The sequence below is a fragment of the Streptomyces sp. NPDC089919 genome (assembly GCF_040684615.1).
Classification (GTDB): Bacteria; Actinomycetota; Actinomycetes; order Streptomycetales; family Streptomycetaceae; genus Streptomyces.
The window spans coordinates 1-56,360 of the sequence record NZ_JBFBGK010000022.1 but is presented as its reverse complement, the minus strand read 5'-3'; the positions used below and the strand labels follow the sequence as shown (position 1 = coordinate 56,360).

The 56,360-nt window shown below is 72.7% G+C and carries 48 protein-coding genes and 2 pseudogenes (1 of these 50 running past the window's edge); 21 read left to right on the top strand and 29 right to left on the bottom strand.

Features of this window, described 5'->3' with window-relative positions; genetic code table 11:
* Window positions 1–612, bottom strand: partial view of a zinc-binding dehydrogenase gene (locus tag AB0O40_RS12535; RefSeq protein WP_365039046.1) — the 5' portion only. The gene continues 360 nt to the left of window position 1, outside the view; only the first 612 of its 972 coding nucleotides appear in the window; its start codon is at window positions 610–612; the stop codon falls past the left edge of the window.
* Window positions 613–721: 109 nt separating this feature from the next.
* Complete coding sequence (locus AB0O40_RS12530; RefSeq protein ID WP_365039043.1) at window positions 722–3,877, bottom strand: BTAD domain-containing putative transcriptional regulator; 3,156 nt, start codon at window positions 3,875–3,877, stop codon at window positions 722–724.
* A 173-nt stretch (window positions 3,878–4,050) separates the two neighbouring features.
* Between AB0O40_RS12530 and AB0O40_RS12525 the strand changes: the two genes are divergently transcribed.
* Window positions 4,051–4,827: a ricin-type beta-trefoil lectin domain protein gene (locus AB0O40_RS12525; RefSeq protein WP_365039041.1), complete on the top strand. Its 777-nt coding sequence runs from the start codon at window positions 4,051–4,053 to the stop codon at window positions 4,825–4,827.
* A gap of 107 nt (window positions 4,828–4,934) precedes the next feature.
* Here the strand turns inward: AB0O40_RS12525 and AB0O40_RS12520 are convergent, their stop codons facing one another.
* From AB0O40_RS12520 to AB0O40_RS12510, 3 genes are read right to left on the bottom strand one after another with little or no spacing between them, the layout of a single operon-like run.
* Complete coding sequence (locus AB0O40_RS12520) at window positions 4,935–5,345, bottom strand: STAS domain-containing protein (RefSeq protein WP_365039038.1); 411 nt, start codon at window positions 5,343–5,345, stop codon at window positions 4,935–4,937.
* Window positions 5,342–6,376: a cobalamin-dependent protein gene (locus AB0O40_RS12515; RefSeq protein WP_365039141.1), complete on the bottom strand. Its 1,035-nt coding sequence runs from the start codon at window positions 6,374–6,376 to the stop codon at window positions 5,342–5,344. The genes AB0O40_RS12520 and AB0O40_RS12515 overlap by 4 nt, the downstream gene beginning before the upstream one ends.
* 47 nt (window positions 6,377–6,423) lie before the next feature.
* Entirely contained in the window at window positions 6,424–7,992 is a 1,569-nt protein-coding gene (locus tag AB0O40_RS12510) for a GAF domain-containing SpoIIE family protein phosphatase (protein WP_365039035.1), read from the bottom strand.
* 357 nt (window positions 7,993–8,349) lie between these two features.
* On the opposite strand from AB0O40_RS12510, the gene AB0O40_RS12505 reads away from it, so the two are divergent.
* On the top strand, window positions 8,350–8,850 hold the full coding sequence (locus tag AB0O40_RS12505) for a MarR family transcriptional regulator (RefSeq protein WP_365039032.1): 501 nt from the start codon (window positions 8,350–8,352) through the stop codon (window positions 8,848–8,850).
* A 55-nt stretch (window positions 8,851–8,905) separates the two neighbouring features.
* Here AB0O40_RS12505 and AB0O40_RS12500 read toward each other — a convergent pair whose 3' ends face one another.
* Window positions 8,906–10,084: a PP2C family protein-serine/threonine phosphatase gene (locus AB0O40_RS12500; protein WP_365039029.1), complete on the bottom strand. Its 1,179-nt coding sequence runs from the start codon at window positions 10,082–10,084 to the stop codon at window positions 8,906–8,908.
* A gap of 416 nt (window positions 10,085–10,500) precedes the next feature.
* On the opposite strand from AB0O40_RS12500, the gene AB0O40_RS12495 reads away from it, so the two are divergent.
* The gene (locus AB0O40_RS12495) at window positions 10,501–11,076 is read left to right on the top strand and encodes a hypothetical protein (protein ID WP_365039026.1); all 576 of its coding nucleotides are present in this window, start codon (window positions 10,501–10,503) and stop codon (window positions 11,074–11,076) included.
* An 87-nt stretch (window positions 11,077–11,163) separates the two neighbouring features.
* Here AB0O40_RS12495 and AB0O40_RS12490 read toward each other — a convergent pair whose 3' ends face one another.
* Window positions 11,164–11,772, bottom strand: coding sequence for a hypothetical protein (locus tag AB0O40_RS12490; protein ID WP_365039023.1), 609 nt, complete (start codon window positions 11,770–11,772; stop codon window positions 11,164–11,166).
* Between the two features lie 452 nt (window positions 11,773–12,224).
* Here AB0O40_RS12490 and AB0O40_RS12485 point away from each other — a divergent pair, with 452 nt between their 5' ends.
* A complete protein-coding gene (locus AB0O40_RS12485; RefSeq protein ID WP_365039020.1) occupies window positions 12,225–14,309 on the top strand; it encodes a glucose PTS transporter subunit IIA in 2,085 nt (694 codons plus the stop codon).
* A 167-nt stretch (window positions 14,310–14,476) separates the two neighbouring features.
* Window positions 14,477–15,328, top strand: coding sequence for a PRD domain-containing protein (locus AB0O40_RS12480; RefSeq protein ID WP_365039017.1), 852 nt, complete (start codon window positions 14,477–14,479; stop codon window positions 15,326–15,328).
* A gap of 279 nt (window positions 15,329–15,607) precedes the next feature.
* On the opposite strand, the gene AB0O40_RS12475 is transcribed toward AB0O40_RS12480, so the two are convergent.
* Window positions 15,608–16,465, bottom strand: coding sequence for a maleylpyruvate isomerase family mycothiol-dependent enzyme (locus AB0O40_RS12475; protein WP_365039014.1), 858 nt, complete (start codon window positions 16,463–16,465; stop codon window positions 15,608–15,610).
* A gap of 211 nt (window positions 16,466–16,676) precedes the next feature.
* Here AB0O40_RS12475 and AB0O40_RS12470 point away from each other — a divergent pair, with 211 nt between their 5' ends.
* Window positions 16,677–17,087, top strand: coding sequence for a hypothetical protein (locus AB0O40_RS12470; protein ID WP_365039011.1), 411 nt, complete (start codon window positions 16,677–16,679; stop codon window positions 17,085–17,087).
* A 122-nt stretch (window positions 17,088–17,209) separates the two neighbouring features.
* Here the strand turns inward: AB0O40_RS12470 and AB0O40_RS12465 are convergent, their stop codons facing one another.
* Window positions 17,210–18,796, bottom strand: coding sequence for a hypothetical protein (locus AB0O40_RS12465; RefSeq protein ID WP_365039008.1), 1,587 nt, complete (start codon window positions 18,794–18,796; stop codon window positions 17,210–17,212).
* Window positions 18,797–19,127: 331 nt separating this feature from the next.
* Between AB0O40_RS12465 and AB0O40_RS12460 the strand changes: the two genes are divergently transcribed.
* Window positions 19,128–19,436 (top strand): hypothetical protein, encoded by a 309-nt coding sequence (locus AB0O40_RS12460; protein ID WP_365039005.1) that lies wholly within the window; start codon window positions 19,128–19,130, stop codon window positions 19,434–19,436.
* A 231-nt stretch (window positions 19,437–19,667) separates the two neighbouring features.
* Here AB0O40_RS12460 and AB0O40_RS12455 read toward each other — a convergent pair whose 3' ends face one another.
* Entirely contained in the window at window positions 19,668–20,033 is a 366-nt protein-coding gene (locus AB0O40_RS12455; RefSeq protein ID WP_365039147.1) for a hypothetical protein, read from the bottom strand.
* Between AB0O40_RS12455 and AB0O40_RS12450 the strand changes: the two are divergent.
* Window positions 20,016–20,392: pseudogene (locus AB0O40_RS12450) on the top strand (SpoIIE family protein phosphatase); the annotation flags it as partial. The gene AB0O40_RS12455 and the pseudogene AB0O40_RS12450 sit on opposite strands and share 18 nt — an antisense overlap.
* 154 nt (window positions 20,393–20,546) lie before the next feature.
* Here the strand turns inward: AB0O40_RS12450 and AB0O40_RS12445 are convergent.
* Window positions 20,547–27,878: a LamG domain-containing protein gene (locus AB0O40_RS12445; protein ID WP_365039002.1), complete on the bottom strand. Its 7,332-nt coding sequence runs from the start codon at window positions 27,876–27,878 to the stop codon at window positions 20,547–20,549.
* 233 nt (window positions 27,879–28,111) lie between these two features.
* On the opposite strand from AB0O40_RS12445, the gene AB0O40_RS12440 reads away from it, so the two are divergent.
* Window positions 28,112–28,597 (top strand): GNAT family protein, encoded by a 486-nt coding sequence (locus tag AB0O40_RS12440; RefSeq protein WP_365039000.1) that lies wholly within the window; start codon window positions 28,112–28,114, stop codon window positions 28,595–28,597.
* Window positions 28,598–28,609: 12 nt separating this feature from the next.
* Here the strand turns inward: AB0O40_RS12440 and AB0O40_RS12435 are convergent, their stop codons facing one another.
* The 6 genes from AB0O40_RS12435 to AB0O40_RS12410 form a co-directional block, all read right to left on the bottom strand.
* A complete protein-coding gene (locus AB0O40_RS12435) occupies window positions 28,610–29,119 on the bottom strand; it encodes a hypothetical protein (RefSeq protein WP_365038997.1) in 510 nt (169 codons plus the stop codon).
* A gap of 617 nt (window positions 29,120–29,736) precedes the next feature.
* A complete protein-coding gene (locus AB0O40_RS12430) occupies window positions 29,737–30,357 on the bottom strand; it encodes a hypothetical protein (protein WP_365038994.1) in 621 nt (206 codons plus the stop codon).
* 102 nt (window positions 30,358–30,459) lie between these two features.
* Entirely contained in the window at window positions 30,460–31,110 is a 651-nt protein-coding gene (locus AB0O40_RS12425; protein ID WP_365038991.1) for a response regulator transcription factor, read from the bottom strand.
* Window positions 31,111–31,120: 10 nt separating this feature from the next.
* Complete coding sequence (locus tag AB0O40_RS12420; RefSeq protein WP_365038988.1) at window positions 31,121–32,443, bottom strand: sensor domain-containing protein; 1,323 nt, start codon at window positions 32,441–32,443, stop codon at window positions 31,121–31,123.
* A 175-nt stretch (window positions 32,444–32,618) separates the two neighbouring features.
* Window positions 32,619–33,944 carry an ABC transporter permease gene (locus tag AB0O40_RS12415; RefSeq protein ID WP_365038985.1) on the bottom strand — a complete coding sequence of 442 codons (1,326 nt, stop codon included), beginning with the start codon at window positions 33,942–33,944 and terminating at the stop codon, window positions 32,619–32,621.
* The gene (locus AB0O40_RS12410) at window positions 33,941–34,630 is read right to left on the bottom strand and encodes an ABC transporter ATP-binding protein (RefSeq protein WP_365038982.1); all 690 of its coding nucleotides are present in this window, start codon (window positions 34,628–34,630) and stop codon (window positions 33,941–33,943) included. The genes AB0O40_RS12415 and AB0O40_RS12410 overlap by 4 nt, the downstream gene beginning before the upstream one ends.
* Before the next feature lie 353 nt (window positions 34,631–34,983).
* On the opposite strand from AB0O40_RS12410, the gene AB0O40_RS12405 reads away from it, so the two are divergent.
* A complete protein-coding gene (locus tag AB0O40_RS12405) occupies window positions 34,984–36,081 on the top strand; it encodes a polyprenyl synthetase family protein (protein ID WP_365038979.1) in 1,098 nt (365 codons plus the stop codon).
* A gap of 20 nt (window positions 36,082–36,101) precedes the next feature.
* Here AB0O40_RS12405 and AB0O40_RS12400 read toward each other — a convergent pair whose 3' ends face one another.
* The gene (locus tag AB0O40_RS12400; protein ID WP_365038976.1) at window positions 36,102–37,754 is read right to left on the bottom strand and encodes an FAD-dependent oxidoreductase; all 1,653 of its coding nucleotides are present in this window, start codon (window positions 37,752–37,754) and stop codon (window positions 36,102–36,104) included.
* A 369-nt stretch (window positions 37,755–38,123) separates the two neighbouring features.
* Between AB0O40_RS12400 and AB0O40_RS12395 the strand changes: the two genes are divergently transcribed.
* Window positions 38,124–39,248 (top strand): polyprenyl synthetase family protein, encoded by a 1,125-nt coding sequence (locus AB0O40_RS12395; RefSeq protein ID WP_365038973.1) that lies wholly within the window; start codon window positions 38,124–38,126, stop codon window positions 39,246–39,248.
* A gap of 192 nt (window positions 39,249–39,440) precedes the next feature.
* Here AB0O40_RS12395 and AB0O40_RS12390 read toward each other — a convergent pair whose 3' ends face one another.
* Complete coding sequence (locus tag AB0O40_RS12390; RefSeq protein WP_365038970.1) at window positions 39,441–39,554, bottom strand: ATP-binding protein; 114 nt, start codon at window positions 39,552–39,554, stop codon at window positions 39,441–39,443.
* Here AB0O40_RS12390 and AB0O40_RS12385 point away from each other — a divergent pair.
* Window positions 39,534–39,914, top strand: a complete 381-nt coding sequence (locus tag AB0O40_RS12385; RefSeq protein WP_365038967.1) for a hypothetical protein — start codon at window positions 39,534–39,536, stop codon at window positions 39,912–39,914. The two genes, AB0O40_RS12390 and AB0O40_RS12385, sit on opposite strands and share 21 nt — an antisense overlap.
* A gap of 54 nt (window positions 39,915–39,968) precedes the next feature.
* Here the strand turns inward: AB0O40_RS12385 and AB0O40_RS12380 are convergent, their stop codons facing one another.
* Window positions 39,969–40,709 carry an alpha/beta hydrolase gene (locus tag AB0O40_RS12380; protein WP_365038964.1) on the bottom strand — a complete coding sequence of 247 codons (741 nt, stop codon included), beginning with the start codon at window positions 40,707–40,709 and terminating at the stop codon, window positions 39,969–39,971.
* 81 nt (window positions 40,710–40,790) lie between these two features.
* On the opposite strand from AB0O40_RS12380, the gene AB0O40_RS12375 reads away from it, so the two are divergent.
* Window positions 40,791–41,774 (top strand): YafY family protein, encoded by a 984-nt coding sequence (locus tag AB0O40_RS12375; RefSeq protein ID WP_365038961.1) that lies wholly within the window; start codon window positions 40,791–40,793, stop codon window positions 41,772–41,774.
* A 42-nt stretch (window positions 41,775–41,816) separates the two neighbouring features.
* Here AB0O40_RS12375 and AB0O40_RS12370 read toward each other — a convergent pair whose 3' ends face one another.
* Window positions 41,817–42,596 carry a PIG-L deacetylase family protein gene (locus tag AB0O40_RS12370; RefSeq protein WP_365038959.1) on the bottom strand — a complete coding sequence of 260 codons (780 nt, stop codon included), beginning with the start codon at window positions 42,594–42,596 and terminating at the stop codon, window positions 41,817–41,819.
* Window positions 42,597–42,657: 61 nt separating this feature from the next.
* A complete protein-coding gene (locus AB0O40_RS12365) occupies window positions 42,658–43,131 on the bottom strand; it encodes an NUDIX domain-containing protein (RefSeq protein ID WP_365038956.1) in 474 nt (157 codons plus the stop codon).
* Window positions 43,132–43,686: 555 nt separating this feature from the next.
* Between AB0O40_RS12365 and AB0O40_RS12360 the strand changes: the two genes are divergently transcribed.
* Together AB0O40_RS12360 and dmpI are read left to right on the top strand one after the other, a co-directional pair.
* Entirely contained in the window at window positions 43,687–44,586 is a 900-nt protein-coding gene (locus tag AB0O40_RS12360; RefSeq protein WP_365038953.1) for a LysR substrate-binding domain-containing protein, read from the top strand.
* A gap of 114 nt (window positions 44,587–44,700) precedes the next feature.
* Complete coding sequence (gene dmpI, locus AB0O40_RS12355) at window positions 44,701–44,883, top strand: 4-oxalocrotonate tautomerase DmpI (RefSeq protein WP_365038950.1); 183 nt, start codon at window positions 44,701–44,703, stop codon at window positions 44,881–44,883.
* 441 nt (window positions 44,884–45,324) lie between these two features.
* Here the strand turns inward: dmpI and AB0O40_RS12350 are convergent, their stop codons facing one another.
* Window positions 45,325–46,656 carry a sporulation protein gene (locus tag AB0O40_RS12350; protein WP_365038947.1) on the bottom strand — a complete coding sequence of 444 codons (1,332 nt, stop codon included), beginning with the start codon at window positions 46,654–46,656 and terminating at the stop codon, window positions 45,325–45,327.
* Window positions 46,657–46,845: 189 nt separating this feature from the next.
* Between AB0O40_RS12350 and AB0O40_RS12345 the strand changes: the two genes are divergently transcribed.
* Entirely contained in the window at window positions 46,846–47,235 is a 390-nt protein-coding gene (locus AB0O40_RS12345) for a pentapeptide repeat-containing protein (protein WP_365038945.1), read from the top strand.
* Between the two features lie 115 nt (window positions 47,236–47,350).
* On the opposite strand, the gene AB0O40_RS12340 is transcribed toward AB0O40_RS12345, so the two are convergent.
* A complete protein-coding gene (locus tag AB0O40_RS12340) occupies window positions 47,351–47,545 on the bottom strand; it encodes a hypothetical protein (RefSeq protein WP_365038942.1) in 195 nt (64 codons plus the stop codon).
* On the opposite strand from AB0O40_RS12340, the gene AB0O40_RS12335 reads away from it, so the two are divergent.
* Window positions 47,457–47,927, top strand: coding sequence for a hypothetical protein (locus AB0O40_RS12335; RefSeq protein WP_365039144.1), 471 nt, complete (start codon window positions 47,457–47,459; stop codon window positions 47,925–47,927). The two genes, AB0O40_RS12340 and AB0O40_RS12335, sit on opposite strands and share 89 nt — an antisense overlap.
* Before the next feature lie 318 nt (window positions 47,928–48,245).
* On the opposite strand, the gene AB0O40_RS12330 is transcribed toward AB0O40_RS12335, so the two are convergent.
* Both AB0O40_RS12330 and AB0O40_RS12325 read right to left on the bottom strand, forming a co-directional pair.
* On the bottom strand, window positions 48,246–48,665 hold the full coding sequence (locus AB0O40_RS12330) for a hypothetical protein (RefSeq protein ID WP_365038939.1): 420 nt from the start codon (window positions 48,663–48,665) through the stop codon (window positions 48,246–48,248).
* Window positions 48,666–48,761: 96 nt separating this feature from the next.
* On the bottom strand, window positions 48,762–49,484 hold the full coding sequence (locus AB0O40_RS12325; RefSeq protein WP_365038936.1) for an SMI1/KNR4 family protein: 723 nt from the start codon (window positions 49,482–49,484) through the stop codon (window positions 48,762–48,764).
* Window positions 49,485–50,475: 991 nt separating this feature from the next.
* Between AB0O40_RS12325 and AB0O40_RS12320 the strand changes: the two genes are divergently transcribed.
* Entirely contained in the window at window positions 50,476–50,634 is a 159-nt protein-coding gene (locus tag AB0O40_RS12320) for a hypothetical protein (protein ID WP_365038933.1), read from the top strand.
* A 563-nt stretch (window positions 50,635–51,197) separates the two neighbouring features.
* On the opposite strand, the gene AB0O40_RS12315 is transcribed toward AB0O40_RS12320, so the two are convergent.
* Entirely contained in the window at window positions 51,198–51,821 is a 624-nt protein-coding gene (locus tag AB0O40_RS12315; protein WP_365038930.1) for an ABATE domain-containing protein, read from the bottom strand.
* Between the two features lie 173 nt (window positions 51,822–51,994).
* Between AB0O40_RS12315 and AB0O40_RS12310 the strand changes: the two genes are divergently transcribed.
* From AB0O40_RS12310 to AB0O40_RS12300, 3 genes and pseudogenes are all read left to right on the top strand, one after another.
* Window positions 51,995–52,738 (top strand): phosphodiesterase, encoded by a 744-nt coding sequence (locus AB0O40_RS12310; protein WP_365038927.1) that lies wholly within the window; start codon window positions 51,995–51,997, stop codon window positions 52,736–52,738.
* Between the two features lie 8 nt (window positions 52,739–52,746).
* A complete protein-coding gene (locus AB0O40_RS12305; RefSeq protein WP_365038924.1) occupies window positions 52,747–53,355 on the top strand; it encodes a LysE family translocator in 609 nt (202 codons plus the stop codon).
* An 84-nt stretch (window positions 53,356–53,439) separates the two neighbouring features.
* A pseudogene (locus tag AB0O40_RS12300) lies at window positions 53,440–54,515 on the top strand (IS630 family transposase).
* Between the two features lie 7 nt (window positions 54,516–54,522).
* On the opposite strand, the gene AB0O40_RS12295 reads toward AB0O40_RS12300, so the two are convergent.
* Complete coding sequence (locus AB0O40_RS12295) at window positions 54,523–54,804, bottom strand: DUF3027 domain-containing protein (RefSeq protein WP_365038921.1); 282 nt, start codon at window positions 54,802–54,804, stop codon at window positions 54,523–54,525.
* Window positions 54,805–55,088: 284 nt separating this feature from the next.
* Window positions 55,089–55,829 (bottom strand): PhnD/SsuA/transferrin family substrate-binding protein, encoded by a 741-nt coding sequence (locus AB0O40_RS12290; protein ID WP_365038918.1) that lies wholly within the window; start codon window positions 55,827–55,829, stop codon window positions 55,089–55,091.
* Window positions 55,830–56,360: the final 531 nt, after the last annotated feature.

The window sequence follows — 56,360 nt, the reverse complement described above, 5'->3', positions numbered from 1 at the left end:
GTCGCGGGCCTGATCCACCCAGTCGGGCCGGGTCGCATCGACGACGGCATCCGCGCCCAACTCCCGCACCAGGGCGGTCTTGCGCCCGCCGCGTGCCACGCCGACGACCCTGGCGCCCGCGGCCTTCGCCAGCTGGACGAGTACGGTGCCCATGCCGCCCGACGCGCCCACGACCAGCACCTGTTCCCCTGACCGGACGGCCGTGGCGTCCAACAGCTTGGCCGCCGTCACGCCGTCGTGCACCAGGGCCGCGGCGTCGGTGAAGCCGACCCCGTCGGGTACGACGGCCAGTGCCTCGACCGGGGCCACGGCCAGCTCCGCGTAGCCGCCGGTGAAGCCGACGGAGGCGACGACCCGCCGTCCGGTCCACGCCGGGTCCACGCCCTCACCGACGGCGCGGACGGTGCCGGCGATACCGCCGCCCGGCACGTACGGCGGGGTGACGGGGAAGAACTCCCGGCCCCAGCCGCTCCGCACCTGGGTCTCCACGAAGATCGTGTCCGCGGCCGCCACGGCGACCAGCACCTGCCCCGGTCCCACCACCGGCTCGGCCACCTCCGCCGCAACCAGTACCTCCGGGCCACCGAACTCGATCACCTGTGCCGCACGCATGACGTCCGCCTCCGTTCCGGCCACCGGACTCTCCGCCGGCCGTGCCACAAGCCTCAGATATCAAGTGCACTTGAGGTCAAATGATCATTCCGCACCCTTCACACACGGCTCAGGCGTCCTCGCCAAGCGCCGCGGCCAGTTCGGCCGCCTCCGGCCGGCCCAGTTCGGTGTAGAGCGCCAGCGCGGCCCGGCGGTCGGCGCGGGCCTCCTCGGACCTGGCCAGCTGGAGCAGGCAGCGGGCCGAGCCCGCGAGGGCGCGTGCCTGGTCGGAGCGGCTGCCGGTGGACCGGCCCAGCTCCAGCGCGGTCCGGTGGTGCGCGAGCGCCTGCTCGGCCTCGCCGAGGGCCAGCAGGGTCTCGCCGAGGCCGTGGTGGGCGTTGGCCAGGCTGCCCTGGTCGCCCAGCCGCGCCGCGAGCGTCATGGCCTGCCGGAAGAAGGCCGAGCCCTGGGCGTGCCGGCCCGACCCGAGGTGGAGCAGGCCGAGGATGTTCAGGGTCTCGGTCTCCGCCGCCGGGCTGCGGATCGCCCGGTGCACCTCCAGGGCCCGTTCCAGGTACCGGCCGGCGGCCGCCCAGTCGCGCCGGTTCACCTCGACCAGGCCGAGGTTGTTCAGCGCCGCGCCCGCGCCACCGCGGTCCCCGATCTCCTCGTAGACCCGCAGGGCGGCCTCCAGGCCGGCGACGGCCTCCGCCAGGCGCCCGGACTGGCGGTGCACGATGGCGATGTTGTTGAGCATGTCGCCCTCCGCCGACCGGAATCCGGTGGCGCGGTGGATGTCCAGGGCCCGCCGGTAGTGCTCCAACGCCTCGGTGAACCGGCCGAGCCGTTCGTGGACCAGGCCGAGGTTGCCGAGTGAGGAGCCCTCACCGGGCCGGTCGCCGAGCTCCCGGCGCAGCGCCAGCGCCCGCCGGTGGTGCTCGAAGGTCTCCGGCATCCGCCCCAGGCGCTCGTGGACCTGGGCGAGGCTGTGCAGCGCCGTGCTCTCCGCCCGCCGGTCACCGCGGCGGACGGCCAGTTTCAGGCCGGCGGTCAGCCGCTCCAGCGCCTGCGGGTAGCGGGCCAGCCGGTACTCGGTGACGCCCAGCCGCAGCAGGGCGTCCGTACGCTCCTGCTCGGTACGCGCCGCCGCCAGCGCCAGACCGTGCAGCGTGTGCGCCTCCGGGTAGCGGCCGGTCACCTGGAGGTCGTGGTGGAGCACGGCGGACAGCGTGGCGAGCCGGTCGGGCCAGTCGCCCTCCGCGGCCGTGCCGGCGAGCGCGAGCAGGTTGGCGCGCTCCGCGTCCAGCCACGCCCGGGCCCGCTCGGGCCGGTCCAGCTCCGGGCCCGGCACGGCCGGGCGGCCGACGGCAGGGCGGTGGCCGCTCTCGTACGGGTAGAGCAGGTCCATGGCCGCCGCCGCGGTGTGGGCGGCCTGGTCCAGCAGGCGTTCCAGGGCCCCGCGTCGCTCCGCGGGGGCGTCCTGGCTCGCGGTCAGCTCCCGGGCGTAGTCCCGCAGCAGGTCGTGCGAGGTGGAGCGGCCGGGGCCGACCGGCTGGGTCAGGTGGGCGCGCTGCAACTCGTCCAGGACCCGGTGGGCGTCGGCGGGGGAGGAGCCGGTCAGGGCCGCGACGGCGTGCGGGTCGACGTGCCGTCCGGGGTGCAGTCCCAGCAGCCGGAAGGCCCGGGCGGCCGGCGGCGGCAGGTGCCGGATCGACCAGGACAGCACCGAACGCAGGTCGGTGAACGGGTCGTGGTCGCCGCCGAGCAGGTCCAGTCGCCGGTGCTCGTCGGCGAGTTCGGCGGTCAGCTCGGTCAGCGTCGCGGCGCTCCGGGACGCGGCGAGTTCGGCCGCGATGCGCAGGGCGAGGGGCAGCCGGGCGCAGCGCTCGGCGAGCGGGGCGAGGGCGCCGCGGGCGCTGTCCTCGCGGTCGCCGACCAGGCCGGCGAGCAGGCGGACGGCATCGTCCAGCGGGAGCAGGTCCAGGGTGATCCGGCGGGCGCCGTCCCGGGCGACCAGACCGCCCAGGCTCTCCCGGCTGGTGATCAGCACGCCGCAGGAGTCGCCGGGCAGCAGGGGCCTGACCTGCTCGGCGCGGTGGGCGTTGTCCAGTACCAGGAGCATCCGGCGGCCGCTGACGGCGGACCGGAACCGGCCGCTCAGCGCGGTGGCCGAGCCGGCGGCGTCCCGGGGCAGGTCCGTGCCGAGGGCGTGCAGGAACTCGGTCAGGACCTCCTCGGGCCGGCGCGGCCGGTCGGGGCCGTACCCGCGCAGGTCGACATAGAGGCAGCCGTCCGGGAACCGCTCCCGGGCCCGGTGGGCCCAGTGCAGGACGAGGGCGGACTTGCCGACGCCGGCGGGCCCGGTGACCGCCACCAGGACGGCGGGGCCGGGGTGCGCGGTGCCCTCCGGCATGGTCGCGGAGAGGGTGTCGAGTTCGGCAGTGCGTCCGACGAACGGCTGCTGGCCGGGCGGGAGTTGCCAGGGCGCCGGCGGGCCGGCCGCCGGGGAGGGGCCCGTGTCGGCGCGGGGCAGGTCCAGGGCCGGGTCGCCGCGCAGGACCTGCTGGTGCAGTGCGCGGCTGGAGCTGCCGGGGGCCACCCCGAGTTCTTCGTCCAGCAGGGTGTGCAGGCGGCGGTAGGCGTCCAGCGCCTCGTGCTGGCGACCGCTCCGGTACAGGGCCAGGATCAGCTGACCCCAGAGCCGTTCGCGCAACGCGTGTTCCTCGACCAGGCCGCGCAGTTCGCCGACCAGCTCGGCGTGCCGGCCGAGCGCCAGCCGGGCCTCGATGTGGTCCTCCAGAGCGCCGATCCGGGCGTCCTCCAGGGCACGGGCCTGCTCGTGTACGGCCGGGGGCAGCGGGAGTCCGGCCAGCACGGGGCCGCGCCACAGGCCGAGCGCCCGGGTGAAGACCTCGGCGGCGGCGCCGGCCCGCCCTTCGCCGAGCGCCCGCCGGCCCTCGGCGGCCAGCGCGGTGAAGGCGAGCGCGTCCAGGCCCTGCGGCCCGGCGGTCAGCGTGTACGTGCCGGCGGCCGAGCTCAGGGCCGGGCCGTCCGGCGAGCAGGCGGCGAGCAGCCGGCGCAGGTCGGCCGCGTACTGCCGGAGGTTCGCGGCGGCCGAGCGGGGCGGGCCGTCCGGCCACAGCGCCTCCACGAGCAGGTCCGCGGGGGTGCTGGTGTTGGCGCGCAGGGCGACCGTGCCCAGGAACACCCGGGCCAGCCGGCGGGGTGGCGCAACGACCCGGTCACCGGACCCGGCCTCCAGCGGACCGAGGACGCGTAGCTGCACGGCTCTCCTTCAACTCGGGCCCACAGGTGGGCGGTTGGCGCCCGGTGACCCGGGGTGGCCAGTATCGCCGACCCGCATATGCCGTCGTATGCGCGGACGTATACGGGCGCCGCCGAGGATGGGCGCACCGGGCCGCGGACGGCGGCCCGGCCACCATCGATGGGGAGGACGACATGCAAGGACGGACGGCCGACGGGTCCGCGCTGCGGCGCCTGGTGCTGACGGTCCTGATGGCGCTGTGCCTGGGCGGACTGACGGGCGCACCGGCCTCGGCGCAGGGGGCGCCCGGGGTCCGGGCGGGCGCGGCGGCGGTGTCGGCGCAGGCGGCCGACACCTGCAAGCCGGTGGTGCAGGGCGCGTTCGCCACGGCGACCTGTACCCGGGACCCGGGGACCCGGTGGTACCTGTACGTGGTCTGTCGCACCTGGGACGTGAGCCAACCCGGCTACCTCGCGTACGGCAACATCGTCAACGGCAGCGGGACCTCCAGCGTCGGCTGCTCGGGCGGTACGTTCGTCAACAACGCGCTGATCTACACCTACCCGCCGCAGCCGACCGCCGTGACCGGTCCGATCGTCGGTGTCTTCTCCGGGAAGTGCGTCGACGTCGACAACGGCTCCAACCGGGACGGCACGCCGGTGCAGATCTTCCCGTGCAACGGGACCGGCGCGCAGACCTGGTCGATCGTCTCCGACGGCCGGATCGTCGCCCTCGGCAAGTGCCTGGACGTGAAGCACAACGGCACCGCCAACGGCACCATCGTGCAGCTCTTCACCTGCAACGGCGGCGGCAACCAGCAGTGGACCCGGACCGCCGACGGCGGTCTGCGCAACCCGCAGTCCGGCAAGTGCCTGGACAACCTCGGCTTCAACGCCGCGGACCGCGCACCGCTGGGCATCTGGGACTGCAACGGCCTCAGCAACCAGCAGTGGACACTCCCGACCGCCTGACCAGCACCACCACCATCCCCAGCACGACGGCCGGCCCCGGCACCGCACCCCCGTACCCGGGGGGCGGCGCCGGGGCCGGCCTCGTCGCAGGCGGGCGGCCGCCGCGGTCAGCGCAGGGCGTCGGGGCGTGCCGAGCGGGGCTGTGAGGGGTGCGCCTGCCCGTCCTCGGCCGGCTCGCCCTCGGCCACCGTGCCGGTGAGGTGTTCCAGCGTGCCGGTGAGCTCCAGGAGCCGTTCCAGGCGGGCGGAGCGGTTCTCCAGGTACAGGCGGACCCCCGCCGCGTCGGTACGCCGGCGCAGCATCAGGAGGTTGGACAGCCCGAGGGCGTCGATGCCCGTGACCCCGGCGCAGTCCAGGCGCAGTTCGCGCGCGTCCGGGTGGCCGCCGAGTGCGCGGGCGGCCGCGTCCAGGAGCAGGTGCGCGCTGCTGTGGTCCAGCTCGCCGCACGGCGTTATGCGGATGCTGTCGGCGCCGACGACGCAGGTCAGGTGGAGGGGATCGGGGGAGGCGGTGCTCATCTGGCCTTCCTGTAGGTGGTGATGAGGCGGTCGGTGGCGGTGCGGAGCATGGCGGTGGCGCGGGGGAAGTCCTGGAGCTGCCGCCCGAGGAGGTCGAGGGCCGGGGGCAGCGATGCGGCCGGGACCCCGCGTGCGGTGAGGACGTCCGCGGTCCAGAGCAGGAAGTCGGTGAAGAGGGCGGCGTCGCCGGTGTAGAGGGCGGCGGCGAGGAATTCGGTGATGTGGGCCAGGTCTTCGGCGGTGCGCTCCCGCTGGGCGTCGTCGTAGGCCCGGACGGCCGGGTAGGCGTCCGCCAGCCCGGCGAGTACCGCGCTGACCAGCCGCGGCCGGGCCCTGGTGACCAGGGTGTACTCCTGGTCGGCGAGGTGCGGCAGGTCGTCGATGACCTGGTGGTCGGGCTTCGGGGCGGCCAGCGGCCCGCGGTCCAGGACCCGGGCCGCGGTGCGCGCGTCCGGGGCCCAGGCGTCGGCGCCGAGCAGCCGGGCGTAGCGGCCGTCGCCGCCGAAGGCCGCGCCGCCCACGATCACGGGTACGGCCACCGCCTGGCAGGCGGTGATCGCCGCGTGGGCGGCGGGCAGCCGGGTGGGTACGGACGCGGACAGGGCGACCACGTCCGCGCCGGTGCGGTGCAGGTGGCCGATGAGGTGGTGGGCGGGCACATGGGCGCCGAGGTAGTCGACCTGCCAGCCGTGCAGCGTGAGGACTTCGGAGAGCAGCCGGGCGGGCAGCGCGTGCCAGTCGCCGTCGACGCAGGCCACGGTGATCCGGCCGCGGGCGCGTCCGGTCCGGGCCGCGCCGGGGTGCCGGGCCACCAGGGCCGCCATGCGCTCGCTGATGGCGGTCGCGGCGTGCTCCTGGGCGACGGTGAAACGGTTCGCCATCCATTCCTCGCCGACCCGCGCCTGCACGCGGGCGATCACGTCGAGCAGCAGCTGCTCCGCGTCCAGGCCCGACGCCAGGCCGTCCTCGACGACCAGCGCGGCGGCCCGTTCGTCGCCCGCCGCCACGGCCTCCCACAGCCGGGCCGTCAGGTCGGCGGCCGCCGGGCCGGGCCGGGTGCCGGGCGCGGCGGGAGCGCTCACGTGGTGAACCTGCCCTTGGTGCGGCCGTCCACGGCGCTGAGGTGGTTGCTGCGGGGCGCGGCGATCACGACCACGGCCATGTCGTCGTGCCGGCCGCTGCCGACCCAGGCCGCCACGGTCATCTGGACGTGTTCGACCACCGCCTCGGCGGGCATGCCCGCGCAGTGCGACAGGGTGCGGCGCAGGCGTTCCTCGCCGAACTCCGTCCCGCCCAGGGGCCCGCCGCGGGCCTCGACGATGCCGTCCGTGTACAGCACGCAGGCCTCGCCCGGGCCGAGGACCACCTCCACCGGTACGGCGCTGACCTCCGCGAGGGCGCCGATCAGCGTGCCCCGGGTGGCCGCCTCCTCGACGCGCCCGTCCGCCCGCAGCACCAGCGGACGCGGGTGGCCGGCACTGGTCAGCCGCAGCTGCACGGTGCTGCCCCGGCGCTGGGCCGAGGCCAGCACCATGGTGGCGTACCGGGCGTCGTGGGTGTTGAGGAGCGAGGTGTTGAGCAGGCCGAGCATCTGCTCGTGGTCCTCGGCCATCGGGAGCAGCGCCTGCAGGGTGTTGCGGATCCGGCCGGTCAGAACGGCGGCTTCGAGGCCCTTGCCGCACACGTCGCCGAGCACCACCAGGCAGGGACCGCCCTCGACGACGGCGGGGTGCACGTCGTAGAAGTCGCCGCCGACGCGTTCGTGGTCCTTCGAGGGCCGGTACCCGCCCGCGTACTCCACCCCTGCCACCTGCCGCAGGGTCGGGGGCAGCAGGGCCCGCATCAGCGTCTCCGAGATCGAGGCCTGTTCGGCGTAGAGGCGGGCCGCGGACATCGCGACCCCGGCGCGCGCGGCGAACAGCCGGGCGAAGACCTCCTCGGCCTCGGTGAAGGCCGCGCTGCGCTCGCGGCGCAGCAGCACCAGCGCCCCGGCCGGCACGCCGTGCCCGGGCAGCGGCACAATCGCGATCGCCCCCACCGCCCCGAAGCCCTCCGGCACCAGCCAGGACGGAGCCGCGGCCGGATCGATCCAGCGTGAGGGGACCGGCGGGAATCCCTGAAGGGCCTCGGCCAGGCCCGGTACCCGGGACGCGTTCGCCGACACGCTCGAGTGCGCGGGTTCCATGCCCCGGCGGGCCGTCACGACGGGGAGTTCACGGCCGTGCCCGGCGGCGATGACCACGGCGGCGTCGGCGAGTTCGTCGGCCGCCAGCCGGGCCGTGATGCCCATACAGCGGTCCAGGTTCAAGGACGACAGCAGCAGGTTGGAGGCGCGCGTCAGGAACGCCGTGCGCTCCCGCTCCGCCGTCAGGGCGTCCCGGGCCTCCCGCTGGTCGGTGTCGTCGACCAGCCACCACACCACGCAGCCGTCGCCGCGCGAAGCGGGATGGGCCGCGTACGTCCGGCCGGCCACCGCGCCCCGGGCCACCGGATCCCCGCCCGGCCCGGCCTCCCGGTGCGCCCGCGGCGCGGCGACGGTGAGCCAGTCGGGGGCCACGTCCGCCAGCGCGACGCCGGGGCGCGCACCCGGCAGGACGAGGGCGGCGGCCTCGTTGACGGACACCAGGACCGCCTGCCCGTCCGTCATGAACACCGGGTACGGAGCGCCGTGCCAGGGGCCGCGCCCGGCGTCCGGATCGGACGTTGCTGCCTGCGTGGAGTTCACCACATGCTGGAGGCCCGCTGGGCGGACCCCTCACCTCATTGGGTCGAAAGTTAAATAATTGCCTCATGGAAACTATCCCCTGCCCGGAGCCGTGGCAAGCGCGCCATCTCCCCACGGCGGCCGTCGCCCGGACGACCCGTCAGATCACCGGCGGGTCGGTGCGCGGCCGAGCGCGGGGCGCCCGGGCCGGCCGCACCGGTCGCGGCGACGCGCCGGCGGAGGAGCGGGCCCTGTGCTGCGGCGCCTGACAAATGGGCAGCCGGCTGACACAGTGGTGCAATGCCCAGAGCCTTCCACGCCCTCCCCGACACGCAGGGAGTGCCGCAGGCGTGCGCGGTCGCGGAACTGCTCGAAGTGCTCTGGCGGCCCGGCCACGAAGCCGCCGCGACGCCCGTGCCGCCCTCCCAGCTGCGCGCCCTGACCGTGATCGAGCAGCGCGAGGGCATCAACCTGCGCGACCTCGGGGAGGTCCTGGGCTCGGCGGCCCCGGCCGTGAGCCGGCTGTGCGACCGGCTGGAAGCCGCCGGACTGGTACGCCGTTCCAGGGCCACCACCAGCCGCCGCGAGGTCGAACTCAGCCTCAGCCGCCAGGGCCAGGCCGTACTCGCCGACGCACGGGCCCTGCGCTCCGCCCGCACGGCCGAAGTCCTCGCCAGGATGTCCCCCCAGGACCGGCGGGCCCTCGCCGACGGCCTCACCGCCTTCCGCGACGCCGCCGCCGGCCTGGTCGGCCTGGACGCGGCGGCGGACGCTCCGGCCGGCCTCTCGGACACCGCCTGACCGGCCGGCCCGCGATCCCGTCGCGGCGTCCGGGCCGGGCCGGAGGGCGCCGGCCTTACGCGTCGGACGCCGCGGGCCGGCCGAACCAGTCGAGGCACGTCACCAGCGCGTCGTCCTCCGCGGCCGCGTCGCGGTAGTCCGCCAGGGTCTCCAGGATCGCCCGCGGGACCGCCGCGGCCGGCAGCAGACTGGTGGCATGGATCGCCCGGGCCAGCGCCCGCTCGCTGTAGGCCACACCGCTGCGGTCCGCGGCCCCGTAGACGCCGTCGCTGACGAACACCAGGCGGTCGCCCGGCAGGGCCTCGAAGGCCTGGGGCACGTACTGCGACTCCTGGAACATCCCCAGCGGGAACTGGGCCTCGAAGGTCACCCGCTCCACCGATCTGTCCCGGTACCGCCACAGCTGCGGTGAGCCGGCGTCCACGACCTCGCCCCGGCCCGTCGCGAGCTCCAGGCAGAGCAGGAGCGTCGAGACGTACTCCCGCCCCTGGTGCCGGCTGTGGACGGCCTGGTCGGCGAGCGCGGCCTGGTCCGCGATCCCCACCCCCGCCCGGCGGGCGTTGCGCAGCGCGTTGACCGCCAGGTTGGTGAGCAGCGAGGCCTGGATCCCCTCGCCCATCCCGTTGGTGACGGTCAGGACCAGGGTCTCCGCCGTGGTGGACCAGTCGAAGTTGTCCCCGTGGATGTCGTACGCGGGCTCCAGCTGTGCCCCGATGGCGTACTCCGGGCGGGAGCAGGAACGCCCCGGCAGCAGCTGCCACTGCATCTCGGCCGCCAGCGTCAGCCGGCTCGCCCGCCGGGCCTGGAGGTAGACGTCGGTGTCGCGTTCGGCCACCACGATCTCGTGCCCCAGCAGCTCCGCCACGTCCTGGAGCTCCCCGACGGTCTCCGGGCCCGACAGCTCCTCGGGCATCCGGACCGTCAGGATGCCCAGCCGGTCCCCGCGTACCGTCACGGGCAGGTGGAGGTCGAAGGTGTTGCCCTCCGCCGAGTACTGGCCGTACGGTTCCTGGCTGCCGAACGCCCGTCCCTGCGGGGTGGTCCGCACGTCCAGCGGGTCACCGGTGTGCGGGAGGGCCGTGACCCGCTGGAGCACCGTCAGGCTGTAGTCGGCCATCAGCAGGTCGACCCCGATGGCGTCGTAGTGCGCGGTGAGGGCCGAGCGGACGGCGCGCAGGAGATCGTGCGGAGCGGCCGTGCGCAGGGCGCGCTCGACGGCCAGGAACCTCGTCATGGCGAGCATCATTTCTCACGGAGGGCTCGTAGGCGGGACAACGGGCCGACTCCCGCCGATCCGTACGACCGGACCCGGCCGGCCGCGTGGACGCGGAGCCCGTCGGCATCCGCCCCGAACCACAATTCATCATCTAAAAAGTTGCCATGCGGCAACTGACGACATGTTACTGCCTGCGTCGACCCGGCGGTGCGGGCCGGGACCGGGAAACCACCGCGGGGCCGGAGCTGCAACGGCGGTGCCTGGAGCCTCCGGTGAAATGCGGTTGGTCGGTTCAGCGCAGTTTGTGAGGATGTCGGACATGCTCGGGTGCGGCCGTTCCGCGGGGCGTCGTTCGGCGATCCCGCCGTTCGGCGGCCTCCGGCCCGGTTCGGCCCCTGCTCCACCGTTCGTACGCTCGCACTTCAGGACACGTCATGCCCTCGACCCACGACCCGGCCCTCCCTGCCGAGCCGGCTGCGCTGCTGATCACCGGAACGGTCGGGGTCGGCAAGACCTCCACCGCCGACCTGCTCGGCGACCTCCTGGCCGATGCCGGTCTTCCGCACGCCGTCATCGACCTCGACCGCCTGTGCCAGGCCTGGCCGGCCCCCGATGACGACCCGTTCCAGCAGCGCCTCCTCCTCGCCAACCTGCGCGCCGTGACCGCCACCTACCGGTCCGCCGGGGTACGGCACCTCGTCCTGGCCGGTGTCGCGGAGGACGCGGCGCAGCGCGACGCCCTGCAGGCCGCGGTCGGGGTGCCCTTGCGGGTGTGCCGCCTGACCGCGGACCTCGGCTCCGTCCAAGCCCGGCTCCGCCGCCGGCACGAGGCCGACCACGACACCGAGTCCCTGCCGTGGCACCTCGAGCGGGCCGCCGAGCTGGACTCCGTCCTCGACCGGGCCGCGGTCGCGGACCTGGCCGTGGACACCACCCGCCGCACACCGGCGGACGTCGCGGCCGCAGTCCTCGAAGCCACCGGCTGGAGCCGGCCCGGGCCGTCCGTGTAGCGGTGAACACCCCGCCGGCGCCCGGACCCGGGCGCGTCCCGTCCGCGCGCACCGCCAGCGGTCCCGTCGGCCGTGTCGGTGGCGGCCTCAGCGCTGCCAGGTCTGGGTGATGTTGCCGCCGGGGGTGAGGGTCACCTTCAGGCCGGAGGGAAGCAGGGCGGTGGGCTTGGTGCGGGAGTCCAAGGCGGTGCGCCGGGTGTCCTTGCGGTCGTGGAGGGTGGCCCTGTAGGTGCCGTTGCCCTTCTTGGAGATCTTCGCGACACCGCCGTCGCGCAGGCTGACGTAGCGCTGGCCCGTGCGGGTCTTGACGGCGTCCTGCGTGAGGGTCCCGCCGTGCCGGAGGGTGACCTTCAGGCCGGAGGGGAGGGTCTTGGTCGCGCCGGGCCGGGCCAGGGCGCCCTGGGGCTCGCCGGCGCGGTCGAAGAGGTCGGCGCGCGGGGTGCCGAGGATCCAGGTGACCTTGGCACGGCCGCCGTCCTCGAGCTTGACGGTCCGCACCGGGACGCGGTCCTGGGGCTCGGTCTGCCGGCCGGTGTCGGAGGGGACATCGCCCGCAGCCGTCGGCGCGGTGGCGGACGCGCGGGCGGGCGAGTGGGCGGCGGCGACACCGATCGGCAGGCTGATACCCGCCACGACGACTGCGGCGACGGCCACGGTGCGGAGGTGCCGGCGGCGGGCCTGGTGCTGCGTGCTCATGCGGGGAGTCCTTGCGGAGTGGTGGGGGAGGGGGCGACAGCGGCGGCAGCAGGGCGCGTACCGCTGCGGTGCGTACGCCACGCTACGGACCCGATATCTGGATGATCCGTACGAAAGGTAACAACCGTCGGGAGCCCGTCTCGCAGTCCTGTTGCAGCGCCCCGCCCGCCCGGGCCGTGCCTGCCACCGCCAGTCCCTCGGCACGACGTAAAGACCGCGTCAGAGGACGTGTTACCGTTGCGCCAGATCAGTCTCGATCAACAGGATTGTTACTCCCCGAGGAAGACACCGGTGTCGCGGTAGCGCGATGCGCGGCGGCTCTCCGCTCGAGGGGAGGCAAGGCCTGGGTGGCGCCGTTGGCGCGACCCGGGCCTTTTTTGTTGCCCGGATCCCGGGCGGGACCGGTCACGACCCAGCAGGACGGCACGAGCCCCAGGATGCAAGGACGCATCATGAACACACCGGTACCGGGACCGCAGGCGCTGGCGGAGCAGATCCTCCGCGGCGTCGGCGGAGCCGAGAACGTCGAGAGCCTCACGCACTGCGCGACGCGGCTGCGCTTCCAGCTCCACGACGCAGCGAAAGCCGACAAGGACGCGCTCGACGCCCTCGACGGGGTCATGGGCACCGTCGCCCAGTCCGGCGACCGCTTCCAGATCGTGATCGGCGGGGCCGTGGCCGGCGTCTACGCCACGATCATGAACCTGCCGTCGATGACCGGCGGCGGCACGCCCCGCCCCGAGACCGATGCCGAGGTCAAGGCCGCGATGCGGGCCAAGAGCCGGGGCCGGTTCGCCTGGCTGGACAACTTCTTCGAATACCTCTCGGACTCCTTCCGCCCCCTCATGGGCGTCCTGCTGGGCGCCTCGCTGATCATCGCCATCGCCTCGGTCCTCGACGCGCTGGGAGTGATCGACTTCCGTGCCGCGGACAAGTCCGCCACCTGGGTCTTCGTCGACGCCATGTGGCGTTCGGTGCTGTACTTCCTGCCGGTGATGGTCGCCTACAACGCGGCGAAGAAGCTGCGGATCGACCCCTGGGTCGGCGCGGCCGTGATGGCCGCGGTGATGACCCCGAACTTCACCGGGATGCTCGGCCCGGACTCCAAGGTCCCGGGCGTGACCTGCACCACCAACGCCACACTGGGCACGCAGGAGTGCGTGGCCCACGTCTTCGGGCTCCCGATGCAGCTCAACGACTACGGCGGCCAGGTCTTCGTACCGCTGCTGATGGTCGCCCTGCTGGCCCTGGTCTACAAGGGGCTCCAGCGGATCTTCCCGGAGAACGTCCAGCTGGTCTTCGTGCCGTTCTTCAGCATGCTGATCATGATCCCGGTCACCGCCTTCCTCATCGGACCCCTGGGCGTCTGGGCCGGCAACGGCCTCGGTGAAGGGCTGTCCTGGCTGAACGGCAACGCCCCGATCGTCTTCGCGATCCTCATCCCGCTGCTGTACCCGTTCCTGGTGCCGCTCGGTCTGCACTGGCCGCTGAACGCCCTGATGCTCGTCAACATCAACACCATCGGCTACGACTTCATCCAGGGCCCGATGGGCGCCTGGAACTTCGCCTGTTTCGGAGCGACCGCCGGCGTGCTGCTGCTCTCGGTCCGCCACCGCGAGAAGGAGATGCGCCAGACCGCGACCGGCGCCCTGGCCGCGGGCCTGCTCGGCGGCATCTCCGAGCCGTCCCTGTACGGCATCCACCTCCGCTTCAAGCGGATCTACCCGCGCATGCTGGTGGGCTGCCTGGTCGGCGGTGTCATCGTCGGCGTGCTCGGCGGGGTGGACACCAAGGCCTTCGCCTTCACCTCGCTGCTCACCATCCCGGTCTTCTCCCCGATGGCCGTCTATTCGATCGCGATCGGCGCGGCCTTCTTCACCTCGATGGCGCTCGTGTACTTCTCCGACTTCCGCACCCCCGAGCAGCGCGCCCAGGCCAATGCGGAGCGGGACGCGGCGGAGGCCGCGGCCCGCGAGGCGGCCGTCCCCGCGCCCGCGCGGGAGCTGGTCACCGTCGGCGCCGCCGCGGTCGCCGGCCACGACTCCACCGGGCCGGTGCCGGCCGCACCGCCCGCCGCGGCCCCGGGCCTGGACCTCCTCGCCCCCGTCGCCGGCCGGGTGATCGCTCTGGACGAGGTGCCCGACCCGGTCTTCGCCTCCGGCGCGCTCGGTGACGGTGTCGGGATCGAGCCCGCGGACGGCCGTGTGGTCGCGCCGGTCGACGGCGAGCTGGTCACCGTCGCCGGCACCGGGCACGCCTTCGGGATCCGGACCGCCGACGGTGTGGAGGTGCTGATCCACATCGGCATCGACACCGTGCAGATGAAGGGGGAGGGCTTCACCGTGCGCGCCGAGGCCGGGCAGCGGGTCCGCGCCGGAGACCTGCTCGCCGAGGTCGACCTCGACGCGGTGCGCGCGGCGCAGCACCCGACCGTCACCCTGATGACCGTCCCCAACTCGGCCGAGTTGTCCTCGGTCGAGACCCGCACCGGGCAGGACGTCACCCTCGGGCAGCCCGTGGTGACCGTCCGGCGCTGACCGCCGGGGCGACGACCGGCGCCGGGCACGGACTTCCGAGGGAGTCCGTGCCCGGCGCCGCACCCGCGGGGCGGCGCGGGGACGACCTCGGTCCCGCATGCGGGAAAATGGCACCGAACCGGATCGGACCGGACACAACGGTCGGCGGAGAAGAGGGAGAGCAAGCGGTGAAGGCGCTGCGCGTCCTGAACAACAACGTGGTGCTCGCGCGGGACGACAAGGGCCAGGAGGTCATCCTGACCGGCCGGGGCATCGGCTTCGGCTCCCGGCAGGGCAAACCCGTCGACCCGGCGCTGATCGTGCGCGTCTTCGTGCCCGCCGACGGCCGGGACCCGGACCACCTCAGCGAGGTGCTGGCCCTGATCGACGAGGAGGTCCTGCGGGCCGTCGTGATCGCCCTGGACGAGGCGGGGATCGAGGGCCGCGAGTCGACCCGCCCGACCCTGGCCATCGCCGTGGCCGACCACATCTCCGGCGCCCTGGACCGGGCCCGGCGCGGCACCGTCGTCGAGTACCCGCTGCGCGCCGAGGTACAGACCCTGTACGCCGCCGAATACGCCCAGGCACAGCGCCTGCTGGCCGCCGTCAACACCCGCCTGGACCCGCAGCTGGACGAGTCCGAGGCGATCGCCCTCGCCCTGCACCTGGTCAACGCCGGCTTCGCCTCCGGCGACCTGTCCTTCACGTACACGATGACCGGCGTCATCCAGCAGATGCTCGCGGTCGTCCGGGAGCGGTACGGGCTGTCCGTCCCCCAGGAGTCGATGAGCGCGGCGCGCTTCATCACCCACGTCCGCTACCTCTTCGTGCGCATCCAGCAGCACCGCCAGCTGACCGGCCACGAGTCCACCATCGGCGAGGGCATCCGACGGCACTACCCGCAGGCGACCGCCACGGCCCAGCAGCTGGCGACCGTCGTCGAGCTGCGGCTGGGCGAGCGCCTGAGCGAGGACGAGGTCTCCTACCTTGCCCTCCACATCGCCCGCATGACCACCCAGCCCGACGGCACCGCGGCCTGAGTCGGCCCGCAGGGCCCGGCCCGAAGCCCTCCGCTCCGGTGCGGACGCCCATGACAGCCACGACCGCGCGCACCGGCGGAGCCGGCCGGCCGGTGCGGGGTGGGCGCCGGCCGACCGAGTACCGCCGAATCGCCAAGACGCTGGCGAACGGTCTCAGCGGGCCCACCGCGGACGGACACGACACCGATGCGGTGTGGGGTACGGCCAGGCTCGTGTCGCCGTACACGCCGGCATCGCCCACCCGATGGCACTCATGCCGGGATGGGCCCCAGCTCGATGTCAGTAGATGATCGACACGATGTCGCATACGGCTGCGGCGAGTTGCCGGTCGCCCTCGATGCGCGCGCGGTGGAGTGCGGCGTCCGGCTGGATGCCGCGGGTGCACAGGCGCCAGGCCGTTTCGGCGTCCAGCGCGACGACCGCGGCGGGATGCGCGGTGGCCGCTTCGGCGAGGGTCCACTTCGCCTCGGTGGCCGTCACGGTCCAACTGCCGCCTGCCGGACCGTCGATCCGTACCTCGACCTGCGTACCGGACGGTGCCGAGGTCGTGCGGAGGGTGTGGGGCAGGGCCCGCATGAAGGTGTCCAGGACCACGGAGAGAAGCCGGGGATCGGTGTCGGTGCCCTGGCCGGTGGCATGGCGGATCTGCTGGCGGTGGGTCCAGAACTCGGTGAGGTCGCGGGCGCTGTCCAGCCACATCGGCGCCGGATCGGCCCCCGCCCAGGACACGCCCAGCGATGGCGCGTCCAGGTCGACGCTCTCGAAGAACCGGGCGACCTGCCCGCCGACGAGGTCGAGGGTATCGGTGAGCAGGCGCGGGCTCAGCCGCCCGGCGGCGTCGACCCATTCGCGATTGGCGCGGTGGATGAACGCCTCCAGGCTCTCACCAGGCGCGAGGCCGGGCCCGCCCTGGTGTCCGTCGCGGTCCCGCGCAAGACGTCCGTAGAAGTCGCCCAGGACGTGTGCCGCCACATCGCGGACGGTCCAGCCGGGCACCGCCTCCCTGTCCCAGTCGGCGGCCGACAGGCCGCGGAGCGTGGCCATCAGAGCCGCCTGCTCCGGTGCGAACAACGGGCGGGCATCGATGGGAGGACCGAGCCAGGAACGGCTCGTGGCGTCGGTGAGCTGGGTCTTCATACGTTCCAGCCTGCCCATCAGGTGACCTGTTCGCCACCCAATAATCACTTTGCGCCGCACTTGTCCATCACTCAGCGTAACCGGCCACACCGGGGACCGCCCGGGTCGGACCGTGCTGGTCGTTTCGGCTCCCGGGGGAGCGCGGCGTAGGTGGTACCGGGTCCTACGCTGGTACGGCCCGACCGGGCAGTTCCGTCATATGGGGGATCACATGCACGCACGCCTCGCCGCCGTCGTGGGAACAGCCGTCCTGAGCGCCGGCCTGCTGGTCAACGCACCCGCCGCCCACGCGGCCGACCCCACCACCACGTTCGACGTCACCTACGGGAACACCTACACGAGGGGCACCATCACGTGGCACAACCGCTCCGTCAGCGTGGCGGGCGTCCAGAAGTCGGTTTCCTCGTCGAGCTGTCGGGGGACCACCGCCTTCACCCTCGATGCCAGGAACAAGAAGCTGGCCCTCGCCTTCACCTCCCGTACCTGCGGCACCAGTGAGAAGTTCCCCGCGTTCGTCGTGCCGGCGGACGTCCCCGGCGGAGCCGCAGTCGTGCGGATCTGCCTCGACGACGGCAAGATCCCCGCGACCTTCTACAAGTGCAAGCGGTACGGCCGCCCGTGACCGGGCCGGGCGAGGCCCGTCCGTAGCGGGTATGGCCGTGCCCCGGCCCGGGGGTGCGGGTCGGGGCACGGCAGGCGCGGCAGCCCTGTGCGGGCCGGGGCGCCGGCGCGCGGTCCGCGCCCTCACACAGTGTCGGCGAGTCGCCGGGAGGACGGCCCGGAGGCCGGGGCGGCGCCGACCTGCTCCGGCAAGGGGCAGGTGAGAGCGAGGACGCGTTCGGTGAGCTGCCCGGTGAGACGGGTGGTGGTGAGGGCGGCGCCGGTGAGCCAGTCCGCAGCGGTCAGTTGTTCGACCAGACGCTCGAGTTCATCGCTGTCGGCTGGGACCAGGGTGGCCAGGGCGTCCAGGTCGACGCCCTGGCCGCCGGATCCCAGGCATCCCGATGCGTCGCACTGTGTGGCCAGGGTCAGGGCCAGCAGCCGGGTGGCGGAACTGGCTTTGGCCTTGCGGAGTTTCTTGTCGGAGGTGACCTTCTGGGCCCAGCCGGAGAGTTTGGGCCGCGTCTTCTTGCCGAACGTGAACGGTCCCGTCCCGTCCGGTCCGGGTGCCAGCGAGGGGACGGCGATCGGGGTGGGGCTCTCCGGCCGGGAGGCCAGCAGGTCGCCGGCGGTGCCGGGGAGGGTCAGCCATCCGCAGGCCGTGAGCTTCTCGACGAGGTCCTGGGGATCGTCGAGGCCCAGGGCGGTGAGGTCTTGGCCGACGAGGTTCCCGGTGCCGGTGTGCGCGGTGCGCAGGGTGAGCATCAGGGCCAGCAGCCGTGCGTCGGGGCCGGGCAGCGGGGTGTGCTCGGCCGCGTGGGCGAGGACGGTGCGGGCGTGTTCCCACTGCCCCGCCACGCTCAGCAGCCGCGCCACGGAGTCGCCGGCGGTGCCGCCGGAGCGCTGCTGATGCTGGAGCCGGGTGGTGGCGGCGGCCTGCGCGGCGCGCTGGGCCTCCCAGCGCAGGTGTCCCTGGCCGGTGGTGTCGGCCCAGGAGTTGAAGGCTCGGGCCTTGCGTTCCTGGAGGTCGGCGAGGAGTTCCAGATCGGGCTGCTCGCGCTTCTGGTAGGCGCGGAAGAGATCGCCGAGTTCGATGAGTTCGTCCCGCAGGACGACGGGCCGCAGATCGTGGGGGATGAGGAGCTGGGCGATCTTCGCCTGGGCCGGGCGGCGTCGCGCCGGTGCAGGGCGGGGGGCCGGCAACGGGCCGGTGGCCTGATGGTCGGAGAACTGCGGCGCCCCGGCACCGGCGGCCGCCGCCGGGCTCGTACCCGCGGCCGGGGCGGCCGGCTGGTCGGAGGCCGCGGGTGGCTGGGAGGTGGCGGCGGTCCTGGCCCCGGGGGTGGCGGCCGCGCAGCGCGAGCAGCACTCCATCACCTGCCACCAGCGCGCTTCCCGGTCGGTGACCACGGCCAGCACGACCGGGCCACCGCACCGCCAGGGTTCGGTACGGGGTCGACCGGTGTCGGACAGGTGGCTGCGGCAGTCCGCCAGCCGGCACGCACAGTACGCCGCGGCCCTCGGCGCGGCGGCGGCGCGCAGGTGGGCCTTGACGTGGTCGACTGCCGCCGCCCGCCCGGCGGCCGCGGACGGCAGACGCTGCTCGGCACAGGCGGGCCGGCTGCATGAGATCCGCACGGCCGTACTTCCCCGGCCGACGGGGTCCAGACGTACCGTCCAGCGCCGCCCCGGCACCCGTTCGTCGAGCTCACTCACTGCGGCCTGCGTCATCCCGGTCGTCCTCCCGTCCAGCCCGTGGCGCGCCCGGCGTGGGGCGGTGTGGCCACCGTATTGGTCCGCACGGGCGACGGCCGTTGAACTCGCCCTGGGCGAACGCCGCGAATCGCGCGGAGGTCACGGGTCGAGCGGAGGTCACGGGTCGAGCGGTGCGTGCAGGACCCGCCGGCCGACACACCTGTTCCTGGAACCGCCGGCCGGGCGGGTGCGTCGGAAGGACATGACTCGCAGATTCGTACGGACCGTCCTCGCGCTGCCCCTGGCCGTCGGCGTCCTCGCCGGGTGCGCCCAGGCGGGCGGGGCGGCCGATGAGCCGACCGCGCCCGTGGACGCTGTCGAGACCGGTGGGACCGCCGTCGGCGTGGACGGATCCGGTGTCGGGGCGGTGATCCCCTACGAGCTGTACACGCACTGCGGCATCGACGAGGCCCGAATCGCCTCTACGTACTTCGAAGCGGAGACACCGCTGTCCGATGGATCCGGAAACCCGCCCGACGGCTGGGACAACCCGAGTCAGCGCGGCAGGATGACCCTCAACTCAAGGACCGAGGCCGTCTTCACCGACGACGCCGGTCACAAGGTGAAGTTCCGCGCCCGACCGGGCGCGACCGCGTTCAAACACATCTGCTCCTAGGCCGCCTCCGCCCGACGGTGCACGTCGTGCGCGCTGGACCCAGTGGTGCTGGCTCTTCGCGGTACGAAGAAGTGGGACCGTCCGCGCGCTGCGCGGCTGGGCCGGCGGCCCGATCGGCCACCAGAAGGTGGCCGCGGGCAGCGTGACGGTTTCGCGCAGCTGACGCCCCGGCCGGCGGTGTGCCGTCCCGGTACGGCACGGGGTGTCGTACCGGGACGGCGGCGCTGGCGGTCAGTCGGCGAGCTGGCCGAAGGCCCAGTCACCGTCGATCTTCGGGTCCGGAGACGGCTTCACCACGCGGGTGGGTGAAGTCCCGGCGAACCGCCCGTCCTTCGTGCCCACCGACCAGATCGCGGGGTAGACGGGCATGGTCACCTCGGGCTGCCGGTCCCCGTTGAGATCGGTGACCTTCAGCTCGCCGCCGAAGCGGTAGTACCCCTTCGGGACCGGCAACCCGGGCGCCTTGTGCCCGTAGAAGGCGGAGCCGGAGGTGGTGATTCCGCTACGGGTGCCCTTGAAGACGTACACGCCGCCGCCGCTGCGGTCCGAGCAGCCGCCGTCGTCGCAGTCGGGTCGGTTCTCGCCGGGGACACCCACGACTACAGCCTCGACCAGAACACCCTGCACCTGTCGATCACCGACGCGATGGGCCACGACACCCAGGCCTCCCTCACAGCGACCCTCCTCGTCAACGCCTCACGCGGCGCCCGCCGGGGCGAGGACCTGGCGGAGCAGGCCCGGCAGGCCCACCGAGCGCTCCTCGAGCACGGCAACCAGCATCGGTCGACCTGACCGGTCTCCTGCGCAAGACCTCCGCCGAGCACCCCCGTGAGGTCGTCCGCACGCTGGTCGGCGCGGTCACCGAGGCCTACGACGGCCGCCCGCCCCGGGACGACGCCACCGTCCTGTGCCTGCACTGGCACGGACCCGACACCCGTTTCCGCACCCTCGCGTGAGGTGGCACGCCCGCCCCCGACGAAGCCCGCCGGCCGGCCCCCGAGGTCGACGACGGTCGGCGGCCAGACCGACCTGACCGCCGACGGATACCGCCCGCAACGTCGTCTGCGCCGACGGCGCGGCTCCCCGACGGGTCGGGGAGCCGCGCGGGGCTCAGTTCTCCATTCCGAAGTAGTGGCCGAGGTATTCGGTGATCTCGGCCGTGTGGGGCAGGAGTTCGGGCAGGTGGGCCGCGAGGGCGTCTCGGGTGGCGGCGGCGAGGTCGGCCGAGCTGGTGGCCGCGGGTCGCACGTACGGTTCGAGGCGCTTGATCAACTCGTAGTTGCTGGCGATGTTCTCGGTGCGCATGGCCTTCTCCAGCGGCGGCGCTCCGGGCGGCGGGACGGGGGCGAGGACCCGGCTGATGTAGGTGACGCGGTGCAGGACCCGCCAGCACGGCGGCTTGGCGGAGCTCTGGCGGGTCTGGCGCAGCGCGGCCGCGTCAGGCGCGTTGCTGCCCGACAGCCAGGTCGGGTCGACCACCTTGTGGTAGAAGTCGTCGAAATTGGCGCTGGTCTCGCCGAGGTAGAAGGTGAGGAAGCGGTAGGCGTCCACCTTGCCCGGCACGAGGACCGGCTTGCCCGCGGCGTCGTACAGGGGCTTGCCGTTGCTGTCCCGGCGTTGCAGGTCGTTCGAGGGTGCGCACTGGACGTCGAGGCCGAAGCTGCGGGAGGACTCCTTGCCCTTGGCCCGGGTGGTGCTGAAGCCGCCGCCGCGGGAGGCGTCGAGGTGGAAGGCCCAGCCGAGGCCGAGGGCGCCGAAGCTCAGGTCGAAGTTGCCGCCGTAGGAGTAGGTGAAGTTGTACGAGCCGGAGGTGGTCTCGCTGACGGCGTCGGTGGCCTCGGTGGTCTCGGCGAAGAAGCCGCCCTGGGCCGTCCAGACGTAGGTGTTGACCAGGTCCCGGTGCGAGAAGCCGCTGGCGGCGGCGCTGCCGGTGGTGGAGCGGGTGCTGTCCTGCTGCTCGGCGGACATGCCCATCGAGCGCAGGACCGCCTTGGCCTGGACCTCGGCCGGCTCGGTACCCGAGTTGTGGCCGACGTCGGTCGAGATCGACTCGTAGAGGGCCTGCAGCCGCTGCTGGTCGCGGGTGATGCGGCGCTTGAGCGCGTACGCGTCGCGCGGCTTGAAGTAGCTGTACTCGCCGTAGGAGGTGGCGGTGGGGTAGTCGGGGTCGGTGACCTTGCCGAAGGCATCGAAGCCGACCCCGCCGTCGAGGGTGCCCTGCTTGGTGTAGCGGGGGTTGATCGGGAAGTGGATGATGTTCCAGTCCAGCGGGATGTCCGGGTTGGGCAGCATCCGGTAGGCGACCAGGGCGCCGGTGTGCGCCAGGCGCAGCGCGAAGACGTCGGCGGTCTGCGACTGCACCAGCGCCATGCCGGTGTTGGCGGGTACGTACCGGGCTCCGATGTCGGAGTTCAGTACGTTGGCGGCGTCCTCGGTGTACCCGGTCAGCTCCAGCTTGGTCTTGCGGGCGGTGTTCTTTCCCTGGCTGACGGTGGTGTCCTCGCTCCAGGTGTTGGAGAACTCCAGGCCGGCCGTCACGGCCATCTTGAGCTGGCCTTCGGCCAGCGGGCTCGCGGTACCGAAGCCGAGGGGCGCGGCGACCGTCATGACGTCGGCGACGGTCTCAAGGCCGAAGGAGACGTTGAAGGCGGTGTTGGTGCTGCGGGTCTTGCTGGCGGACAGGCTGTGCACCACCTCGTCGGCCTCGGTGAACTCCACCGAGGCGGCGCCGGCGAAGCCGTCGGGCTTGTCGGTGAGGTTCTCCGACGGCACCGGCGGGGCGCCCTCGACGTAGCCCATCAGCTGCGGGTCGAACTGGGCCTGGCCGACCCACTCGGTCGTCAGGTCGCCCACCTTGTAGCCGGTGACCAGGTGCCAGCGGCCGTCGCGGACGAAGCCGTAGCAGCGCTTGAGCACGCCCAGCGTCTCGCCCTTGGCGTCGAACTGGAGGTCGGCGTACTCGGAGGCGGCGGGAGCGCCGGAGACGGTGTCGTGGAACGGCGTGCGGACGTCGGCGAGCGCCGAGCGGACCTGGGCGGTGTCGGTGGACACCGGCGCGGTGGAGAGCAGGATGCGTGGCCGCTTCGTCGAGAAGGCCAGGTTGTTCCCGCGCAGGCCCTCGTCACGCACCGAGGTGGTGGTGGCGGCGGTGGAGTCCCGGTCGAAGGTCCAGTAGCCGAGCAGGTCCTGCTTGTCGCCACGCAGGCGGGTGAACAGGTTGTCCAGGATCTGCTCCCGGGTGCGCACGGTGCGCCAGATCCGCACCTCCTCCAGCGTGCCGGTCAGCAGCTCGGTGGCCTTGCCCCCCTCCAGCTGGGCGCCGAGGGTGAGTTGCGGGTCGCCGTAGGGGAGGAGGTCCGCCGGGGTCGGGGTCGTGGTGGCGAGCAGCGGCTCGCCGTTGCGGTACAGCCGCAGCGGGCTGGCGGCGGGGTCGACGTCGCGAGTCCAACGCGCTCCCCGCAGCTTGGCGGGGAAGGAGCCGGAGACGTCCAGGGTCGCGTTGCCGGCGTTCTCGTTGAAAGGCCAGCGCGCCAGCAGCCCCTTCTCGCGCGGGGCGACCGCCTGCCCGAGCTGTTGGAACGTCCGTGCGGAACTCCACAGCCGCACCTCGCACAGGATGCCGCGCAGACCCCGGCCCAGCTCCAGGTCGCTGTCGTTGGACTGCGCGCCCGGGCCGCTGTAGACGTAGGTGCCGGCGAGCGCGCCGTCGAGGTAGAAGCGGATGTCCTGATCGGGCTGGCCGGCCGTGGCCGTCTGGGTGCTGGTGGCGGCGCTCACGTCGGCCTTGCGCCGCTGACGCACCACGCTGATCCGCTGGAAGGCGCCGGGCCTGACGGTCCGGTCGGAGACGTACCGGACGGGCTTTCCGTCGGCCTCGGCGAAGGCGAACTCCACCCGGCCGTCGGCCAGGACGCCCAGCTGGTAGGGGACGCCCTCCCGACCGCCGCCGACGGCCGACCCCTTGGTGACCAGCGCCATCGGCGCGCCCACCTTGTCGACCTGGACGAACACCTCGATGGTGAGGTCTTCCACGACGTTCAGCGAGTCCTGCGAGGCCACCGACAGGCCCTCGCCGCCGTCCAGGCGCAGCGCCCAGGCCTGGGTGAAGCTCGCCGCGAGGTGCGCCCACTCGTTGCACGGGAACCGGTCAGCCGACCGCAGCACCTGGTCGCCGACCCGCGCGACCACCTGGTAGCCCTTGATCGGCGAGGCCGGACTGTTCGGCTCGTTGAAGGTCCAGTGGCCGAGCAGTCCGGGCTCCCGGCCGGACAGCCGCTGGTTGCGCTCGGCGGAGATCTCCTGGGCGGTGCGGGCCCGCCCGAAGACCCGGACCTCATCGATCTGCCCGTCCAGATGGTCGCCGGTGAAAGGCTGGTGGCCGAGGACCAGCGGCCCGCTGCCGGTGTAGGTGCCGGTGGCGGTGCGGCGGTGGACCTCGGTGCCGTCCCGGTACAGGATCTGCTCGCGGGTGGCGTGCTTGTAGACGGCGGCCCAGTGGTGCCATCCCAGGTCCGGGTAGGGCTGGGGGGTGGTCAGGTCGTCCCCGAACAGCGCGAAGGTGAAGGTGTCGTTCGACTCGAAATGCAGGTGCAGGGTCTGGTTCTTGGCCCCGGTCATCACTCCGTGGGTGAGCAGCGGCTCCCGGCGGCCGCGGGCCTGGTTGCGCTTGGCCCACAGCTCGACGGTGAAGTCCCGGCCCGCGAGGTCGAGTGCGTTGGTCAGCTCGACCTTGGTGGTGCCGGTGAACTGGCGCGCCGGGAGGTCGACGGCGGCCAGCGCCAGCGAGTATCCGGATCCGCCGGTCTGGGCGTGGACGACCCGGCCCTGTCCGGCCTCGGGGTTGACCCAGGCCTCCAGGGTCAGGTCGCCGGCCGGGACGGCGCTCTTCTGCTGGGCGACGGGCAGTGTCAGGTACTGGTCCTTGCCGTCGAACAGGAAGGCGCGGCCGGGCATCTCGGCCCGCCAGCGGCAGCCGCGGCCACCGGTCACCGGTATGGCCGTGCCGTTGGGCACGGAGGTGGCGCCGCCGGTGTTCAGGCCGATCAGCCGGGAGCCGGCGGAGAGCAGGACCCCCACCCGGGTGGACTCGGCGCGGGCCCAGTCGTAGCCGACCACGGTGACCGCGTCGCCCGGCTTGATCGCCGTGCCTGCGGTGGTGAGGGTCAGCGTCTTGGCACCGACCGGGGCATCGGCGGACGCGGCGTACCCGTTGGTGCCGATCTGCAGGTGGGCCTTGGTAGCGACGGCCGTGGTGATGGCCGTGGTGAACTCCACGGTGTTGCCGGTCAGCTGGGCGACGGTGCCGACCGTGACCGCCTGGCCGGACTGCCCGGCCAGCGCGGCGGCCATGTGCTCGGCCTTGCGCGGCAGCGAGCGCCAGGTCTCGGTGTCGCCGCCGACGGTGATCGTCAGGTCGCAGCGGCCGGGGGCGTCTCCGTCGGACACCTTGATGGTGCAGGAGTCCAGGAGAACGCCCGGATCGCGGGCGAGGAAGCCGAGCGTGCCGCCGTTGCCGGTCAGCCGCTGGGTTCCTCGGGTGACGGCGGTGTCGTAGTAGACGGCGAAGAACTGCTCGTTGGCGCCGCGGAAGTACAGCACGACGTTGCCGGTGCCGCTGTCGAGCAGCGCGGGCCGGTCGGTGCCGCGGGCGAATTCGAGCAGTCCGCCGGAGAGGCTGAGCCCGGTGGTGTCCACGGAGATCAGCGGCATGGCCACGGTCAGGTCGTCGTCACCCTGCAGGGCGGTCGACAGGCGGGCCAGCTTCTCCTGGGCGTCCTTGAGCGCCGCCTGCTTGCCGGTCAGGACGAGCTGGAGCTCGTTGACGCGCTGCACGGCCGTCTTCGCCTCTTGGAGGCGCTCGCGGACGGTGTCCATCTCCTGCTTGGCCTGCAGGTACGCCGTGTCCACCCCCGAACGCAGCGAGACGCGCACCATCTTGATCAGGCCCGAGTCGCCGGTGAGGCACTCGCTCGACTGGACCGGGACCGGGGCCGGGAACGAGGCGGGCAGGCCCAGCGCGAGCTTGCTGCCCCGGTTGACGATGCGGGTGTATTCGCCCTGGGCGGTCAGCTGGAACTGGGTGAAGCCGTTGCCCGGCTCGCGGACGACCGTGTCCAGCATGGCGTTCTGCGCCGACGAGTTCTTGGTGACGTGCAGGTCGAGGTTGTTGACGTTGTTGCCGATCACCCAGTAGAAGGGCTTGCCGTTCTGGCTCTCACCGGTGGCCTCCAGCCGCCAGGTCGCCGAGCGGGTGGAGGCGAGGGCGACGATGGTCGACTGGTGGATGGGGGCGTTGAAGTACCGCAGCACCTGGCCGTCGACCTCGCGCGGGGTCTTGACCTCCAGGGTGTAGTTCCAGGCGGTCGGCACGTCCTTCTCGGCAAGGTACTGCCGCTCCAGCCTCTCGAACCCCGGCAGCAGCCGGTCGTGCTCCCCCTGCCAGTAGGCGACCTGGCCGGCCGTGGCACCCAACCGGGTGATCTCCACCGGCAGGGCGGCCACCTCCGGCTCCAACTGCCGGATCAACTGCTGCAGGGTGCTGACCTGTTCGGAGTCCTGCCCCTTGGCCGGCCGCCGGAGCACCGCCGGGTCCAACACGTCGGGCACCTGGGCGAGCCGGCCGTCGCGGCCGACGGCGAAGTCCAGGCTCACCAGCGCCGGCTCCTGGCCGTACTTGGCGGCGAACGCCAGCATCACCCGGGCCTGCCGCTTGGCGGGCTTGGGGTCGGGCCGGTAGCCGGCCGAGACGTTCTCCTGCTGGTGGTAGATCACGGCGGACATGCCGGACTCGACCGTGCGCCCCTTGAGGACGAAGCTGTCGCGGCGCACCCCGGGGTGGTCGCCCACCGGCGCGTCCGAGCCGGTCCACTTCGCGTCGCCCTTGAGCGTGCCGTGCAGGGCCCGGTCGCTCTGGTCGTAGGCCGTGGCCCCGGAGCCCTCGTCGAACCGGTAGTAGGCGACCAGGCCCGGCTCGTTGCCGACCAGCCGGTGGTTCAGGTCGTCCGCGAGCTCGGCGGCGGACCGGACCCGGCTCCACACCCGCACCTCGTCGAGGTCGCCCTCGAAGAGCTCGGCGGTGGTGCCGGAGACCTGCTTGCCGATCAGGGTGTTCACGCCCGTGGCCGGCGTGAACGGTAACGCCCCGCTGCCGGACGGCTTGCCGTTGACGTACAGCTTCGCGGTCGTCCCGTCGAAGGTGGCCGCGATGTGCGTGTAGACGTCCTTGGGGACGGTCTCGGTGGAGACGATCGCCGTCGGGGCCCCCTCGTGCGCGAGGCGCAAGGACCCGCCGGCGTCCAGGCCGAGCCGGTACTCCCCGCCCCGGGAGAGCACCGGGCGGTCGTACGCGGTGGGCTTGATCCATGCCTCGATCGAGTAGCCCCTGCCGCCGAAGCGCAGCGCCGCGGGGTCGCCCAGGTCGACGTGCGCGTCGTTGGCACCGGTGAAGCCCAGGGCGGTCTCCGCGTGCCCCTCGGTGCTGGTCACCGGCACCAGGTCCTGGTTGGTGAACGGGCAGGTCCCCGGACTGCGCTCGAACACGGCGTCCCGGTACACCGGGTCCGGGCTGGTGTAGAAACGCGTGCCCTGGGTGTTGAACAACCCCTGGACGCCCTGCTCCACGCTGAAGCAGTCGATCCTTCCGGTGGCGTCGTTGTGGGCGAACAACTGCCAGCGCCGCGCGCTGCTGACCGCGGTGGGCACCAGCACCGCTGCGAACCGGCCCTGGGTCAGGTTGCGGACGAACGACAGCTCCTGGGTCGGCTCGTAGAACGGCCGGCCCTCCATGTCCTCGGTGCCCAGGGTGTCCTTGGCCGAGGCGGGACGGGTGGCGTGCCGGCTGCGCTTGTAGCGCACCTCCAGCACCGGCTTGAGCTTTCCGTCCACCAACAGGAAGCGGTCGCACAGCAGGGTGTCGCGTACCAGGGGCACCTTCTTGTTGCCGCTCAGCACGAAGTCGGTACGGGAGGCGTTCGCAGAGCATCCGCCGCCGGTCAGCTTGTACACCGCGTCGGGGTGCGTCTCGCCGATCGACTGCCGCAGCACCACCACGTACGTGCCGTCCGACACCACGTGGAACGGGGTGTCCGCCGTCAATCGCGCGGTCGTGGACAGGTACGGGTCGATCTCGCTGTCCAACGGCCGCTCGTCTACCGCCGCCTCGGCCCCGCCCCGCTTGACCGTCGGCATCGCCGTCGCCCCGACCACGGCGAACCCCACCTCGGCCAGTTCCCGGGGCAGGACCAGCTCTAACGGATTGTCGCTCCAGTACGCGGCGTCCGCGTCCCCCTTGGACTGCTGACCGGCCAGGTCCAACACGGAGTAGACGATCCGCCGGGCCGAGTCCATCGCGAACGCGAGTGTCGTGCCCTGGTGCCGGGCCATCGTCACATGCCGGTACGACCGGTCTCCGTAGACCTTCAGCAGGGATTCCTGAGGTGCCACTGTTCCCCTCCCACACGCGGAACGCCGCTCCCGTTCGCTCCCGCCTGGAGCGGCGACGGACGTACCCCCGGCGGGACGTCGGTCAGTCTGGCATCTGCGGATATCCCGTGAAGAGACTGCGAACGAGCTGTATCTGCGTATGACTTGATCAGTCGCCAGTTGGCCGGACTTCGCCGGGGGGTCCGATCGGCGAAAGGGCTGCGTCTCCCGGCGCAGTTCCGGCCGGCCCACCAGTGACACCTGAAGCTCTGCGGGCAGGAGGGGCACCGCCCTCGGCTGACCCGGCACGTCGGGGTTCACTGCATCTGGCAAGATCGGCTGGTGACTCGACATCCGGTGACCTGAAGCAAGATCGAGCTCGCGGACTGGCGAGCTGTCCACGCCTGGGCTTCCCTCCCCGAGGCTTGTCGCTTCCAGACCTGGGGACCGAACACCGAAGAGGAGTCGCACGCGTCGGCACGGCGATAGCCAGGGAACTCCTGGCGCGCGGGTTCGAACAGTTCGAGCTCCACCGCATAAATGCCACATGTGACCCGCGGAACCTCGGGTCGGCGCGGGTGCTCGGCAAGCTCGGCATGACAGGGGAAGGACGTCACCGCCATACCGCGCTGATCCGGGACGGTTGGCGGGACTCCGAGATGTTCAGCATCCTTGAGGAGGAGTGGCGGGGGAGCGACGGCCGGGATGCCGGGTCGCTTCCGCCGCCCCCGGGCGGCTGAGCGCCGGGCACATCAGCTGGGGGTGTCCGTGGGTGCGGTGGGAGCGCGCGGGTCGGCTGCGAGGCGCCTGGCCTCGGCCGTGACCTCGGCGTTGACCTCTTCCACGGTTCTGTCGCCGTACTCGAGAATGTCGTACTCGTCGTCGAGCTCGGCGAGCCGTGCCGTCAGGGGCAGCTCATGTCCGTAGCGCTGATGAATCCGGTAGGTGAACTCGGACGGTTCCAGCTCGCCGGCGAGCATGCGTCGTGCGAGTGCTCGCGCCGCGGCTTCCCGACCGGCTTCGCCGGCGTACGGATAGAAGGTGAGACCGAGTTCGTAAAGTGCCGGCGGAAGCAGGTCAGGGACGTCGTAGGACGCCTCGGCGCGCGTGCAGGCGGCGAGGATCCGAAGGCCCGGGCTGTCGAGTCCGGCAACGAGCGCATCACAGGCGGCATCGACGACATTGCTCGCACTGTTCTCTCCCACACTCCAGAGGGTGGCGTGGTCCTGGAACGCGATCGCTGCTGCTTCGGTCGACATCATTCGGCCATGATTGCCTTGAGGGCGCGTCCCGGTCGAGCGTGTTTTGTCGAGGGTGCTGCTCAGCGGCCCGGTGCACCGTGATCGACGCGTACCGGCACCAGCAACTCGGCGCAGCCGGTATGAGTCTTACTCCCTGGCCCCTCCCGCGCCCAGGCGGACGCCAAGGACGCGTTCTCCGATGCGCACGAGGCGGGCGGCCAGGCCAAGACCTCCCGCGCCGCCGGCACCGGCGTCTCCTGTCCGCCAAGGACCGGGGCGGGCTCGCCGCCCTGCCATGGCGGTGTCACACGGCCGTGTGACACCAGATGTGACACGGCGTCTGTCACACGCTCTGACCTGCGGTGTACCCCCTGAACCCGCGACCTTCGGGTCTGTCACATCCTCGTGTGACAGACCGGAGGCCGGCCCTGTACGGGCGGGGAGCCAGGGTCCGACGAGGACGAAGCGGGCGTCGATGCAGCGCGAGATCATGTGGCGGGTGCGTCTCCACACCGGAAGGCTGGACCGGCTCCGCGCGAGCAGCAGCTGATGCGAGCAACGGCACCGTCGACTCCTACGCCGGAGGCCGGCTGGTCGCCGACTGCCGCCGCGTCGGTATCGACGTCCTGCCGGTCGATCTAGATCGGCAGGCCGATGACCCCCCACCCCCTGCGTTCTGCTTCGCCGATGACCTCCGCCCAGCCGCGTACCAGCTCGGCGAACTCCTCGAACCCGGCGATCCATTGTCCCGGCTCACGCCCTGCCAGCTCCGCGTACGGGATCCGCAGCCCTTCCAGCCCGGGCGCGGCCTCGCACCACCTCTGCCGCAGCCGCGCCACTGTCTCCGGGCCGCGTACGATCACCGGCCCCGACCGCCACAGCCCCTCCAGCGAGGGGAACACCCCGGGGTCCACCTGTTCGGCGTCGACGTCGGGCCGTGGCCCCCACCAGATCAGCCCCTCCAAGAACTCGTCCAGCGCCGCCCGCACTTCATCCCCCGCGGCCGACCGGACCTTCTCCCACGCCTCTGCCGCCCAGAAGTGCGGCTTGTACGAGCCGAGCGTGCCCTGGAATTCGTACCGTCCCAACCAGGACCGCTCCGCCACCGCCGGCCACACCCACCCGGCGAGGACATCGCCCTCCGCATCGGCGTCGTCGTCCCCGTACGCGGCCTCCTGCACCACCCGCAGCCGCTCCTCCGCGGGTACCTCCGCCAAGCGCCCCCAGTCCACGACCAGCACCGTGATATCCACACCCATGCGCCGATCCTAGGCCGCCGCCCCACGGGTGGCGGCTTCGTCGAACCCGGCAGCCGGGCTGCGCCGACGCCGTGCCGCACGTGCTCCCGGCGGGCGTCGCCGTCAGCCCGCCCCCTGCAGATACCGCAGTACCGCGAGGACTCGCCGGTGGCCGGCCTCCGTGCGCGGTAGGTCCAGCTTGGTGAAGATGCTCGCGGTGTGCTTTTCCACCACGCGCTGGGAGATGGCGAGCCCCGCGGCGATCCCTGCGTTCGTGCGGCCCTCGGCCATCAGCCCGAGGACCTCGTGCTCGCGCGCGGTCAACTCCGCCAGGCCGTGTGCTGCCTGCCGTGCGGCCAGGAGGGTCGAGACCACCTCCGGATCGAGTGCCGTGCCGCCCGCGGCCACCCGGTGCAGGGCGTCGACGAAGTCGCCGACGTCGACGACGCGTTCCTTGAGCAGGTAGCCGAAGCCGGACATGCCGGTGGCGGCGAGCCGGTCGGCGTAGCGCGTCTCCACGTACTGCGAGAAGAGCAGCACCCCGAGGTCGGGGTAGCGCTCGCGCAAGGTGAGCGCGGCGCGCAGCCCTTCGTCGCGGTGCGTGGGCGGCATGCGGATGTCCGCGACGACCGCGTCCGGACGGTGCTCCGCCACCGCCGAGAGGAGCGCCTCGGCGTCGCCCACCGCGGCGGCGACCTCCAGACCCCGATCCCGGAGCAGCCGTACCAGGCCCTCGCGTACCACGACGGCGTCTTCGGCGATCACGATGCGCATGCGACGGATCCTAGGTCCTGGGTGCCAACGGCAGTTCCACGGTGACGGTGGTCGGGCCGCCGGCGGGGCTTTCGACGCGCAGCCGCCCGTCCACCGTGCTGACCCGCTCAGACAGTCCCGCAAGCCCCGTGCCACCGCCGGGACGCGGGCGGGCGCCGCCGCGCCCGTCGTCGTGTACGGACAGGTGCAGCGCTCCGCCCTCCACGTACGCCGCCACTTCGGCCCGGGAGGCGCCTGAGTGCTTCGCGGCGTTGGCCAGGAGCTCGGCCGCGCAGAAGTACGCGATGCTCTCGATCGCCTCCCCGGGGCGCTCCGGAAGGTTCACGTCCAGCGTCACCGGCAGCACGTAGCCCGAGACCAGGGACTCCAGCGCGACGTCGAGGCCGTCGTTGAGGGCCGGCGGATGGATGCCGCGCACCAGGTCGCGGAGTTCCTTGATCGCGGTCCGGGAGCCGTCGAGGGCGGAGTCCACGAGCTCGCGGCCGCGCACCAGTTCGGGGGCGTCGCCGGGGACGCGGGCGAGGTGGTCCTTCGCACCGGCGAGGGACATCGCGACGGCGACGAGGCGGGCCTGCGCGCCGTCGTGCAGGTCGCGTTCGATACGGCGCAGGGTGGCGGCGGAGTCCTCTACGGCCAGGGCACGGGTCTCCTGCAGCTCCTGGACCCGGGACTCGAGCCGTCCCGGCCCGATCAGCGCGTGGGCCATTGGGCGTACGACGCGGTCGAGCAGCCCGCGCGTCGACCAGGTGGTGAAGGCGAGGATGCCGGCGCCGGCCACCGCGGTGAGCAGCGCCTGGGGCCAGGTGTCGGGTTCGATGCCGAAGCCGAAGCCGGTCCCGTGGTGGCCGTCCTCCTCAACGGCCCGCCACCAGAAGGGATAGGTGAGCGCGGCGAGGCCGTAGAACCTGCCCATGAACGTCACCGCGAAGAGGAGGAGGCCGATGGGCGTGTACGCGAGGGTGAAGGCGGCGGCGCGCCAGCCGGCGCCGTCGGTGAGGGCGGAGCGCACGCCGCGCGGGCGCTTGGCCGGCGCCCCGACCTCCTCACCGAGCAGACCGCGGAGCAGGGCGCGGTGGAGGGCGCTGGTGGCACGGGCAGCGGCGAGTGTGCCGATGAGGAGGACCAAGCCGATCTGGACGATCGCGGTGACGAGGGAGGTGGCGAGCAGCGTCAGCAGGGCGGGGCCGCACACGAGCCCGAGGGCGGGGGCGAGCAGGGCGTACGCGGCCTCGCCCGGGGAGCCGAGCAGGACACCCACGGCCCGGCGGGGCAAGCCGGGCAGGAGGCTCGCGGCCTGCCGGAGGGGCTGGGGCAGCTGGTGGAGGTGGCGCATCAGGTCCTTGATGCCTCTCGGGCGGGCATGGCTGGGGTTCGGCTGTGCCCGCCCTGCATGTCTGGATCGGGTCAAGGCTGGCGTGACCGCGATCCGCCGGGGCGGGCCGGCTCTTCTCGCTGTGGTCACCGGCCTTCGGGAGGTGCCGGGGACCACAGCCTGGAGCCTGCCATCCTCAGGCACTTCTTCGCGTCACGCCGTCGATCGGACGCACCCGGAACATCCGTCCCAGCGGGGCGGCGGACGCCGCCCAGACCAGGAGGCCCCCCGCGCCCAGCGTCGCCGCCCACGCCCACACGGGAAGGCCGGACAGCGGCGTGCCCGTCTTGCCGCCCAGCGGGACCATCACCGCGCAGCCGATGGCCGTGCCCGTGCCGACTCCGGCCAGCGCCGTGATCGCCGACTCGGCCAGGACCACCGCACGCACCTGGCCCTTCTCGGCGCCGATCGTGCGCAGCAGCGAGAACTCCCGCAGCCGCTCCAGGGTCAGGATCACCAGCGTGTTGGCGGCGACCAGGCCCGCGAAGACGGCGTACAGCAGGGTGCCGAAGAGCGCCGCCGCGTCGATGTCGTCGCTCGCGGCCAGCGCGACGAACTGCGCCAGCGCGAAGGCCGTCACCATCGCGATCGGCGTGATCGCGGCCGACAGGCGGCGGCTCCGCGCACGGGAACCCGCAATCGCGAGTTCGCCGGCCACGCCGCCGAGGCTGCGCACCACCGGCGCCGCCACGCGCGTCGCCAGCCGCCCCAGCCAGGGCCCGCCGACCTCGGTGGCCACCAGGTAGGCCAGCAGCACCAGCGGGATCACGTCCCCGGCGTTCTCGGCCGACCCCGCGGCGGCCACGACGGTGAGCACCACGGCGCCCGTGAGGAACACCAGCGCGACCAGGCCCCGTATCCCGCCCGCCTGTTCGCCGCCCGGTACCTGCGCCGCAGCCAGCGCGGCCGACGGCCTGGTACGGGAGCTGCGCCGCGCCGCGATGAAGCCGCCGAGCTGCGAGCACACCACCAGCGTCCCGAGCGCGGCGAACAGCGGCCCGAGGCCGATGTGCAGCGTCATTCCGGCCGGGACCATCCCACCGGTGTCGAGCACGCCGAACCATCCCCAGGCGACCAGCGCCCCGAGCCCGTAGCCGACCGGCAGCGCAAGGAGCGCCGTGACCAGCGCCTCCGTCGCCACCATCCGGCGGATCTGCCACGGTCCGGCGCCGATGGCGCGCAGCAGCGCGCTCTCCCTGCCCCGCTGGCTCACGGCCAACGACATCACCTGGCCGATGACGAAGATCGACAGATAGACGGTGATCTGGCTGAAGACGAGGCCCATCTCGTAGACCGCGTACTGCTTCGGGGAGGACGGCACCGCGGAGGCGGAGACCGCGATGGCCACGCTCGCCGTGACGACAGCAGCGCAGAGGACCAGCGCGGCGAAGGTGCCCGCGAAGGCCGAGGGGCGCGCTCTGACGGAGGCGGTGGCCAGGCCGTTGGAACCGAGGCCCCTCATGCCGGTGCCCCCACGGTGTCCGCCACCAAGCACCCCTCGGCAAGCCGCAGCACCCGGTCGGCGCGCTCGACGACCGCCGGGTCGTGGGTGACGACCACGACCGTGGCCCCGTACGCACGCACCGCCTCCCGCAGCAGCGCGAGCACCCCGGCCGCCGTCTCCGCGTCCAGGGAACCGGTCGGCTCGTCGGCGAAGACCACGTCCGGCTCGGTGATCAGCGCACGGGCGATGGCCACGCGCTGCTGCTGGCCGCCGGACAGCTCACCGGGCTTCGCATCCGCGCGGCCGTCGAGGCCGACACGGTCGAGCATCCGCCGCGCCCTGGCGGGATCCCTGCGCTTGCCGTCGAGGCGCAGCGGCAGCAGCACGTTCTCCTCGGCGGTCAGCGTCGGCAGCAGATTGAAGGACTGGAACACGAACCCGATGCGGGCGCGGCGCAGCCGGGTCAGCCGGCGCTCACCCATGCCCGAGATCTCCTGCCCGGCCAGCCGCACGCTCCCCGACGTCGGCCGGTCGAGACCGGCCGCGCACTGCAGGAAGGTCGACTTCCCGGACCCGGAAGGGCCCACCACGGCCGTGAGGGAGTGCGCGTACAGCCGCGCGTCGAGGTCGCGCAGCGCGTGCACGGTGTGCGGCCCACGGCCGTAGCTCCGGCTGACCCGGTCGAGTTCGAGGATGGGTTCCATGCCCTCGACCGTACGAATCCGCTGGTCAGCGGCGCGATGGGGCGGGCACCCGAGTAGGGGGGTCGGTTATTCCGAACCCTTATGGGCGACTGCGACCGAGCCCGTCGGGAGCCGGCGAAAGACGAACGGGCCGACGAGGCGGCTGCGCGCAGCGGAGGCGGATCACAGGCAGATGACGTGTGTGAGCCGGTCTCCGGTTTGGCAGGAGTGCGGTCGGGTGATCGAATCCGGTGGTTGCCGGAACGGGGCGGGCCCGGCGGGGTGCCGGTTCTTCCGCGGAACTCCGCATCCCCTACCGCCGTCCGCATGCCGACGCCGACTGTTCTGGAGCTTCGTTGTACACGCCCCCTGCTGTGCCGTCCCAGCGTGTCGCCGGTCTGCTGTCCGAGGCGCGTGATCGTACGGACGCAGTGGTCTCCGCCCTCTTGGAGCGGGTGGAGGCGGGCCCGGCCCGGGTCCTGGCCTACCAGTGGGGTCTGCGGGACGCCGCCGGCCGCCCCGTGCCCGCCGGCGGAGGCGGAAGGGGCAAGGCGGTCCGGGCCGCGCTGGTGTTCGCGGCCGCCCGGGCCACGGGGCGCCCCTGCTCCGACCCCCTGGTGCCCGCCGCGGCCACCGCCGTCGAGATGCTGCACACGCTCTCCCTGCTCCACGACGACGTGATGGACGGGGACGAACTGCGGCGCGGGCGGCCGGCGGCGTGGCGGGTCTTCGGGGCGGAAGCTGTCGAGAACGCCGTGCGTCACTTGACCCCGCACGCCGTCGGCCTGCTCTTCGACGCGGCAGCCGGCCCGGACCCGGATCCGGCCCCGACGCTCCTGCCGCGGGACCCGGAGGTGTTGCGCGGCCCCGCACGCGCGGCGGGCCTACTGGGCGCGGCGCTCGTACGGCTGGTCCAGGGCCAGGCCCTCGACCTCGCTCTGGAGCAGGAGGCACGCCCCGGCGTCGCCGCGACCTTGCGCGTGCACGCCGACAAGACGGGTTCGCTCTTCTCGTGTGCCTGCGAGTTGGGGGCCAGCCCGGCCGCGGCCGCGCGACTGGCGGCCTTCGGGGAACACCTCGGCGTCGCCTTCCAGATCGTCGACGACGTACTCGGCATATGGGGGGACCCCCTGGTGACGGGGAAGCCCGCCGGCTCCGACCTGGCGGCCCGCAAGAAGTCCTACCCGATCGCTGTCGCCCTGGCCCCGTCGACCGCATCGGACAGCGCCGCCGACGACGCACGCCGGAGGCTGGCCCACCTCTACGCCCGCACCGAGCCCTGGACGGCGGCGGAGACCGACGAGGCACGCGGACTCCTCGACCACACCGGCGCCCGCGCCGTGGCAGAGGCGGCCGCGCGTCGCCACGAACAGGAGGCCCTTGAAGCCCTGGCCCAGATCTGCCCGCCGCACGAGGAGGCGGGGCAGGACCTCCGGGCCCTGGCCGCGTTCGTCACAGGCCGCCCGTACTGATCACCCGACGGGCGGCCCACTCACTCCCATGGGGCGGGCTGGTCGAAGGCGTTGGGCAGGCCGGCCGCGTACAGCTCGTCGTCCAGGCGGTGCAGACGGGCGAGTTCGGCGGGCGGCTGCCAGCCACATATCACGCAGGCCGGTGCGGTGGAGCCGGCGGTCGCGAGGAGGGCGTTGACGGCGGCTTTGGCGCTCTGGTCCGCGGCTTCCATGGTGGCGAGGTTGAGGTCCACGTCCACGTGGTCGCCGGCCTGGAACAGGTTCGGGACCTTCCCGGCGGGTTTGGGCCGCCACCGGCGCGAGCCCGCCGTGCTGATCAGCAGCGGTTCGGTGTTGTGCGCGAGCCCGCCAGGTCCGGTGGGCCAGCGGATGGCGGGGTCGGTGAAGCAGGAGTGCACCAGCTCGGGGGAGAGCAGCTCGCGGCCGTCGCGGCGCAGTGAGCCGGCCAGTTGGTGCCAGACCTCGCGGATCACCTCCTGCCGGGTGCAGGCCCGGGCGGGCTTGCCGGTGAGGGGTCCGGGGACGTCCCAGGCCGACACGTCGACCGACAGGCAGTCGTGGACGGTGCCGTCGCCGTAGCGGGCCGGTATGTCGATGCCGGACCAGAACTGCGCCTGGGCGACGGACGTCAGCGCCCAGGGCGAGTCCACGTGGATCACATGGCCGTGGACGAGCGGTGTGGGTTCGCGCAGGAAGAACTGGATGCCGGTCATCCAGTCCGTCTCCAGGCGGTCGATGTCCGCCAGGCCCTCGTCGAGCTCGCACACCTCCGGCCCGAGGGTGCGCACGGCGGCCTCGGCGGGGACCGCGCAGACGAACCAGTCCGCCTCCAGCTCGCGCACGGCACCGGACGGCGTGCGCACGATGGCGGCCCGTACCGCTCCCCGGGCCGTCCGCAGGCCCTGGACCCGGTGGCCGACGAGGAAGCGGACGCCGAGCGCGACCAGATGTGCGGCCCACGGCCCGATCCAGGCCTCCGTGGTCGGCGCGTCGAGAACCCGGTCGGCCTCGGCGTGGCCGGCTCCGCCGAGCAGCCCGGACCAGAACTCCACCTGGGTACGGCCGATGGAGGCGACGCTCGCCACCTCGGCCTTCGCGGCGACCAGGGTGCGGGTGGGGCCGATCACGCAGAGCCGCCGGTACTCCTCGGAGGCGGTGGCACCTGCTGCGAAGTCCCACCACGAGGTGTTCTCGAACTCGCCGTCGCGGCGGGCGGCTCCGCTCGTGGCCCAGACCAGCAGCCGGTTCGTGAAGTGTGCGCTCTCCTGCGCGGAGAGCCCGGGCGTGCGGGCCAGCAGGTGGCCGGCCGCCCGCAGCGTGGCCTCGACGCTCCTCGCCCCGGGTCCCCCGGAGATGTCGACGACCACCCCCTCGCGCTGCCGGTCCCGCGCGTACAGCACCTGCGTGGTCGCCACCAGCCGGTCGGCGACCCAGCCGCCGCCGGAGGGAATGCGTGCCATCGTCTCGGTCACGTTCCGGTAGAACCCCGGGAAGAACCGGAACCCGTGCTCACCCGGCAGATCCCGACGCCCCTCCGTGCCCGTCCCGGGAACCGGAATGCTGCGCGCCTTGCCGCCCAGCGCCCGGGCCTCGACCACGGTCACCGCGAACCCCCGCTCGGCCAGCTCCATCGCCGCGGTCAGCCCGGCCGGCCCGCCCCCGATGACCACCACCCGGCGTCCGGCCCGCCCGCCCCGGCCGTGCCGTCGCACACCAGCCCCGGCAACGCCCGCCGTTGCCCCGCTCCCGGCTGTCCCCATGCCTCTGCCCTCCACGTGCGCCCGGTCTCGGCCCGGCGTACCCGAACCCATCGGACAAGATCAGCACACGGCTGTCGTGGACCACAGCCGGGCCCGGGCCGCCTCGGCGCGCGTGCGGCAGGCGAGCGGACGGAGCCACGTTTGGGGTGGCTCCATCCGGGCAGCCTCGACGAGCCCTGCGCGCGGCTGTCCCCGGAAATGCTTGACGTGTATATGTCAGGAATGTGATCGTCCGTCCTGTTGATCTTGGCGGCGTCCGCCGTCCTGGGGAGGGCAGGCGACATGTCCGACGATCTGGCGCACCATCGTTCGACCCCCGCCTCGGCACGGCGAAACTGCCCGCCCGGCGAGGAAGAGGGAGCCGAGGCGAAAGCCCGGATCGAGGCTGCCCTGACGTCCTTCCTGGACGCCAAGGAGCGCGCGGGCGCGGCCGGCAGCGCGGTCCCGGAACAACTAGCTTCAGTGCTGAGCGAGCTCATCGGAGCCGGAGGGAAGCGGGTCCGTCCGCTGCTGTGCGTGCTCGGCTGGCGGGCCGCCGGCGGTACCGGCCTGACCCCGGCCGTGGTGGGGGTGGCCGCGGCGCTGGAGATGTTCCACGCGGTCGCGTTGATCCACGATGACCTCATGGACGGTGCGGCGACCCGCCGCGGCCGCCCGGCCGTCCACCGGCAACTGGCCGAAGGACTCGGTGCCGGCCTGCCCCGGGACCGGGCCGAACGGCTGGGGGAGAGCGCCGCGATCCTGGCCGGCGACCTCGCCCTGACCTGGTCGGACGAACTGCTGCACACGACCCTCGCCCCCGACCGCCTCGCCGCCGTCCTGCCCCTGTTCAGCGCGATGCGCGCGGAGGCCGTGTACGGCCAGTACCTCGACGTCACCGCCGCGGGCCGCCACGAGGGCGGTGTGCCGCTGGCGCTGCGCATCGCGCGGTACAAGACCGCGACCTACACCGTGGAGCGCCCGCTGCACATCGGCGCGACGCTCGCCGGCGCACCCGCCGCACTGCTCGACGGCCTCAGTGCCTACGCCGTGCCGACGGGCGAGGCGTTCCAGCTGCGTGATGACCTCCTGGGCGCCTTCGGCGACCCGGACCGGACCGGCAAGTCGGCCTGGGAGGACCTGCGGGACGGCAAACACACCCTGCTCGTCGCGCTCGCCCGCGAGCGCGCCACCCCCGCGCAGGCACACACCCTGGAAACCCTGCTGGGCGCGCCCGCGCTCGATCAGGACGGCGTCCGCCGGCTGCGTCGGGTACTCGTCGACAGCGGCGCCCGCGCCGAGGTCGAGCGCAGGATCGCCGAACGCCGCACCCAGGCCCTCGACGCACTCCACGCGCTGGCCCTGCCCGATCCCGTCGCCGCGCAACTGGCCCGTCTCACGCACCGGGCCACCGCCCGCCGCCACTGACACCGCCACTCCCCACAGCTGCCCGATCCACCGTGAGAGGCCGATCCAGTGAGCACCCCGCACGCCGGCATCCGGGGCCGCCGTGTCAACGTCCTTGAGGCCATGGCGGGTCTCGCCCGGCGTGCTCGGGCAGTCGACTTGCACCTGTATTGCTGGTGGTCCATCTGAACGGGTCCGGCTGTCCGGGCTGGCTCAGGCGCGGCTGGGGCGGTTCTCCTTCGCGAGAAGTTCGCGCCGCTGGCGGGTGCGGTAGGAATCGCCGGTGAGGGTAAGAACCTCGGGGTGGTGAACCAGGCGGTCGATCATCGCGGCGGCCACGACGTCATCGGAGACGGTCTCTCCCCACCGCCGCGTCAGATCGCCTCGGCCATCGGGGAAGCACTCGGCATACTCCTGCCCGACGTCCAGATCCCGATCGACGCGATTCGGGCCTTGAGCGAAGACTTCGCCTACGCCAACGAGTGGCTCAACGGACACGGCTGCCGCGTGGACATCCCCGCCACCCGGGAGATCCACCCCGGCACGATGGACTTCCGCACGTGGCTGGAGCGCACCGGCGCGTCCCAGATGGCCGCGTTCCTCGACTCCGCGGACACCACCGGGCAGCAGGGATCAGCGCCCGCGTTCATGGCCTCGGGCGCGTCGGAGTCTGGGCGGCGGGCGTGACGCCGGTTCTTTCCGGGGGCCCCGCGGCGTGCGGGTGCCCCCGGGAACGCTTCGTCAGGACCCCGTCACCGCGTCATGGAGCACCCCGGCCAACGCGTCGGGCGCCGACAGCATCGGCCAGTGCCCGGTGGCCAGGTCGAACCGCCGCCACGGCGGCTCGCCGAGGAAGGCCACCATCGGCTCGCCGCCGTCCAGCAGTTGCCGGAAGTCGCGGCAGGCGATCACGACCCGGTCCGCGCCCGGATCCGGCTCCACCGGCCCGGACAGGGCCTGGGTGTACGTGCCGAACGGCTGCGGGGTGGCACGCTCGCGCAGCACCCCGAGCAGGCCCGCGTCGAGCCCGTCGAGGCTGGCGTCGGCACCCAGCACCTCGAACGGCGGCAGCGGCAGCCCCCAGCCGTCGCCCTCTGCGGCGACCTGCTGCGCCAGCTGCTCCGCCGCCGCCGGCGGCATCAGGTCGAGCATGCGCATGCCCGCGGGCAACGGCGCGCTGTCCACGTACACCACGCGCTCCAGCCGGTCCCCGAGCCGCGCCGCGGCCCCCGTCACGGGCAGTGCCGCGTAACTGTGGGCGACCAGGGTGACCGCGCGCAGGTCGTGCTTCTCCACCACGGCGACGATGTCCGCGATGTGCGTCTCCAGGTCCGTGCCGGGCCCGCCCTCCGCCGCCCGCTCGGCCAGTCCGGTCAGCGTGACCGGGAACGTTCCGTGGCCGCGCTCCCGCAGCGCCCGGGCGGTGTCCTCCCAGGCCCACGCCCCGAGCCAGGCACCGGGAACGAGTACGAAGTCGGTCATGTCAATCTCCCTCGATCGAGCTGCTGACCAGAGCGTAGAGTCGATACAGGACAGAATCCGCCCTGAATTGCGGAAGGATCGATGGCGCATCCCCTGACCCGCGTGCTGACCCTGCTCGAACTCCTGCAGTCGCACGCCGGACTCACCGGGCCGGAGCTGGCCGAGCGCCTGGGCACCGACGTCCGTACGGTCCGCCGGTACGTCGCCCACCTCCGGGACCTCGGCATCCCGGTACGGGCCGAGCGCGGCCGGCACGGCGGCTACCGGCTGGCCCGCGGCTACCGCATGCCGCCCCTGGTCCTCACCAACGACGAAGCCCTCGCCGTGGTCCTCGGCCTGCTCGCCGCCGAACGCCTCGGCATGGGGACGACCGCCCTGGCCGGCGCGGGCGCCCGGGCCAAGATCGAGAGGGTGCTGCCGGACGCCCTGCGCCCGCCGCTCGCCGCCATGCGCGAGTCCCTGTCCTTCACCGCGCACCCGGTGAGCCCGCACGCCCCCGAGACCGAGGTCCTGCTGGCCCTGGCACAGGCCTCCCGCAGCCTGTCGACGGTCGGACTCACCTACCGCTCGGGCCGCCAGGAGGTCACCGAGCGGGACCTCGACCCGTACGGAGTCGTCTTCCACACCGGCCGCTGGTACGTGGTCGGCCACGACCACCTCCGCGACGAGCTGCGCTCCCTGCGCATCGACCGCATCGCGTCGGTGGCGCCCCGCACACGGACCTTCGCCGTCCCCGACGGCTTCGACCCCGCCGCCCACCTGGCCGCCACCCTCGCCGGGGGCTCGTACCGCTGGGAGGTCGCCGTCACCGTCCACGGCCCCGCCGATCAGATCGCCCGCAGACTGGCCGGCGCCGCCCTCACCCTCACCGCGGGGGCCGACGGCGTCCTGCTCCGCGCCCGCGCCGAGCGCCTCGACGGCATGGCCCGCCTCCTCGCCTCCCTGGAATGGCCCTTCACCATCGACCGCCCCGAGGAACTCCGCCCCGCCCTCAAGTCCGTGGCCGCCGAACTCGCCAGGGCGGCCGACCGCCGTGCGGACGATCCGCCGCCCGGGACCGGGTGACGGCCACGCCCGGCGCGGCCGGCCGGACCGACGGCAACCGCCCTACCGGGCGTCGAGCCGGTGCGGGTCACCGGGTACGGGCCCGGGGGAGAGCCGGGTGAAGAACTCGGTACCGATGACCTCCGCCCGCTCGGCTTCCGGCAGCCGGGCCAGCAGCCCCGGCAAGGGTCTCGGGCGGGCGACCTCGCTGCGGTGGGCCAGGATCGCGGCCCACTTCACCGCGGCCCACGGCGTGACGTCGACGGTCGTGGTGACGTAGGCGTCCGGCGCCGCCAGGACCGTCTTGCCGACGCCCCGCAGCAGCGGCCCGAGCACGCGCACGCCCGATTCCGGGTGCGTGGCCGCGTACACCGCGGCCGGCAGCCAGGGCTCACCGGCTTCCGGGTACAGGTGCGCCAGGCCGGCGGCCGCGGCGCCGAGGGCGGTGATCTGGTGGGTGCGCCGGTGGTCCGGGTGGCCGGTCAACTGCCCGAGGGCGTCATGGCCGACCACGATGTCGGGCCGGAGCTCGCGGATGTGCGCGACCAGCCGCCCGACGGCCTCGTCCAGCGGCGCGTCGACCAGGCGGGCCGTACCGCTGGGCGCCGAGGCCGGGTTGCGGGCGTCCGCGTAGCCGAGCAGCCGCGGGGCGCCGGCACCCAAGGCGGCCAGAGCGTCCGCCAGTTCGGGGATGCGGTGGGTGCCGGCGGCCCAGGTGGCGGTGACCACCGCGGTACGGGCGCCCGCGGCGGCGTGCTGCGCAAGGACCCCGCCGGCCAGCAGGGCTTCGTCGTCGGGGTGTGCGAAGACACCCAAGAGGGACGGTACGTCCGGTCGTGTCACTGGACGTCCCACCGGGTGGGGAACGGGCCGGTCGGCGCCCGGCGCGGGGCCGGGGCGGCGGTCACCACCCCAGCTCCGAGTACGCACGTCCCTCGGCGATGCCGCCGATGGCCAGCCGGGTGTAGCGCACGAGCCGGTCCGGCAGCTCCTGCGGAGCCCACCACCGCCAGGCCAGGCACTTGTCGGGCTCCCGCACCTCGGGTGCGCCCTCCCAGCGTCGCACCCGGAACACCAGCTGCAGCAAGGGCAGTTCACCCGGCCCCTCCACGACGTGGACCACGTGCACCAGTTCCACGTCAGCGGGGTCGACGACCAGACCGGCCTCCTCCCACGCCTCGCGCACCAGACACGCGGTCGCGGACTCCTGCTCGCACCGGCCGGCCAGGTAGTGCCAGGTGTTCCCGGCGTACCGGGACGAGGGGTGCCGCAGCCCCAGGAGCACGCGCCCCTGCTCGTCCTCGAGATGGAGGTGGACGCCGACGCCGTTCAACACGGCCCCGCCCCAGCCGTCGGTGTCCGGTTCTTCGGACGTCATGGAGTGCCCCCTCGTGGCCGTACTGGTGGTGTCGCCGTACTCAACGACGGGGCGGCGATTTCGAACACCTGCGCTTTCGGACGCGTCGCGCACGCTGCGGTTGAGCGGATCCCGAAGATGCCCGCTGCACGGACCCTTGCCCCGCAAGGGCCCCGTCCGAAGGCGGAGTGGCCGAAACACCGAGGCTCGGGCGCCCCGCGCGTTTGAGGTACCGCCGCCAGGTGAGGCCCGTGTCGGCGGCGCTCCCCGGACGGCGGGACACCCACGCGATCGAATGTCCCTGCGCGGGCTCGAGCACGATCCGCGACCGTATCGCCGGCGCCTGAGCGGTCGAACGGCGAGGCACCCCCTCAAGCACAGCCCGCTGGGCACCAGTCACCGATGACGGCGCAGTCTTCGGACCCGGACGACTCGTACCGAGCCAGGGACGATTCCGGGACCCAGGTCACCGGGAGGCGTCCCCGCTGGTGGGAGCGGCGCGGGCCGGTCGTACGCTGCCCGGGGGCCTTGGCGGGCCGCCGCAGGGCAGGGCAGGGACCGGTACGGGGGGATCGTGTGGAGCTGCGTCAGTTGCGGTGTTTCGTTGCCGTCGCGGAAGAATTGCACTTCGGTCGGGCAGCCGACCGGTTGATGCTCGGGCAGCCGGCGGTGAGTCAGCAGGTGCGCCGGCTGGAGCGGGAGTTGACGGTGGAGCTGTTCGACCGCTCGCCGCGGTACGTCCGGCTCACGGCGGCCGGTGAACGGTTCCTGCCGGCCGCCCGGGAGGTGCTGGCCGCCGAGCGGGCCGCGGCGGAGCTGGCTGCCGCTCTCGCCGCTCCCGGCGCCCGGGCGTTCGGGCTCGGTACCATCACCGGGCTCGGCGAACGGCTCGACCGGATCCTCGACGCCTACCAACGGCACGCGCCCGAGGTCCGCGTGGAACTGCACTCGGCCCCGGTGCAGGAGCGGCTCGCCAGGCTCGTGGACGGCCGCCTCGACGCGGCCTTCGTCCGCGGCGAGATCCCCGCAGGTACCGGCGAGGTCCGCTTCCTGCCGCTGCCGGCCGACGAGCTGGTGGTCGCCCTGCCCGCCCGCCACCCCCTCGCGCAGCACGCCGAGCTCGATCTGGCGGACCTGGCCGAACTGCCGCTGAGGCTCACCGAGCGCCGCAACCATCCGGCGCTGGTCGACCTGGTGCTCACCGCCTGCCACCGGGCCGGCTTCGAGCCCGTCCCCGGCCCGGCGTCCTGCACCTTGCAGGACACGCTCGCCGCGATCGGCACCGGTACCCCGATGTGGACGGTGGTCTACGCGGCCAACGCCCGCCTGACCAGCCATCCGCGGATCGCCTTCCGGCCGCTGCGCGACCAGGTGCTGGCACTGCCGCTGGCGCTCGGGGTACGCCGCACCGTGCCGCACCCCGAGCTGCTGCTCGCGGCCTGCCGGGAGCGGGCCGCGCACGATCACGAATCGTGATCGCTGCCAGAGCGAAACGCGTCTGGTTCGCCTCCGGACTCTGCGGTGGACTGTTCTCACAGCGCAGGCCGGACATCAGGAGCCGGATGGCGCATCCCCTTTGAGGAGCAGAAGATGCCGATCGTCACCGTCCAGCAGGGCCCCCGCAGCATCGAGCTCAAGCGCGAGCTGGTCGCACGCATCACCGACGCCTTCGTGGACACCCTGCAGCTGCCCGCCGAGACCGTCCAGGTCTGGATCCACGAGGTCCCCGCCGACAGCTGGTCCGCCGCAGGCAAGCTCACCGCCGACCGCTAGCGTCCGCGCGGCCGCTTCGCTCCGGTGAGGTGCGGACGGCGTGCGGGGCCGGCTTGCAAGGTCAACCTGACCTGTCGCGCGGGTGAGGCGAGAGGGACGCGACGGCCGCCCCGCACCCGGACGCGGCAACCTATGCCCGGCGCCACTTGCCCCGCCGGTCGAACCCCGGTGCGCACCCCGCCGACGGGCCCCACCGCCGCGAGGCAACCGTCATCGCAGGGGGCCGGACGGGCTTCGAGCGACCACTCACGCCAACACCCGTAGTGCGGGAAGGTGGACCCGACCATCACGAGGTTCGGGGTAGGGGAGCGGACCGCGCAGCGTCTCGTTGTTGCGGCCCGACGCTGCAGGGCACCTGATCGTCTGATGATGGGGAGCCGGCCAACGATGCCCCATCCCGGGGAACGCCCGGGGCGCCGTGCACCGGCCGCGGCGCCGCTCTCAGGAGACGAGTGCGAGCTCGGTGCGGGCGCGGTGGAGGAACCCGGCGACGGGCTTCTCGCGGCGCCAGGGGGCGATAGTGGTGGTGATGTCGGCGACGTAGTCGCGGGCGCGGGCCGAGGCGACACGACCGAGGATGTCGATGGCCCGGTGCCCGGCGGCAAGGCCCTGGTCGAGGTCGCCCTGCTGGAGATGTGTGGTGGCCAGCACGGTCAGGCGCAGGCCGACCGAGCGGGCGAAGCTGTCCGGGTTCATGGCGTCGGCCTGCGCGTTCCACCTCCAGGCGGCGGCTGGGTTGCGCAGGTCGCGGTGGATCTCGACGGCGTCCGAGGCGAGGCGGGTGTGGGTGAAGTACCGGATCCATGGCGGCTCGTCAGCGTCACGGTCCGCCGCTTCGAGGCACCGCTCGGAGGCGGCGAGTGCGGCGGACGCGGCCCGTGCGTCGTTCGCCTTGGCGTGGGCTCGGGCCTCGATCAGCTTCGCGAAACCCAGGACCCGGTGGCCGGCCCGCCCGTGGGCGCGGTCGTGGGCGCCCTGCACCATGTCGATGGCCTCCTGGTGGTAGCCGCGCAATAGGGCCTGGAGGGCCATGTTCGCCAAGACGTGGCAGCCGATGTCCACCGCGCCGCCGGCCTTGGCCATCCGCAGGGCCTGGATGAAGTGCCGCTGCGCGACGTCGTGGTGACCGGTGTCGACCGCGCTCCACCCCGCGACCCGGGCGAGTTCAGCGGTGACCGCGAACAGGCCGCGGCCGACCTCGTCGGTGTAGGAGCCGTGCAGGAGAGGGACGGCCCGCCGGGTGAGGCAGTTGGTGACCGAGGAGGCCCGCCAGGTCCCACCGCCGTACCTCGAGTCCCACCGCTGCGCTTCGTCGGCGGCCTGCCACAGCTCCGACAGGTCCTCCCGCCCGTCCCGCCCGCTGCCGTGGTGTGCGGCGCCCGGGTCGACGGGAACGCCGAGCCAGCGGGTGACAGGGATCGCGTACGCGCCGACGGCGAAGGCCTTGTTCAGGAAGGCGCGGCGGTCCAGGTGTTCCACGGTGCTCCAGAAACTCACGGCGTGCCGAACGGCTTCGGCGGTGTCCCGAGGGAAATCCAACCCGAGTTCCGCCGTGTTCTCGCGCACCGTCTTCATGCCGATCTCGGCGACGTCGACCGGCCGGCCGAGCCGTTCGCCCAGCGCACGCGCGATGAACTCGGGCACGTGGAGCCCGGCCTGCCCGGCCAGCTCGTTGACCCGGCGGGCCAGCGCGTGATGGCTCATGCCGCTGGAGGCCAGCAGGCGCTCGAGAGCGAGGTTGGGCGGCTTGGCCCGGCGCGGGGTCGGAGCCATCACGGGCACCTCCTTCACGAAGACCCGATCACGGCGGAACGTGCCCGTATCCGGAGCAGCAGGGTAGGCCCGCAGCACACCCGTCGTCGCCGGTTTGTGAGTTGCGAGCCCCCCTTGTGAGCCTGCCCAGTCCTAGGACAGCGGCGGTTTCCTGGAGCCATCCCACCGGCCACCGACACAGGAGCCGCCATGAGCCCCACCCTGCTCACCCCCGCCCCGGGATCCGAGACCGTCGCCGACGAACTCACCCCCGCCTACTACCTGCGCCACGACCCGCTCGGCGTGTACATCACCGGCCTGCTGGCACGTTGCACCACCGTCTTCGACATCAAGCCCACCCTGACCGCCGACCTCACCCACCCTGACCGCCGACCTCACCCACCCGGACCGGCACGGCCTGACCGGGGGCGGCGTCATCGCGGACGGCGCGCACGTCATCGGCACGGTCATCGTCCAGCCCGGCGCCCGCATCAAAGCGGGCCTCAGGGCGCGGACCTGACGGGCGCCGATCTCACGGGTGCGGAGGTGACGGGCGCGAACCTCAAGGGTGTGCGCGGCCTCCCGGCCTCCCCGCGCTGACGGTCCCGGACGGGACCCACGGGTGCGGCCCCGCACGGCCCGGAGTGTGAGTAGGGCCCCGGGAACGGGCTTTGGCGTGCTTCCTGGGCTGTGCCGGTCCTCTCGATACATCGAGCTACCGCCCCGCCGGCCCGGCCCGACGCGGTCTCCGGCGGGTTCGTTTCGGAGACGGTGATCGTCCATCGCGCGCGGATGCTGCCCTGCACCGGGAGCTCGCCGTCGTGGCTTCCTCGGGCGTGGCCATCTCGATGAAGCCGAAGCCCCTGCTCCGTCCGCTGTGGAAGTCGCGGATGACCTTGACGAACGACACCCGCCCGCACGATGCGAACGCGATGGCTGCTCCGGCCCCGCAGCACGCGGTGACCTTCGTCCAGGATGCCAGCGCGGACGGCATCGGTCTCAGTGGTGACACCAAGGCGGAGAACACCACGGTCGGCGGCACCGCCACCTCCGCCAACGAACACGGGCGTCGGCAACTGCAATGGCCAGTGCACGATCACCTCCGGCATCGCCGCGATCACCCACTCGAATTCCGCGCGGCTCACTCAAAGCAGGAGCGGAGGGTGGCGAGTACGGCCGTTGCCGACGGCCGGCCGCCCGGCCCCGCTGGGATCGGCCACCTTCCCGGCGCCAGTTCACCTTTTGGATCAGATGATCATCTATCGGCTCTCTGGTGGCTCGCGTGGTCTTGAAACGCTGATCACAGGTGCCTTCACCCGTCACCCGGCCTCCCACCGTCGGCTTCGGCAGAGAAGGCAGAACCAACCAGGAGACTCGATGCCCACCCGCTTCCCAGTCGCTCGCATTGTTGGCACGGCAGCCGCAGCCGTCGCGGTGGCTCTCACCGCGACCACCGCTGCCGCAGATTCCCCTCTGCCAGAGCCAATCCCCCACACCCGGGCTTCGTGTAACGCCTGGAAACTCAACGGGGGCGGTGCCGCCAAGTGCCTGGGGCTCGGCCTCGTGGGCAACTTCCGGGTCAAGGTCACCTGTCGGAAGAACATGGTGAATTACGTCCGTCTCGGGCCCTGGGTCGGTAACGGAAAGATCTCCTCCGCCACCTGCTCGCCGCTCGTCGGTACCACCGTCTCGTCCGTCGGTACCGAAGTGAACAACGGCTCCTGAACGCGGTTCATGTGCGCGGCAGACATGGCCAGGCGGGTGATGAGGACGTGGGTGGTGGTGCGTACGTCGTCGCTGGCGCCCGTGCCGTCGGCTTCGGCGTCCTGTACGGCCACGGCGAGTACGGTTTGGCGGTGGATGAGGACCGGCAGGCGTTCGGGCTGGGCTTCGGCGTCGGGTTCTTCCGCGACGATGCCGGTGACAGTGCTGCTGGAGCAGTTGGACGGGGAGGCCGACAAGCTCACGACGTCGTCGCCGGTCGCGGCGTCCGGGCGGCGCTGGAGGTGCTGGCCGGCCGGCTCGGGCACTGGGCGGCCCGCGGTGCCCGGAGCGACGCGCCCACGGAGCAGACCGCCGAGGCGCTGGGGTTGAGTGCGGCGGTGGCGCTGGAGGTGCTGGCCCGGTCAGCGATGGTCGTTGAGCCAGTCGCCCGGGATCAGGTCACGAACGCGGTCAAGGTCTTCTGTCGTCCGGCCGCGGGCCAGGATGGCCGCGCCGTCGTCATCGCGCAGAAGGGCGTCGTGACCCAGGAACCACCGGGTCTCCTCGCCGATGGGGTATGCCGGGAACGGCAGTCGGGCGGAGTTCGTCTCCAGGAGCTCGAGGCTGTCGTCATCCGGGTCGAGGAAGTCGCAGAGGTCTGCACCGGCCTGCAGGGACTCGGACAAGATGATCTCAACGAAGCAAAGGGAAAGACGCTCCAGCCAGCTCTCCCACCGCTCGGCGCTCTTGCAGGCAAGATCAGGTCGGATGAGCACCGAAGGATCGTCATCCTGGAGGCTGTCGAGGAGGATGCCCCAGGATTCGGCCCCCTGGTTCTCGTGACGGAAGACCAGCGCCTCCTTGGCTTCATCGACATACAGCTCTGCAGGGCCGAGCAGCACATCGTGGTTGCTGGTGAGATCCTGCCGACGTCCGAACAGCAGATACGCCTCGCGCAACGCCGCCGGCAGCCGGACGCCCAGCCTCTCCTCGGCAGCGTCGAGATCGGCTTCCGTCCATCCGTCACCGTTTTCCAGGGCGGCACCGACCCAGTGGGCGGTGAAGCCCTGGATGAAGCTCCATGCACCACTACGGCCCTGGACGCCGCTTGCGAGCGACGCGGCAAGATCGAACTCATGTGTCATGCCAGGACGATATCCGTACGGCTCACCAGCCCACTTCGCGCCCTGACACGGCGACCAGGTGTCCCTGACATCCGGCGGTGGCGAGGCCTTCCAGTGGTGTCGGTGCGAGGGTTCGCGCGTGGTGTGCAGTGGCGTTCTCGGCGCTGAATCCGGCCTCCCGCAGGGGTGAACTCCGTCTCGGGTCCGGCCGGGCTGCAATGCGGCGGCGCTGGTCCTGGACCCCTGCTACCGCGCGTGTCCGCTGAGCGCCGAGTGCTCCCGGCAGGTGGCGGGGCGCCTGGCCGCCGTTGGCTCCGGCCACCGGTGGGAGGGCGTCCGGTTCGCGTCGGCGGGTGGAGCCCCGACGCCATGGAGGTGACCTTGGTGCGCCCGGAGGTGAGCGCGGATCGTGCCGTGGGCACGGGCGGGGTCTTCCGCCACTCGGTCAGGTTCCTGCGGATCCGTCAGAACATGGCGGCCCCCGACGTCGCCTGTTTCGGGCCGGAACCACCCCTTGCCAGGTGGTCCACATCGCCCCGGACCGGTGTCACATCGCTTGTCACATCCGCGTGTGACAACGGCGCCTGTCACACCCTCTGAACTGTGCGAATACCCCAGAGCGTCATGCCTTTCGCGCGTGTCACACGCGGGCGTGACACGGCCTGCGATCGCCGCACAGGCCCGGCTGGGGCCGGCACGAGGAGTGCAGGTCTGGGCGAGTGGATGTTCCATGGGTGGGCCGGCGGGCGCACGGGACGCAGCCTGGCGATCCGGTCCGGGGGCCGGTGCCGGACCGGGTCTACGTCGAGCTGACCGGTGGTCCCCTCTACGGCCTGCTGTCCCGTCCCTGCTCCCGACTCGCCGTCGACGGGCGCCGGCCCGAGCGTCGGCAACGGCTGCACGACACGCTTCTGGGCTTCATGGGGAATCGCGAGCATTTCCCCTCCTGTCCCGGCCCGGTGCCGTACCGGCCTGCGTGGCGGGCGGACCCCCGGCCGCGGCCGGGGGTGGGGTGCCTGCCGCCCGGCCCGCCGCCCCGGACCTGTACGCGGGCGCCCGTACCTTCCCCTGGCGGCGCGCTCGCCCCGCAGCGCTCGCGCGGCTCGGTGTCGACCGGGCGGCGAACAGCCGGTTGGTGTCCCTGGTCAAGGACGTCGTCGACTCCGAGTAGGAGAGTGGCTGGCTGGTGGCCACCCGCGCCTGGCCGCTGCGGGCGGTCCGTATGGACGACTTGGCCCGCGGCCCCGAAGGCGAACGCGGCCTGCGCACCCGATTGGAGACCTGCCTGGCCCGGAACACCACCTGGCGGCACGGCTCTTGCGCCGAACGCGTCGGCCGCCGGGTCGGCGCCACCCTTCGCTCGCTGACCGGGCCGCCCGGCGCACCGGTCCCCGACGGTCTGCGGGGAAGTCGGCTATCTCCCCGAGGCCGCCCGCCTCAGCGAGGAGGCCCTGGCCGTCGTGGACCCGGCGGTACACGACAGCGCCCTGCCCGCCGAGGCCTATTGCGGCCTCGACCGTCCACGCCCTGCAGAGCGACCACGGCGGCGCGTTCGCGCACATCCCGCCCCCGTCCTGGCGGCCGCGTATGGTCGCCGGGGGGACCGCGAGTCTATGGTCCGTGTCTGCGGTTCTGCGCGGGGGTACTCCGCTCCGGTCGTGGTCAGGCCGCCCTGCCTGCCCACCACTGGCCTCGGGCGCGAGAACGCGGGCCCGTCCGGCCCCGTATGCCGGGCTACTCCGAGGCCGTCCGCTCCGCCTCCGTAGCGCGGTCCGTCTGGCGCCGGTAGTGGCGGGCGGCCCGGGCGCGGTTGCCGCAGGAGGGTTTGCACCATCCCTGCCGCCCGTGTGACTGGACGAAGTACCGCACGCAGCGCGGGGCCGTGCACGACCGCAGCCGCTCACGGTGCGGACCGGTCAGGAAGTCGATCGCGGCGCGGGCCAGGGCCGCGACGAGCCGGACCTCCGGATCGCTTTCCGCCGACAGCAGCCGGGCTGTGGGGGAGTCGCCCGCGGGCCACTCCAGCTGTGGCACGACGGGTTCGCGTGCGGCGACGGCGTTGAGATGGGCCAGCGCCAGGTCGATGGGCATCAGGTGATGTGCGTCGGCCCGGCTGGGCGGCGCGGGCCTGACCGTCCAGGCGAACAGCGCCCGCACGGCACGCCGCAGCTCGACGATCTCACCCCGGAGCCTCTCGTCGGCCGTGATCGCGCCGACGTCGACCTGCCCCGCCAGGATCTCCGCCTGCGCGCGGATCCAGACATCGGTTCCGTCCGTCGTCGTGAGGTCGTCGGCGACGCCCCCGTCCCCGTCGTGGCGGATCGTGCTCGCCAGTTCCAGTGCGAGCCACCGTTCCATCAGCGTCTCCTGTCCGTCCGTCCTTCGACCCCACTTGATCACACTCTCCGCCACAGTCTAGAGTCCCTAATGGTTAATCCAGAAATACCGTTAGAGTCCGGCCGGCGGGGGAGTCGCCTCGGCCCGGACCTGCGGCGGCTGCCGCAACGGTCACCACTTGGGGAGGGAACGAGATGACGGTGCTGCTCGCGCAGATCAGTGACCTGCACTTGGACGGCAGTGAGCGGGCGACCCGGCGCGCGATGCGGGTCATGGACCACCTGCGGGCCCTGCCCCGCCCGGTCGACGCGCTCCTGGTCACCGGGGACATCGCCGACCACGGTACGGAGGCCGAGTACGAGGAGGCCGCACGGATCCTGGCGGCCCCCTTCCCGGTGCTCCCGTGCCCCGGTAACCACGACGCGCGCCCGGCCTACCTCAAGGCCCTGCTCGGCGAGGCGCCCGACGACCGCCCCGTCAACCGCATCCACGTCATCGCCGGCACGGCCGTCCTGATGTGCGACTCCACCATCCCCGGGCGGGACGAGGGGCGTCTCGACGCCGGGACCCTCGCGTGGATCGACGCCGAACTGAGCGCCCTGCCACGGGACATGCCGGCGCTGATCGCCTTCCACCAGCCCCCGGTGGCACTCCACCACCCGTTGCCCGACGCCTACCGGCTCGACGACCCGGACGGTCTCGCAGCGCTCCTCGACGCACACCCTCAGGTCGCGGCCGTCCTCACCGGACACGCGCACACCGCGGCCGCCTCGAGCTTCGCGGGCCGGCCCCTGATCGTCGGCCCGGCCGTCACCTGGACCCTGCGCATGCCCTGGGAAGGTGATGAGCCCGCCGACCGCGATCAGCCGCCGGGCCTCGCGTTCCACGTCCTGGACGACGACGGTCGCCTGACCACCCACTACCGCGTGGTGCTCTGACCCCGCCCATGATCCAGCCGTACGCCGTACTCGCCTTCGTGACGGCGGTGCTGCCCTTGGTCGCCACCCCCGGCACGAGCCTGGCCCTGCTCATGCGGCACACCACGGAGGCCGGCCGCCGCCGGGCGCTGCCCGTCATCCTCGGTACGGTCTCGGGACTGTACGCGCACGCGACCCTCGCCGCGGCGGGTCTGTCCGCCCTGGTCATGCACTCCGGCCAGGCCTTCACCGCCGTCAAACTCGCCGGCGCCCTCTACCTCATCGCCCTCGGTCTGTGGACCTGGCGTACGGCAACCAGGCCCCCACCCCCGCACCGCCGGCCCCGCCTGAACTCCGTCTACGCCCAAGCCCTGCTGGGCAACGTCCTCAACCCCAAAGCAGCCTCGATCTACCTCACCCTGGCCCCCCAGTTCCTCACCCCCACCCACCCCCTGGCAGCCCAACTCTTCACCCTGGCCACGGCCCACGCCCTGCTGATGACCCTCTGGCTCCTCACCTGGACCCTGCTGATCCGCCGAGCCACACCCCTCCTCCACACACCCCGAGCCAAAGCCACGGCCGCCAGACTCACGGCCACGGCCTTCCTGGCCCTCGGCATCCACGCGGCCACCACCTAGTGCCGCATCAGGCAACGTTCGCCCTGTCGTGACGCGTTGTTGGGTTTGCTGCGCCGGATGGCATCGGACGGCCAGAATGATCGCGTGGCTGAACGTGTGCGGGTCCGGGAGATTGATGACGACGAGGGCAGGCGGTTGCTGCGGATCATCCGCAGAGGTACTGGTTCGGTGGTGACCTGGCGGCGAGCCCAGATGGCGCTGATATCCGCACAGGGCATGTCCGTGGCGAAGATCGCCGAGGCGTCGTTCACCAGCGCGGACCGGGTCCGGGACGTGCTGCACAACTTCAACGCGGACGGCTTCGACTCGCTCTACCCGAAGTACAAGGGCGGCCGCCCGAGGACCTTCACCCTTCCCGAACGCCGGGAGATCAAGAAGATCGCCAAGTCCGGGCCGGCCGAGCACGGCCTGCCGTTTTCGACCTGGAGCCTGGCCAAGCTGGCGGACTTCCTGGTCGCCGAGGGGGTGCTCGACGACATCAGCCACGAGGGCCTGCGCATCCTGCTCCGCGAGGAGGGCGTCTCCTTTCAACGCGTAAGGACCTGGAAGACCTCCCGCGACCCCGACCACGCGGCCAAGAATGCTCGTGTCGAGCATCTCTACGCGATCGCCGACGGCGAAGTCATACCCGAGGAAGGCGAGCCCGAAGTCGTCTTCTGCATGGACGGGTTCGGGCCGCTCAACCTCCAGCCTCACCCCGGCCGGCAATGGGCCGAACTCGGCGGCCGGAACAAGGATCCCGACCGTGAGCCCCGGCCCCACCGTCGCGCGACCTACACCCGCCCACACGGGGTCCGGCATCTGTTCGCCGCCTACGACCTCGCCAAGGACCAGCTCTACGGGCACGTCAAGAAGACCAAGAACGGGTCGAACTTCCTGGAGTGCTGCCGCTACCTGCGCTCGCTGCACCCGATGGACGTGCGCATTGCGATTGTCTGCGACAGCCACTCCCCGCACCTGACGACGAAGCGGTGCCAGCGGGTTGCGACGTGGGCGGCGGCAAACAATGTGGAGATCGCCCACACCCCGACCAACAGCTCCTGGCTCAACCGGATCGAGGCGCCCAGGGCAGCATGATCCGTCGCTACATCATCTGGCGGAACAATCATGCCGCTGACGAACGCCTTCGCCGGGTCGCCGCCAGCGTCAACGTCGCCTGACCGGCGTCTATCCGAACGAGCCCTCGCGGACCGCAAAGCACTGGCAGCCGTCGTGCTCGAACCGCACCCGTCCATCGAATGGCGAGACGGGGTGGGTGCAGACCCCGTAGTCCTGGCCGAGCTGCCCGCTCAGCGCGATCCAGAAGCGGCACCCTCCGCACTGAGCGTCGTACCACTCGTCCGGATAGTCGGGCTGAGCGGTCGAACGATTCAACGACCCATGCCAGCGAGCATGGCACTGATCGTTGTGTTCTCGATCGTCACCCGTCCAAGGCTCGCCAGTCGTCACCCTCGGCCCCTCCTCGCCTGACCGAAACTGTCAGCCCCGATGATTGCCAGGTGATCCTCTCATCGGAAACAGGGCGAACGTTGCCTGATGCGGCACCGCGTGGCACGGCTCCGGGCCGGTCTCACGCGGACCGTGGGCAGGAAGAGCAGCGCCCGCGTGCCCGCGCCCGGGAACGCGCCCGAGGGCCCGTCGTGGACAGCGTGAACGGCCCTGGGAGGATCAACACGTCGGAGGGGTGGCCCCTGCCCAGGGCGGGGCGGGCGATCCGTACTGCCTCGTGGGCTTCAGGTGAGGGCTTCCTCGGTGATCCGGAAGGTCTCTTCGACCGCGGAAGTGTCGTAGGGCGCGAATCCGCAGAACAGTGCCGATTCCCGCCTCGGCGGGCGGTAGTTCAGGAGAAAGCGCCGGACGGCTGAGCTCAGCCCGGGGGACGCCTCCTCGCCGGCAATGAAGAGCGGTGTCGGGAGGTGGTCCCTGCGGGTGAGCACACGCGTCTTCTCGGTATGGGCCGGGTCTTTCAGCCACACGTCTTCCTGGATGAAGGTTGCGTCCGCCGCACCCGTGAGGACCGCCTCCACCTGTCCCTCGTAGGGCGGTGTGATGACGAGTTCACTGAAGAACTCGTCGATGCGGCTGCCCAAGTCATGGACCATCAACAGGGGCGCGAGGAAGCTCGTCGTGCAGAATCGGTGGGCTATGGCCAGCCGTTTGCCGCGGAGGTGACCGGTAGCGGTCACCTCACTGCCCGCAGCGACGATGAGCACGCTCGGGATGCCGGTGGTGCCGTCCGCCGCGTAGACGGCGCTGGCGAGGGGTTCGTACGCGGGGTCGGCGCGCAGGTGGAAATAGTTGAGCACGGGAAGGTACGAGAACGTCGCCATGTGCCGTTCCAGTTGCCGGGTCAGCGGAGCCATGTCGCCGTGGTAACCGACGGGGCGAATGGCATGGTCTTCGAGGAAGGAAGACCACGCCGGGGAATCGACTTCGAGCCTCAGGTTCGCGTCGTACAGGAATGTCGCGGTCATCGATCCTCCCGTGAAGGGCGAGGTCCACCCTCCAGTCTCGCCCAGCGCGAGACTTCTCGCAGGCCACCGGGCGCGGCACCGGAACGGGTGAGGTACGGGCCCCAGGGCGTATCCGCTGGAAACCTCCCAGCAGGCCACAGCAGCCAGGATGGCTTTTCGGTTTCCGGGCCCGCAGGAGTGCGTCCGGGGGTACTGGGCCCGGACCGGCACCACAGAGCCGAGGCCTGGACCCGCCGCGTCGGCACCGGGGCAGGTCAGAGCCACACCCCAGCCGGAGCGCGGCCGGCGCGAGACCGGGGCCCGGGACCCGGGCGCCCGGGGACGGTGCACAGCCGGGGCGGTGCCGGGGGTGGTCACGGCGGGGTGGTGCCGGAGCCGGCTTCACGGGCGGCGTGCCGGCGGACTTCCTCCGACGGCACGACCAGCGGGCCGGCCGGGAGCGGGCCGGCCCGGGGCCGGTAGACGGCGCCCCGGCCGGGCCCGGCCCCGGCTCGGTGTCCCCGCCCGCCCCGAAAGGACCTCCTCGTGATC

Coding starts and splice junctions, on each gene's coding strand:
- AB0O40_RS12465 (WP_365039008.1), bottom strand. CDS start 18,796: ATGACGCAGGCCGCAGTGAGTGAGCTCGACGAACGGGTGCCGGGGCGG.
- AB0O40_RS12495 (WP_365039026.1), top strand. CDS start 10,501: ATGCCCTCGACCCACGACCCGGCCCTCCCTGCCGAGCCGGCTGCGCTG.
- AB0O40_RS12410 (WP_365038982.1), bottom strand. CDS start 34,630: ATGGAACCCATCCTCGAACTCGACCGGGTCAGCCGGAGCTACGGCCGT.
- AB0O40_RS12485 (WP_365039020.1), top strand. CDS start 12,225: ATGAACACACCGGTACCGGGACCGCAGGCGCTGGCGGAGCAGATCCTC.
- AB0O40_RS12350 (WP_365038947.1), bottom strand. CDS start 46,656: ATGGCTCCGACCCCGCGCCGGGCCAAGCCGCCCAACCTCGCTCTCGAG.
- AB0O40_RS12290 (WP_365038918.1), bottom strand. CDS start 55,829: ATGACCGCGACATTCCTGTACGACGCGAACCTGAGGCTCGAAGTCGAT.
- AB0O40_RS12380 (WP_365038964.1), bottom strand. CDS start 40,709: ATGACCGACTTCGTACTCGTTCCCGGTGCCTGGCTCGGGGCGTGGGCC.
- dmpI (WP_365038950.1), top strand. CDS start 44,701: ATGCCGATCGTCACCGTCCAGCAGGGCCCCCGCAGCATCGAGCTCAAG.
- AB0O40_RS12420 (WP_365038988.1), bottom strand. CDS start 32,443: ATGCGCCACCTCCACCAGCTGCCCCAGCCCCTCCGGCAGGCCGCGAGC.
- AB0O40_RS12415 (WP_365038985.1), bottom strand. CDS start 33,944: ATGAGGGGCCTCGGTTCCAACGGCCTGGCCACCGCCTCCGTCAGAGCG.
- AB0O40_RS12305 (WP_365038924.1), top strand. CDS start 52,747: ATGATCCAGCCGTACGCCGTACTCGCCTTCGTGACGGCGGTGCTGCCC.
- AB0O40_RS12475 (WP_365039014.1), bottom strand. CDS start 16,465: ATGAAGACCCAGCTCACCGACGCCACGAGCCGTTCCTGGCTCGGTCCT.
- AB0O40_RS12510 (WP_365039035.1), bottom strand. CDS start 7,992: ATGACGGACGGGCAGGCGGTCCTGGTGTCCGTCAACGAGGCCGCCGCC.
- AB0O40_RS12345 (WP_365038945.1), top strand. CDS start 46,846: ATGAGCCCCACCCTGCTCACCCCCGCCCCGGGATCCGAGACCGTCGCC.
- AB0O40_RS12435 (WP_365038997.1), bottom strand. CDS start 29,119: ATGATGTCGACCGAAGCAGCAGCGATCGCGTTCCAGGACCACGCCACC.
- AB0O40_RS12365 (WP_365038956.1), bottom strand. CDS start 43,131: ATGACGTCCGAAGAACCGGACACCGACGGCTGGGGCGGGGCCGTGTTG.
- AB0O40_RS12430 (WP_365038994.1), bottom strand. CDS start 30,357: ATGGGTGTGGATATCACGGTGCTGGTCGTGGACTGGGGGCGCTTGGCG.
- AB0O40_RS12425 (WP_365038991.1), bottom strand. CDS start 31,110: ATGCGCATCGTGATCGCCGAAGACGCCGTCGTGGTACGCGAGGGCCTG.
- AB0O40_RS12390 (WP_365038970.1), bottom strand. CDS start 39,554: ATGATCGACCGCCTGGTTCACCACCCCGAGGTTCTTACCCTCACCGGC.
- AB0O40_RS12310 (WP_365038927.1), top strand. CDS start 51,995: ATGACGGTGCTGCTCGCGCAGATCAGTGACCTGCACTTGGACGGCAGT.
- AB0O40_RS12315 (WP_365038930.1), bottom strand. CDS start 51,821: ATGGAACGGTGGCTCGCACTGGAACTGGCGAGCACGATCCGCCACGAC.
- AB0O40_RS12470 (WP_365039011.1), top strand. CDS start 16,677: ATGCACGCACGCCTCGCCGCCGTCGTGGGAACAGCCGTCCTGAGCGCC.
- AB0O40_RS12490 (WP_365039023.1), bottom strand. CDS start 11,772: ATGAGCACGCAGCACCAGGCCCGCCGCCGGCACCTCCGCACCGTGGCC.
- AB0O40_RS12505 (WP_365039032.1), top strand. CDS start 8,350: ATGCCCAGAGCCTTCCACGCCCTCCCCGACACGCAGGGAGTGCCGCAG.
- AB0O40_RS12375 (WP_365038961.1), top strand. CDS start 40,791: ATGGCGCATCCCCTGACCCGCGTGCTGACCCTGCTCGAACTCCTGCAG.
- AB0O40_RS12325 (WP_365038936.1), bottom strand. CDS start 49,484: ATGACACATGAGTTCGATCTTGCCGCGTCGCTCGCAAGCGGCGTCCAG.
- AB0O40_RS12520 (WP_365039038.1), bottom strand. CDS start 5,345: ATGAGCACCGCCTCCCCCGATCCCCTCCACCTGACCTGCGTCGTCGGC.
- AB0O40_RS12525 (WP_365039041.1), top strand. CDS start 4,051: ATGCAAGGACGGACGGCCGACGGGTCCGCGCTGCGGCGCCTGGTGCTG.
- AB0O40_RS12500 (WP_365039029.1), bottom strand. CDS start 10,084: ATGACGAGGTTCCTGGCCGTCGAGCGCGCCCTGCGCACGGCCGCTCCG.
- AB0O40_RS12395 (WP_365038973.1), top strand. CDS start 38,124: ATGTCCGACGATCTGGCGCACCATCGTTCGACCCCCGCCTCGGCACGG.